This window comes from Marinovum sp. PR37 (assembly GCF_028807375.1).
GTDB lineage: Bacteria > Pseudomonadota > Alphaproteobacteria > Rhodobacterales > Rhodobacteraceae > Marinovum > Marinovum algicola.
The window spans coordinates 224,676-279,365 of sequence record NZ_JARAML010000001.1; the positions used below are offsets into that span (position 1 = coordinate 224,676).

At 64.4% G+C, this 54,690-nt stretch carries 57 protein-coding genes and 1 tRNA gene (2 of these 58 running past the window's edge); 27 read left to right on the plus strand and 31 right to left on the minus strand.

The genetic code is table 11. From position 1 onward, the window contains the following. Positions 1-414: the 3' portion of a hypothetical protein gene (locus PVW49_RS01045; protein WP_048531940.1), read on the plus strand. The gene continues 102 nt to the left of window position 1, outside the view; only the last 414 of its 516 coding nucleotides appear in the window; its start codon lies beyond the left edge, outside the window; the stop codon is at positions 412-414. Further along, on the plus strand, positions 414-830 hold the full coding sequence (locus PVW49_RS01050) for a cell division protein ZapA (protein WP_074835767.1): 417 nt from the start codon (positions 414-416) through the stop codon (positions 828-830). The genes PVW49_RS01045 and PVW49_RS01050 overlap by 1 nt, the downstream gene beginning before the upstream one ends. A gap of 125 nt (positions 831-955) precedes the next feature. Here PVW49_RS01050 and grxD read toward each other — a convergent pair whose 3' ends face one another. The 6 genes from grxD to PVW49_RS01080 form a co-directional block, all read right to left on the minus strand. Further along, on the minus strand, positions 956-1,318 hold the full coding sequence (gene grxD / locus PVW49_RS01055; protein WP_048531938.1) for a Grx4 family monothiol glutaredoxin: 363 nt from the start codon (positions 1,316-1,318) through the stop codon (positions 956-958). After that, positions 1,315-1,557: a hypothetical protein gene (locus tag PVW49_RS01060; protein ID WP_048531937.1), complete on the minus strand. Its 243-nt coding sequence runs from the start codon at positions 1,555-1,557 to the stop codon at positions 1,315-1,317. The genes grxD and PVW49_RS01060 overlap by 4 nt, the downstream gene beginning before the upstream one ends. A gap of 4 nt (positions 1,558-1,561) precedes the next feature. Continuing rightward, on the minus strand, positions 1,562-1,792 hold the full coding sequence (locus tag PVW49_RS01065) for a BolA/IbaG family iron-sulfur metabolism protein (RefSeq protein ID WP_048531936.1): 231 nt from the start codon (positions 1,790-1,792) through the stop codon (positions 1,562-1,564). A 70-nt stretch (positions 1,793-1,862) separates the two neighbouring features. Next, positions 1,863-2,732 carry a hypothetical protein gene (locus PVW49_RS01070; RefSeq protein WP_274589691.1) on the minus strand — a complete coding sequence of 290 codons (870 nt, stop codon included), beginning with the start codon at positions 2,730-2,732 and terminating at the stop codon, positions 1,863-1,865. 4 nt (positions 2,733-2,736) lie between these two features. Further along, a complete protein-coding gene (gene purL, locus PVW49_RS01075) occupies positions 2,737-4,896 on the minus strand; it encodes a phosphoribosylformylglycinamidine synthase subunit PurL (protein ID WP_274564544.1) in 2,160 nt (719 codons plus the stop codon). 339 nt (positions 4,897-5,235) lie between these two features. After that, positions 5,236-6,135, minus strand: coding sequence for a LysR family transcriptional regulator (locus tag PVW49_RS01080; protein WP_048531933.1), 900 nt, complete (start codon positions 6,133-6,135; stop codon positions 5,236-5,238). A gap of 167 nt (positions 6,136-6,302) precedes the next feature. Here PVW49_RS01080 and PVW49_RS01085 point away from each other — a divergent pair, with 167 nt between their 5' ends. The 8 genes from PVW49_RS01085 to PVW49_RS01120 all read left to right on the plus strand — a co-directional run bounded on the left by PVW49_RS01085 (position 6,303) and on the right by PVW49_RS01120 (position 15,186). Continuing rightward, positions 6,303-9,722, plus strand: a complete 3,420-nt coding sequence (locus PVW49_RS01085) for an indolepyruvate ferredoxin oxidoreductase family protein (RefSeq protein WP_274589692.1) — start codon at positions 6,303-6,305, stop codon at positions 9,720-9,722. A gap of 75 nt (positions 9,723-9,797) precedes the next feature. Then, a complete protein-coding gene (locus tag PVW49_RS01090) occupies positions 9,798-10,676 on the plus strand; it encodes a lysophospholipid acyltransferase family protein (protein ID WP_074835759.1) in 879 nt (292 codons plus the stop codon). 6 nt (positions 10,677-10,682) lie between these two features. Continuing rightward, positions 10,683-11,495 carry a glutamate racemase gene (locus PVW49_RS01095; protein ID WP_048531930.1) on the plus strand — a complete coding sequence of 271 codons (813 nt, stop codon included), beginning with the start codon at positions 10,683-10,685 and terminating at the stop codon, positions 11,493-11,495. 81 nt (positions 11,496-11,576) lie between these two features. Beyond that, positions 11,577-12,605, plus strand: a complete 1,029-nt coding sequence (argC, locus tag PVW49_RS01100; protein ID WP_074835756.1) for an N-acetyl-gamma-glutamyl-phosphate reductase — start codon at positions 11,577-11,579, stop codon at positions 12,603-12,605. A gap of 11 nt (positions 12,606-12,616) precedes the next feature. After that, a complete protein-coding gene (ccmE, locus tag PVW49_RS01105) occupies positions 12,617-13,060 on the plus strand; it encodes a cytochrome c maturation protein CcmE (protein WP_048531928.1) in 444 nt (147 codons plus the stop codon). 123 nt (positions 13,061-13,183) lie between these two features. Next, entirely contained in the window at positions 13,184-13,801 is a 618-nt protein-coding gene (locus PVW49_RS01110) for a holin-associated N-acetylmuramidase (protein ID WP_048531927.1), read from the plus strand. Continuing rightward, on the plus strand, positions 13,792-14,334 hold the full coding sequence (locus tag PVW49_RS01115; protein ID WP_274589693.1) for a holin family protein: 543 nt from the start codon (positions 13,792-13,794) through the stop codon (positions 14,332-14,334). The genes PVW49_RS01110 and PVW49_RS01115 overlap by 10 nt, the downstream gene beginning before the upstream one ends. A 75-nt stretch (positions 14,335-14,409) precedes the next feature. Continuing rightward, positions 14,410-15,186: an enoyl-CoA hydratase-related protein gene (locus tag PVW49_RS01120; RefSeq protein ID WP_074835753.1), complete on the plus strand. Its 777-nt coding sequence runs from the start codon at positions 14,410-14,412 to the stop codon at positions 15,184-15,186. 102 nt (positions 15,187-15,288) lie between these two features. On the opposite strand, the gene PVW49_RS01125 is transcribed toward PVW49_RS01120, so the two are convergent. From PVW49_RS01125 to PVW49_RS01140, 4 genes are read right to left on the minus strand one after another with little or no spacing between them, the layout of a single operon-like run. Beyond that, positions 15,289-16,350, minus strand: a complete 1,062-nt coding sequence (locus PVW49_RS01125) for a dihydropteroate synthase (protein WP_074835751.1) — start codon at positions 16,348-16,350, stop codon at positions 15,289-15,291. Then, entirely contained in the window at positions 16,347-17,006 is a 660-nt protein-coding gene (locus tag PVW49_RS01130) for an HAD family hydrolase (RefSeq protein WP_274564549.1), read from the minus strand. The genes PVW49_RS01125 and PVW49_RS01130 overlap by 4 nt, the downstream gene beginning before the upstream one ends. 8 nt (positions 17,007-17,014) lie before the next feature. Continuing rightward, entirely contained in the window at positions 17,015-17,944 is a 930-nt protein-coding gene (locus PVW49_RS01135) for a 5,10-methylenetetrahydrofolate reductase (RefSeq protein ID WP_074835750.1), read from the minus strand. Between the two features lie 44 nt (positions 17,945-17,988). Beyond that, positions 17,989-18,294: a virulence factor gene (locus PVW49_RS01140; protein WP_048531921.1), complete on the minus strand. Its 306-nt coding sequence runs from the start codon at positions 18,292-18,294 to the stop codon at positions 17,989-17,991. A gap of 299 nt (positions 18,295-18,593) precedes the next feature. On the opposite strand from PVW49_RS01140, the gene PVW49_RS01145 reads away from it, so the two are divergent. Together PVW49_RS01145 and PVW49_RS01150 are read left to right on the plus strand one after the other, a co-directional pair. Further along, the gene (locus tag PVW49_RS01145) at positions 18,594-19,706 is read left to right on the plus strand and encodes a Ppx/GppA phosphatase family protein (protein WP_048531920.1); all 1,113 of its coding nucleotides are present in this window, start codon (positions 18,594-18,596) and stop codon (positions 19,704-19,706) included. 113 nt (positions 19,707-19,819) lie between these two features. Then, a complete protein-coding gene (locus tag PVW49_RS01150; protein ID WP_048531919.1) occupies positions 19,820-20,557 on the plus strand; it encodes an RlmE family RNA methyltransferase in 738 nt (245 codons plus the stop codon). 397 nt (positions 20,558-20,954) lie between these two features. On the opposite strand, the gene PVW49_RS01155 is transcribed toward PVW49_RS01150, so the two are convergent. The 3 genes from PVW49_RS01155 to PVW49_RS01165 form a co-directional block, all read right to left on the minus strand. After that, a complete protein-coding gene (locus tag PVW49_RS01155) occupies positions 20,955-22,169 on the minus strand; it encodes an NADP-dependent isocitrate dehydrogenase (protein WP_074835748.1) in 1,215 nt (404 codons plus the stop codon). Between the two features lie 102 nt (positions 22,170-22,271). After that, entirely contained in the window at positions 22,272-22,907 is a 636-nt protein-coding gene (locus tag PVW49_RS01160) for a DsbA family oxidoreductase (RefSeq protein ID WP_048531917.1), read from the minus strand. A 110-nt stretch (positions 22,908-23,017) separates the two neighbouring features. Continuing rightward, entirely contained in the window at positions 23,018-24,538 is a 1,521-nt protein-coding gene (locus tag PVW49_RS01165; RefSeq protein ID WP_274589694.1) for a class I adenylate-forming enzyme family protein, read from the minus strand. A gap of 65 nt (positions 24,539-24,603) precedes the next feature. On the opposite strand from PVW49_RS01165, the gene PVW49_RS01170 reads away from it, so the two are divergent. Next, positions 24,604-25,230, plus strand: a complete 627-nt coding sequence (locus PVW49_RS01170; protein WP_048531916.1) for a helix-turn-helix domain-containing protein — start codon at positions 24,604-24,606, stop codon at positions 25,228-25,230. A gap of 54 nt (positions 25,231-25,284) precedes the next feature. Here PVW49_RS01170 and PVW49_RS01175 read toward each other — a convergent pair whose 3' ends face one another. Next, a complete protein-coding gene (locus PVW49_RS01175) occupies positions 25,285-25,518 on the minus strand; it encodes a hypothetical protein (RefSeq protein WP_274589695.1) in 234 nt (77 codons plus the stop codon). Between the two features lie 261 nt (positions 25,519-25,779). After that, positions 25,780-27,597, minus strand: a complete 1,818-nt coding sequence (locus PVW49_RS01180) for an extracellular solute-binding protein (RefSeq protein WP_371398862.1) — start codon at positions 27,595-27,597, stop codon at positions 25,780-25,782. Between the two features lie 313 nt (positions 27,598-27,910). Between PVW49_RS01180 and PVW49_RS01185 the strand changes: the two genes are divergently transcribed. From PVW49_RS01185 to PVW49_RS01195, 3 genes are all read left to right on the plus strand, one after another. Further along, positions 27,911-28,684, plus strand: a complete 774-nt coding sequence (locus PVW49_RS01185; RefSeq protein ID WP_048533784.1) for a 3-hydroxybutyrate dehydrogenase — start codon at positions 27,911-27,913, stop codon at positions 28,682-28,684. Positions 28,685-28,788: 104 nt separating this feature from the next. After that, on the plus strand, positions 28,789-29,829 hold the full coding sequence (locus PVW49_RS01190) for a patatin-like phospholipase family protein (protein WP_074835743.1): 1,041 nt from the start codon (positions 28,789-28,791) through the stop codon (positions 29,827-29,829). 147 nt (positions 29,830-29,976) lie between these two features. Beyond that, the gene (locus PVW49_RS01195; RefSeq protein ID WP_074835742.1) at positions 29,977-30,540 is read left to right on the plus strand and encodes a methyltransferase domain-containing protein; all 564 of its coding nucleotides are present in this window, start codon (positions 29,977-29,979) and stop codon (positions 30,538-30,540) included. On the opposite strand, the gene PVW49_RS01200 is transcribed toward PVW49_RS01195, so the two are convergent. The 8 genes from PVW49_RS01200 to PVW49_RS01235 form a co-directional block, all read right to left on the minus strand. After that, positions 30,537-30,758, minus strand: coding sequence for a ribbon-helix-helix domain-containing protein (locus PVW49_RS01200; protein ID WP_048531912.1), 222 nt, complete (start codon positions 30,756-30,758; stop codon positions 30,537-30,539). The genes PVW49_RS01195 and PVW49_RS01200 overlap by 4 nt on opposite strands. Before the next feature lie 172 nt (positions 30,759-30,930). Next, positions 30,931-31,143, minus strand: coding sequence for a DUF4169 family protein (locus PVW49_RS01205; protein WP_274562332.1), 213 nt, complete (start codon positions 31,141-31,143; stop codon positions 30,931-30,933). 104 nt (positions 31,144-31,247) lie between these two features. After that, the gene (gene fumC / locus PVW49_RS01210; protein ID WP_048531910.1) at positions 31,248-32,639 is read right to left on the minus strand and encodes a class II fumarate hydratase; all 1,392 of its coding nucleotides are present in this window, start codon (positions 32,637-32,639) and stop codon (positions 31,248-31,250) included. 194 nt (positions 32,640-32,833) lie between these two features. Then, positions 32,834-33,307 (minus strand): SspB family protein, encoded by a 474-nt coding sequence (locus PVW49_RS01215; protein WP_074835739.1) that lies wholly within the window; start codon positions 33,305-33,307, stop codon positions 32,834-32,836. Between the two features lie 74 nt (positions 33,308-33,381). After that, positions 33,382-34,638 carry a chromate efflux transporter gene (gene chrA, locus PVW49_RS01220; protein ID WP_074835816.1) on the minus strand — a complete coding sequence of 419 codons (1,257 nt, stop codon included), beginning with the start codon at positions 34,636-34,638 and terminating at the stop codon, positions 33,382-33,384. Positions 34,639-35,216: 578 nt separating this feature from the next. Continuing rightward, positions 35,217-35,960, minus strand: a complete 744-nt coding sequence (locus PVW49_RS01225) for a DUF502 domain-containing protein (RefSeq protein ID WP_048531908.1) — start codon at positions 35,958-35,960, stop codon at positions 35,217-35,219. A gap of 88 nt (positions 35,961-36,048) precedes the next feature. Continuing rightward, on the minus strand, positions 36,049-36,963 hold the full coding sequence (locus PVW49_RS01230; protein WP_048531907.1) for a pseudouridine-5'-phosphate glycosidase: 915 nt from the start codon (positions 36,961-36,963) through the stop codon (positions 36,049-36,051). Further along, the gene (locus PVW49_RS01235; protein ID WP_048531906.1) at positions 36,956-37,843 is read right to left on the minus strand and encodes a PfkB family carbohydrate kinase; all 888 of its coding nucleotides are present in this window, start codon (positions 37,841-37,843) and stop codon (positions 36,956-36,958) included. Before PVW49_RS01235 ends, PVW49_RS01230 begins: the two co-directional genes overlap by 8 nt. A gap of 107 nt (positions 37,844-37,950) precedes the next feature. On the opposite strand from PVW49_RS01235, the gene PVW49_RS01240 reads away from it, so the two are divergent. Then, complete coding sequence (locus PVW49_RS01240; protein ID WP_274589697.1) at positions 37,951-39,054, plus strand: HupE/UreJ family protein; 1,104 nt, start codon at positions 37,951-37,953, stop codon at positions 39,052-39,054. Between the two features lie 91 nt (positions 39,055-39,145). On the opposite strand, the gene xth is transcribed toward PVW49_RS01240, so the two are convergent. Then, complete coding sequence (xth, locus tag PVW49_RS01245; protein WP_170850517.1) at positions 39,146-39,928, minus strand: exodeoxyribonuclease III; 783 nt, start codon at positions 39,926-39,928, stop codon at positions 39,146-39,148. Between the two features lie 325 nt (positions 39,929-40,253). Here xth and PVW49_RS01250 point away from each other — a divergent pair, with 325 nt between their 5' ends. The 3 genes from PVW49_RS01250 (at position 40,254) to PVW49_RS01260 (ending at position 42,523) form a co-directional block, all read left to right on the plus strand. Beyond that, the gene (locus PVW49_RS01250; protein WP_158499031.1) at positions 40,254-40,427 is read left to right on the plus strand and encodes a hypothetical protein; all 174 of its coding nucleotides are present in this window, start codon (positions 40,254-40,256) and stop codon (positions 40,425-40,427) included. A gap of 63 nt (positions 40,428-40,490) precedes the next feature. Continuing rightward, the gene (locus tag PVW49_RS01255; protein WP_274589698.1) at positions 40,491-41,588 is read left to right on the plus strand and encodes a DUF6902 family protein; all 1,098 of its coding nucleotides are present in this window, start codon (positions 40,491-40,493) and stop codon (positions 41,586-41,588) included. Next, entirely contained in the window at positions 41,588-42,523 is a 936-nt protein-coding gene (locus PVW49_RS01260; protein WP_048531903.1) for a DMT family transporter, read from the plus strand. The genes PVW49_RS01255 and PVW49_RS01260 overlap by 1 nt, the downstream gene beginning before the upstream one ends. Positions 42,524-42,530: 7 nt before the next feature. On the opposite strand, the gene PVW49_RS01265 is transcribed toward PVW49_RS01260, so the two are convergent. Next, positions 42,531-42,854, minus strand: coding sequence for a HesB/IscA family protein (locus tag PVW49_RS01265; protein WP_048531902.1), 324 nt, complete (start codon positions 42,852-42,854; stop codon positions 42,531-42,533). A 102-nt stretch (positions 42,855-42,956) separates the two neighbouring features. Between PVW49_RS01265 and PVW49_RS01270 the strand changes: the two genes are divergently transcribed. The 7 genes from PVW49_RS01270 (at position 42,957) to PVW49_RS01300 (ending at position 49,822) form a co-directional block, all read left to right on the plus strand. Further along, positions 42,957-44,114, plus strand: a complete 1,158-nt coding sequence (locus PVW49_RS01270) for a deoxyguanosinetriphosphate triphosphohydrolase (protein ID WP_371398863.1) — start codon at positions 42,957-42,959, stop codon at positions 44,112-44,114. 102 nt (positions 44,115-44,216) lie between these two features. Further along, a complete protein-coding gene (gene argS, locus PVW49_RS01275; RefSeq protein WP_074835731.1) occupies positions 44,217-45,962 on the plus strand; it encodes an arginine--tRNA ligase in 1,746 nt (581 codons plus the stop codon). Between the two features lie 77 nt (positions 45,963-46,039). Next, positions 46,040-47,098, plus strand: a complete 1,059-nt coding sequence (locus tag PVW49_RS01280) for an SPOR domain-containing protein (RefSeq protein ID WP_074835729.1) — start codon at positions 46,040-46,042, stop codon at positions 47,096-47,098. Beyond that, the gene (locus tag PVW49_RS01285; protein ID WP_274589699.1) at positions 47,095-48,093 is read left to right on the plus strand and encodes a glycoside hydrolase family 3 N-terminal domain-containing protein; all 999 of its coding nucleotides are present in this window, start codon (positions 47,095-47,097) and stop codon (positions 48,091-48,093) included. The genes PVW49_RS01280 and PVW49_RS01285 overlap by 4 nt, the downstream gene beginning before the upstream one ends. Before the next feature lie 3 nt (positions 48,094-48,096). Further along, entirely contained in the window at positions 48,097-48,894 is a 798-nt protein-coding gene (locus PVW49_RS01290; protein WP_048531897.1) for a segregation and condensation protein A, read from the plus strand. Beyond that, complete coding sequence (scpB, locus tag PVW49_RS01295) at positions 48,895-49,557, plus strand: SMC-Scp complex subunit ScpB (protein ID WP_048531896.1); 663 nt, start codon at positions 48,895-48,897, stop codon at positions 49,555-49,557. A gap of 70 nt (positions 49,558-49,627) precedes the next feature. Beyond that, on the plus strand, positions 49,628-49,822 hold the full coding sequence (locus PVW49_RS01300; protein ID WP_274589700.1) for a hypothetical protein: 195 nt from the start codon (positions 49,628-49,630) through the stop codon (positions 49,820-49,822). Between the two features lie 167 nt (positions 49,823-49,989). On the opposite strand, the gene PVW49_RS01305 is transcribed toward PVW49_RS01300, so the two are convergent. The 6 genes from PVW49_RS01305 to plsX all read right to left on the minus strand — a co-directional run. Continuing rightward, on the minus strand, positions 49,990-51,060 hold the full coding sequence (locus tag PVW49_RS01305) for a 2'-deoxycytidine 5'-triphosphate deaminase (RefSeq protein ID WP_274562313.1): 1,071 nt from the start codon (positions 51,058-51,060) through the stop codon (positions 49,990-49,992). Between the two features lie 64 nt (positions 51,061-51,124). Next, positions 51,125-51,201: transfer RNA gene (locus PVW49_RS01310), tRNA-Pro, on the minus strand. A 64-nt stretch (positions 51,202-51,265) separates the two neighbouring features. Next, positions 51,266-52,369, minus strand: a complete 1,104-nt coding sequence (locus PVW49_RS01315) for a MerR family transcriptional regulator (RefSeq protein ID WP_274589701.1) — start codon at positions 52,367-52,369, stop codon at positions 51,266-51,268. Between the two features lie 12 nt (positions 52,370-52,381). Next, a complete protein-coding gene (ihfA, locus tag PVW49_RS01320; protein WP_048531893.1) occupies positions 52,382-52,684 on the minus strand; it encodes an integration host factor subunit alpha in 303 nt (100 codons plus the stop codon). Between the two features lie 101 nt (positions 52,685-52,785). After that, positions 52,786-53,757 carry a beta-ketoacyl-ACP synthase III gene (locus PVW49_RS01325; protein WP_048531892.1) on the minus strand — a complete coding sequence of 324 codons (972 nt, stop codon included), beginning with the start codon at positions 53,755-53,757 and terminating at the stop codon, positions 52,786-52,788. Then, positions 53,754-54,690 carry the 3' portion of a phosphate acyltransferase PlsX gene (plsX, locus tag PVW49_RS01330; RefSeq protein ID WP_048531891.1) on the minus strand. Its footprint extends 197 nt past the window's final position, so the window shows 937 of its 1,134 coding nt (coding positions 198-1,134); its start codon lies beyond the right edge, outside the window; its stop codon occupies positions 53,754-53,756. Before plsX ends, PVW49_RS01325 begins: the two co-directional genes overlap by 4 nt.

The window sequence follows — 54,690 nt, forward strand, 5'->3', positions numbered from 1 at the left end:
CCGGTGGATATCGAGGATTTGCAGGCCAGGCTCGGCGCGTCCGAGGCGGCGCTGGAGGAAGAGCGCATCGCCGGGCAGCAGCGCGAGGAACGGATCAAGACGCTGCATGCCAAGCTCGAAGATGCCCAAGCCACGATGAAGGCGCGGATGGACGCGCAATCCGAGGCCACGGCACAGGTCGATCTCGAATTGCAAAGGCTGCGCAAGGCCAATGAGCAGCTGCGCGCCAACAACAAGGCCCTGCGCGAGGCCAACAAGGCCGGGCTGGCCGATCCGCATCTGATCAACACCGGCATGATTGCCGAGCTCGAGGCGCTCAATGCCGCCCGTTCGGCCGAAACCGCCGAGGCCGAGGCGATCGCCGCGGCCTTCAAACAGCTGTTGCCCGATGATTCCCCAAGGGAGGACGCCTGATGCCCGAAGTCACGATCACCATCGGCGGCCGCAGTTTCGACGTCGCCTGCCAGCCCGGCGAAGAGCATTTCCTGCATGCCGCCGCCGGCATGCTCGACGGCGAGGCGCGGGTGTTGTCGGATCAGATCGGCCGCCTGCCGGAATCGCGGATGCTGTTGATGGCCGGGCTGATGCTGGCCGACAAGACCGCCGGCCTCGAGGACAAGGTGCGCGAGCTCGAGGACAAGATCACCGATCTGGGGGCCGAGGCCGAGGGCCTGCGCAACAAGCCGGCGCCGGAGCCCGAGCGCATCGAGGTGCCGGTGGTGCCCGGCGCGGTTGTCGACACCCTGGCCGAACTGGCCGCGCGGGCCGAGGCCGTGGCCGAGCAGGTCGAGGCCAAAGGCCGGTCGGACGCGGCCGGTCAGTCGGGCTAGCGGGACAGGGCGGTCTGCAAGCCACGCGTCCCGGCCTTGCGCCGGGACCTCTCCCTTGCTCCTTGCCCTGCCGGGGTCTTTCGCCAGCCCGGAGGCCCCGGCGCGGGGGCCGGGGCGGGCGGCGCTTAGCCGTTGGCTTCGCGGATCTTCTCGGCGGCGTCCTTGTCGAAGGCGACGCCGTTCTGCTCGAACATGGTGTCAAGTTCGCCCGACAGCGTCATCTCGGTGATGATGTCGCAGCCGCCGACAAACTCGCCCTTGACGTAGAGCTGCGGGATGGTCGGCCAGTCGGAAAACTCCTTGATGCCCTGACGCAGCCCGTCGTCGGCCAGGACGTTCACGTCCTTGAAGTTGACGCCCATGTAGTTCAGCACACCGGCGACCCGGCTGGAAAAGCCGCATTGCGGCATTTCCTTGGTGCCCTTCATGAACAGCACGACGTCGTTTTCGGTCACGGTTTGCTGGATGTTCTCTTTGACTTCTGTCATTTGTCTTTTCCCTTCGGAATGAAGCGTTTGGCGTATTCCTGCGGATCGCGCGGCACCTTGTAAGAGCTGTCTTGCCCGCCCAGGCCCGAGGAATAATGCGAATGCAGGGTGTGATATCCGCTGCCGGGCTCGGAGCCGCGGCCGGTCTGTTTCTTGTCCTCGCGGATCGCGCGCCGGGCCAGCAGGAGGGTCACTCCGATGATGGCCAGAACCAGCACGATGATGCCGAGGAGATCCATCGCCCTAGTCCGGGGCGCGGGTGGTCAGTGCCAGCGCATGCAGCTCGCCACTGTCGAGCTTGGCACGGATGGCGGCGTTGACCGCGCGTTGCTGCTGCACGCGGTTCATGCCGCGAAAGCTCTCGTCCACCACTTCGGCCGCAAAATGCTGGCCGTCATCGCCCTGAACGATGATCTGGGCGTCGGGAAAGCTCTGGCGGATCAGCTGTTCGATTTCGGTGGCATTGATCGGCATTGAGTGTCCTTTGGTCCTTTGGTCGAAAGGTAAGTGTGGCGCGTTGGGATGGCAAGTGGCCGCCGCAGCATCAGGGATGCAGCACCCGGGCCAGCCCGCGGCTGGCGATGCGCTGCAAATCTTGGTCGTAACGCTCTGACATTGCGGTCTTTTCCCTCTGCGTCCAAGGCTGAAAGGCGGGATACCCCGGCCCCTTGGGAAAGCGGCGCAGCGCTTCGGCGGTGGTCTCCGGCGTGACCTGGCCCACCTCGGCCAGATAGTCGAGCGCCCGGGCCGAAAAGCCGGGATTGGCGGCGCTCTCGGGCAAGGTGATGCGGGCGCCGGCCTCGCCCATGCACTGATGCAGAACCCTCGATGCGATGGTGGGGTAGTCCTCGTAGCGCCAGAGGAAAATCGGTGTGTCGCCAAGGGCTTGGCGCAAGCGCCTGACCGGTTTGAGCCAGCCGATTTCCGCCACCTCGGCGGTGCCGAGGTAGTCGCGGAAGGGGCGGAAAGCATGGCCTTTCATGTGTTCCTGCCAGGACGAGACCAGAAAGCCGGCCGGGTTGCGCACCGCCATGCCGACCTGGATGTCATGGCCGGGAAAAAGGTCGAGCACCCGTTTTACCCGCTGCGGCGCGAATTTGTAGAGCTGGCCGTCCTTGAAGGCCATGTCGGGGGCCAGAGAGGCGCTGAGGATGTTCTCGTTCATCAGCACCACGGTTTCGGCGTCTCCCGCATGTTTGTGCAGAAACCCCTCCGAAGCCAGCGCCAGCAGGTCGGGCTCGGCCCGGCCGCGCAGCAGTTCGGACAGCGGCAGAAGGGTGCCGCCGATCGGCATCGGGCCGATCACGCCGACGCCGGCCGGGGCCAGCGCCGCGCGCTGCGCCACCAGCGCGCGTTGCAAATGGGTCGAGGCGGTCTTGTGCGCGCCGATCAGAAAGGTCAGCCGGCGCCGCATCGGCTCAGCCGAAGAGCGCGGGCAGGGTGGCGCGAGAGGTTTCCCGCAATTCCGCGACAGCGGCGCTGGAAGTGCCGATGACCAGATCGCTGCCGGTGAATTTTCCGACCGTGACCAGCGGCAGATCGGCCTTGGCCGCCGCCCCCATCAGCGCCTCGGCCTGATCGAAGTTGCAGGCGATCAGATAGCGGCCCTGATCCTCGCCGAACAACCCGGTCGTGTCGGTGACCGTGAGCACCGCGCCGACGTCGCCGGCCTCGGCCATCTCATAGGTCGCCAGCGCCAGGCCACCGTCCGAGATATCGGTGCAGGCGGTGATCCAGTCGCGGTTGTCGCGGATGAAATCGCCGGCCGCCTTCTCGGCCTCGAGATCCACATGCGGCGCGTCGCCATCGGTGCGGTTGAACACCTCTGCCAGCAGCGCCGAGCGGCCCAGATGCCCCTCGGCCGCGCCCAGCATCAAGAGCACATGGCCCTCGCGCGGCACGCCGGTGATGGCGTGTTCGGCGTCGTCGATCAACCCGACCGCGCCAATGGTGGGCGTCGGCAGGATCGCGGCACCGTCGGTTTCGTTGTAGAGCGAGACATTGCCCGAGACGATCGGCATGTCGAGCGCGGCGACGGCCGCACCGATGCCCTTGATGGCGCCGACGAACTGGCCCATGATCTCGGGCTTTTCGGGGTTTCCGAAGTTGAGATTGTCGGTTGTGGCCAGGGGCTTGGCACCCACGGCGGTGAGGTTGCGATAGGCTTCGGCCACCGCCTGCTTGCCGCCTTCGACCGGGTTGGCCTGCACATAGCGCGGCGTCACGTCCGAGGTGAAGGCCAGCGCCTTGGCGGTGCCATGCACCCGGATCAGCCCGGCGCCAAAGCCCGGCGTGCGGATGGTGTCGGCCATGACTTGGCTGTCATATTGTTCGTAGACCCAATTGCGCGCGGCATAGTTGGGCGAGGCCAGAAGCGCCTTGAGCCCGTCGACACCGTCGATCTCGGGCACATCGGCCAGGGCTTCTGCGGCGGGCGTCTCGACCCAGGGCCGGTCGTATTCCGGCGCGGTCGAGGCGAGCTGCGACAGTGGCAGATCGGCCTTGGCCTCGTTGTTGTGCATGATGAGGAAACGGTCCTCGGCAATGGTCTCGCCAACGATGGCGAAATCGAGGTCCCATTTGTCAAAGACCGCCTTGGCCTCGGCCTCCTTTTCCGGGCGCAGCACCATCAACATGCGCTCCTGGCTTTCCGAGAGCATCATCTCGTAGGCGCTCATGTTCTCTTCGCGCACCGGCACATTCTCGAGGTCGAGCCGAATGCCCAGCTTGCCTTTGTCGCCCATTTCCACTGCCGAGCAGGTGAGGCCGGCGGCGCCCATGTCCTGGATCGAGATCACGGCGCCGGTCTGCATCAGCTCGAGCGTCGCCTCCATCAGGCGCTTTTCGGTAAACGGATCGCCGACCTGAACGGTGGGGCGCTTTTCCTCGATGGTGTCGTCGAACTCGGCCGAAGCCATGGTCGCGCCACCCACACCGTCGCGGCCGGTCTTGGCGCCGAGATAGACCACCGGCATGCCGACGCCCGAGGCGGCAGAGTAGAAGATACTGTCGGTCTCGGCCAGGCCTGCGGCAAAGGCGTTGACCAGACAGTTGCCATTGTAGGCCGGGTCAAAGCGCAGCTCGCCGCCGACGGTGGGCACGCCGAAGCAATTGCCATAGCCGCCGACACCTTCGACCACACCGTTGACCAGCTGTTTGGTCTTGGGGTGCGCCACCTCGCCAAAGCTGAGCGAGTTCATCGCCGCGATCGGCCGGGCGCCCATGGTAAAGACATCGCGCAGGATGCCGCCGACGCCGGTGGCCGCGCCCTGGTAGGGCTCGATATAAGACGGGTGGTTGTGGCTCTCCATCTTGAAGACCACGCATTGGCCGTCACCGATATCGACGATGCCGGCGTTTTCGCCGGGGCCGCAGATCACCTGCGGGCCGTCGGTCGGCAGGGTGCGCAGCCACTTCTTGGAGGATTTGTAGGAACAATGTTCGTTCCACATGGCGGAGAAGATGCCAAGCTCGGTAAAGCTTGGCTCACGCCCGATGATTTCGAGGATCCGATCGTATTCATCGGGGCTCAGCCCGTGTGCGGCGATCAGATCGGGCGTGATGGAAGGCTCTTGCATATCCGTAAAATCCCCAGGCTCCGGTTTGGGCTCCGTTTACGACATGGGCGTGACGGGTACAATCCGGGTTTCGCGCGCGCTCAAACCTGTTGCGCCGGATGCTCAAACTCCGGGCAGCCAAAAAAAAGGCCGAGCACTAAGCTCGGCCGAAGTCCAACAGGGAGGTATGAAGTCTGGCGCGATGCGCAATCAAACTTCATGAAGCTGAAATAAGTCGCAGGGCTGAGTCGATCAAGGGAATTAATGCCGCATGTGCAGCATAGTGGGTATGCGTTGCAGGCATACCTCACCTCGCGAGTGATCAATTCGTGGGCGTCGGGGCGGGTTGTTGGCTGTGGCTCAGATGTTCTCACGCAGCTGGCGGCGGTGCGCGATGATTTCCTCCTGAACGAAATCCCTGAAAGCAGCGATACGGCGAGATTGCCGCAACTCTTCGGGATAGGCAAGGAAAACAGGGATTTCGCCGCTCTCTTCATCGGGCAGAACCCGCACGGCCCGGGGGAAATCCTCGATCACGTAATGCGGCAGAACACCGATGCCGAGATTGTTGATCACCGCCTGAAGCACACCGAAATAGTTGTTCACGTTGAGCGTCGATTTCACGTCATAGGTCAGCAAACGCTGAACAAAGACTTGACCGGCACCTACCTGGGTAGAATCGGTCCTTTGACAGATCAACCTGTGGTTTTCCAGATCATCCAGCGATTGGGGGGTGCCATGCTGTTCGAGATATTCCGGCGACGCATAGAGCCGCATCCAGACCGACATCAGCCGCTTGCGCACAAGATCAGCCTGGCTCGGCTCTTTCATGCGGATGGCGACATCGGCCTCGCGCATCGGCAAGTCGAGCACGCGCTCCTCGAGCATCAGGTCGATGTTGAGGTCGGGGTATTTTTCATAGAGCTTGGCCAGACGTGGCGCCAGCCAGAGCGAGCCGAAGCCGGTGGTGGTGGTCACCCGCAGGCTGCCAAAGACCTCTTCCTCGCTGTCACGGATGCGCGCGGCGGCCGCTTCGAGCCGTTTGTTCATCGACGAGGTGGCGTCGAACAGCAGCTCGCCTTGTTCGGTGAGAATCAGCCCCCGCGCGTGGCGGTGAAACAGCGTCGTGTTCAGGCTTTCTTCGAGCGCACGGATCTGCCGGCTCACCGCCGATTGCGACAGGTGAAGCACATCGCCCGCATGCGTCAGGCTGCCGGCGTCGGCAACCGCATGAAATATTCTGAGTTTATCCCAATCCATAGTCGTTTCTTTCGTGATGCCTGTCGCCTGATTTTGCAAGAAAAACCTTTACGACGCCTAGATAACGCTAACATGGCAATGTCACGAAAAATTTTCCTCGTAAGGTCAGCAATTATGACCTAATATGGCGCTATACTCTAGCACGCGCAGCACCTTGGGAGGGGTCCATGAGCCAGCAGAAAATTTCCCTGAACGACCGGTTCGATCTGACGAAATCGCCTGTCCTGTTGAACGGCACCCAGGCGCTTGTCCGGCTGATGCTGGCGCAAAAGGCGCGCGATGCAGCGGCCGGGCACAATACCGCAGGCTATGTCACCGGCTATCGCGGTTCGCCTCTGGGCGCGGTCGATCTTCAGATGAGCAAGGCGGAAAAGCTGCTGCGTGCCTCCGATGTCACCTTCAATCCCGGGCTGAACGAAGACCTGGCCGCCACCGCGCTCTGGGGCTCGCAACAGGCGGAGCTGCGCGGCGAGGGTAAATATGACGGCGTCTTCGGCCTTTGGTACGGCAAGGGGCCGGGGGTGGACCGCTCCGGCGACGTGATGCGCCATGCCAATATGGCGGGCACCTCGGCGCTGGGGGGCGTGCTGATGGCGATGGGCGACGACCACACCGGCGAAAGCTCGACCGTGCTGCACCAGTCGGAATGGGCGCTTGTCGATGCCTATATGCCGGTGGTTTCGCCGGCCGGGGTGCAGGAGATCCTTGATTACGGCCTCTACGGCTTTGCCCTGTCGCGGTTTGCCGGGCTCTGGGTCGGCCTCAAGACGATGAAGGACACCATCGAGACCACCGCCGTGGTCAATGGCGACCCGCACCGTCTGAGCTTCCGCTTGCCTGACTTCGACATGCCCGAAGGCGGTCTCAACATCCGGCTAGGCGACACGCCGCATGCCCAGGAAGCGCGGATGATCGATTACAAGCGGTTTGCCGCCGAGGCCTTTTCCCGCGCCAACCGGATGGACAAGCGCGTCTGGGGCAAGCCCGGCGCCAAGATCGGCTTTGTCGCCGCGGGCAAGAACTGGCTCGATCTGCAACATGCAATGAGCCTGCTCAACATCCACGAGGGTGAGGCCGACCGGCTGGGTATCACCACCTACAAGGTGGGCCAGACCTTCCCGCTCGACATGCATTCCTTCCACGACTGGGCCGAGGGGCTCGACCTGATCGTCATCGTCGAGGAAAAGCGCAAGTTGATCGAGGTGCAGGTCAAGGAAGCAATCTTCGACGACCGGCGGGGCCGCCGCGTCTATGGCTGGTACAAGGGCGGGGCCGGCGGCATGCACCGCGACGAGCTTTTCCCGACCCGTGGCGCGCTCGATCCGATCTGGATTGCCGAAAAACTGGGCGACATCCTGATCGAAGAAGGGCGCGGCACCGATGGCATCCGCGCCGGGCTCGACGCGCTGCGCCAGGCCCGCGCCGGCGACAACGCCCAGGAGATCGCGGCGCGGCTGCCCTATTACTGCGCCGGCTGTCCGCACAACACCTCGACCAAGGTGCCCGACGGCAGCCGGGCCTATGCCGGCATCGGCTGTCACTACATGGTGCAATGGATGGACCGCCAGACCACTGGCTTTACGCATATGGGGGCCGAGGGCGCGAACTGGATCGGCGAGGCGCCGTTTTCCAACACCAACCACGTGTTCCAGAACCTCGGCGACGGCACCTACAACCACTCCGGGTCGCTGGCGATCCGCGCCGCGTTGGCGGCAGGGACGAATATCACCTACAAGATCCTATACAATGACGCCGTCGCCATGACCGGCGGCCAGCCCAACGAGGGCGACCTCAGCCCCTATCGCATCGTGCGCGAATTGCAGGCGATGGGCGTGAACAAGGTTTTCGTGGTTTACGACCAGAAAGAAGACGTCGATCTCGAGAAATTTCCCAAGGGCGTGGAAATTCAAGAGCGCGACGAGATGGAGAACGTCCAGACCCGGTGCCGCGAGATCGAAGGCGTGTCGGCCATCGTCTATATCCAGACCTGTGCTGCCGAGAAGCGCCGCCGGCGCAAGCGCGGCAAGTTCCCCGATCCCGACAGGCGGGTGTTCATCAACACCGACGTCTGCGAGGGGTGCGGCGATTGCGGCGTGCAGTCGAACTGCGTCGCCATCGTGCCGGAAGAGACCGAACTTGGCCGCAAACGGGCCATCGACCAATCGGCCTGCAACAAGGATTTCACTTGTCTGAAAGGGTTTTGCCCGTCGTTCCTCACGTTGGAAGGGGCCAAGGTGAAAAAGGGTGCCACGCGCGAGCTTGACCTGCCGGACCTGCCGCAACCCGAATTGCCGGCGATCAACGGCACCCACAACGTGGTGATCACCGGCGTCGGCGGCACCGGCGTAGTGACAATCGGCGCGGTGATGGCCCAGGCCGCGCAGCTTGACGGCAAGGGCGCCGGCATGATGGAAATGGCCGGCCTTGCGCAGAAGGGCGGCGCCGTGGCGATCCATTGTCGGCTGGCGGAAAAACCATCTGATATCAGCGCAATCCGTGTCGCAACCGGCGAGATGGATGCGCTGATCGGCGGTGATCTGGTGGTCTCGGCCGGGGCCAAGACCATCGGCCTGATGCGCAGCGGGCGCACCGGCGGCGTGGTCAACAGCCATGAAATCATCACCGGCGACTTTACCAGAAATACGGAATTTTCCATTCCGTCCGACAGGTTGCAGCTCGCTCTTGAGGCGCGGCTCAAAGATCGGCTGACGATGTTCGACGCGTCGGAACTGGCCCGCGCGGTGATGGGCGACTCGATCTATTCCAACATGATCCTGTTTGGCGCCGCCTGGCAGAAAGGCCTCGTGCCGCTCAGCCATGCGTCCATCCTTCAGGCGGTCGAGATGAACGGCCAGGCGGTCGAGCGCAACCAGCGCGCTTTCGAAATCGGGCGCTGGGCTGCGCTGTACCCGCAAGAGGCCGACGAGATGGCCAAACCCAGGGTGGTCGAGCTGCCCAAATCTCTGGAAGAGCGCATCGCCTTCCGCGCCGATCATCTGACCCGGTATCAGGGCAATCGGCTGGCCAAGCGCTATCGCGGCCGCGTCGATGCAATCGAGGACGAGGCGCTGCGCGAGGCGGTGGCGCTCGGCTATCACAAGCTGCTGGCCTACAAGGACGAATATGAAGTGGCGCGGCTGCTGATCGACAGCCGGGAAAAGGCCAAAGGCACTTTTGAGGGTGAGTTCAAGATGCGCCTGCACATGGCGCCGCCGATCCTGAGCAAGGCGGGCCCTGACGGCCGCCCGAAAAAGCGCGAGTTCGGCGAATGGCTGCTTGGGCCGATGAAGATCCTCGCCAAGCTCAAAGGGTTGCGGGGCACGCCGCTGGATGTCTTTGGCTATTCAGAGGATCGCCGCTTGGAACGCGCCCTGATCACGCAATACGAGCGCGACCTGGACGAGGTTCTGCCCGGTCTGACGGCCAATACCCGCGACGCCATCATCGCGCTGGCGCGGCTGCCGCTCGATATCCGCGGCTTTGGTCCGGTCAAGGCGGCCAATGAAGCCAAGGCGGCCAAGCGCCGCGAAGAGCTTCTGGCGGTGATCCGCGCGGGCGGGCCCGAACTGCGCAAGGCAGCCGAATGAGCCCACGCGGTTTTGCTTTGAAGCGGGCAGGAAAGGGATGTAAACAGGCCGAAAACCCCTGACAAAGGTCTTGCCATGCAGAGCAAGCGGCAGGTCGCCAGAGACATCTCTTATGCCTATTCCGCCGAGACCCGTGGCGGCCGCGCCATGATCCGGCTGATGGAAAATGCCACCGGCCGGCTTGGCCTGATCAAGCGGGCCGATGGCTATGAGCTGGCCGTCGCCGATGGCGAGGATTTCTGGCAGGTCATGGTCGAACGTTACGGTCTGGGGCTGGAGGTGACGCGCGGCGCGCTGGACAATATCCCCAGGGACGGCCCGCTGATCGTCATTGCCAATCATCCCTACGGCATCCTCGACGGGCTGATGCTGGGCCATATCCTGTCGGTGGTGCGGGGCGATTTCCGCATCATGGCGCATAAGATTTTCCGCAAGGCCTCCGAGCTCGACCGGATCATCCTGCCGGTCGATTTCTCGGAATCCAAGGAGGCGATGCGCACCAATATCGAGACCCGCAAGGCCTCGCTGGCCTATCTGGCCGAGGGCGGCGCCATCGGCATCTTTCCCGGCGGTACGGTTTCGACCGCGGTCAAACCGTTCAGGCGGCCGATGGATCCGGGGTGGCGCACCTTTACCGCGCGGATGATCGCGAAATCCGATGCGGCGGTGGTGCCGATCTATTTCGATGGCCACACCTCGCGGCTGTTCCAGCTGGCCAGCCATCTGCACAACACCCTGCGCATGGGGCTGCTGATCCAGGAGTTTCGGCGGCGGGTCAACACCCCGGTGCGGGTGGCGATCGGCGAGCCGATCCCGCGTGCGGAGTTGCAGGCCCGCGCCAAGGATGGGCGGGCAATGATGGATTTCCTGCGCAAAGCCACGTATGAGCTGTCTCCGACACCTTTGGAATCCTATGATTACGGGTTCGAGTTCGAGGAGCGGCACAGGTCGTAAGCGCTGATGGCAGTTGGAATTTTCGATAGCGGCCTCGGGGGGCTGACGGTCTGGGACGCGGTGGCGAGGCGGCTGCCGGAGGTGCCCTTTGTCTATTATGCGGATTCGGCGCATGCGCCTTATGGCGTGCGCACCGTGGATGACATCCACGATCTCACGCGCGCCGGCGTGACCCGTCTCTGGGATGAGGGCTGCGATCTGGTGATCCTCGCCTGCAACACCGCCAGCGCCGCCGCGCTGCGCCGGATGCAAGAGGCCGGCGTGCCGCAGGGCAAGCGGGTGCTCGGCGTCTTTGTGCCGCTGATCGAGGCCATGACCGAGCGAAACTGGGGCGACCAGTCGCCGCCGCGCGAGGTCGCGATCAAGCACGTGGCGCTCTTTGCCACGCCGGCCACCGTATCGAGCCGTGCTTTTCAGCGCGAATTGGCCTTTCGCGCCATAGGGGTAGACGTCGAAGCTCAGGCTTGCGGCGGCGTGGTCGACGCCATTGAAGAAGGCGATCTGATCCTTGCCGAAGCGCTGGTGCGCAGCCATGTCGAAGCGCTTAGGCGTAAGATGCCTGGGCCGCAGGCGGCGGTGTTGGGATGCACCCATTATCCGCTTCTGGCCGAGATTTTTCAGCAGTCCCTGGGCCCCGATGTCAAGGTGTTCAGCCAGGCCGATATCGTCGCCGAGAGCCTCGCGGATTACCTGCATCGCCATCCGCAAATGGTTGGCGATGCCGGAGAAACCCGCTTTCTGACCACCGGCGATCCGCGCCGGGTGAGCGATGGCGCCACGCGGTTTCTGCGACGAAAGATCGACTTCGTCAAAGCCTGACCGTGATCCAATGCACGCGCGGCGACGGCCCTGACCGCAGGCCTCGTGCGGCACATTCATACCCTTGTGGGAGATCTTGATATGACAAAGAAAATCGCAATCCTCGGCGCGTCGGGGTATACCGGGGCAGAGCTGGTCCGGCTGATCGCCACCCATCCCGATATGGAAATCGCCGCGCTTGCGGCCGAGCGCAAGGCCGGCCTGAAGATGGCCGATGTCTTCCCGCATCTGCGCCATCTCGATCTGCCCGATCTGGTCAGGATCGACGAGATCGACTTTGCCGGCATCGACCTGTGTTTCTGCGCCCTGCCGCACAAGACCAGCCAGGAGGTGATCCGCGATCTGCCGCGCGACCTCAAGATCGTCGATCTGTCCGCCGATTTCCGGCTGCGTGATCCGGCGGCCTATGAAAAATGGTACGGCAACGCCCATGCCGCGGTCGAGATGCAGGGCGAGGCGGTCTATGGCCTTACCGAGTTCTACCGCAACGACATCCGCGCCGCGCGGCTGGTGGCCGGCACCGGCTGCAATGCCGCGACCGGCCAGTTTGCCCTGCGGCCGTTGATTTCCGCCGGGGTGATCGGGCTGGACGACATCATCCTCGACATGAAATGTGCCGTTTCGGGCGCCGGGCGCAGTCTCAAGGAAAATCTGCTCCATGCCGAGCTGTCCGAGGGGTACAATGCCTATGCGGTCGGCGGCACACACCGGCACCTGGGCGAATTCGATCAGGAATTCGCGGCACTTGCCGGCCGCGAGGTCAAGGTTCAGTTCACCCCGCACCTGATCCCGGCCAATCGCGGCATCCTGGCCACCGGTTATGTCAGCGGCGATGCGGCGCAGGTGCATGAGACCTTTGCCAAGGCCTATGCCGATGAGCCCTTTGTCGAGGTGCTGCCGTTTGGCCAGACCCCGAGCACCCATCACGTGCGCGGCTCGAACTTCGTGCATGTCGGTGTCACCGGCGACCGCATCGCGGGGCGGGCGATCCTTATTGTCGCACTGGACAATTTGACCAAGGGCTCCTCTGGACAAGCGCTTCAGAATGCCAATCTTATGCTTGGGCTGGAAGAAACCGCCGGGCTGATGATGGCGCCGCTGTTTCCATAGGGAGGTCGCTGATGAGAAACCTGAAAAAACAACGCCGTATTCAGGTGATCGCCGTGGCAGCGGTGGCGCTTGTGCTGGCCACCGGGCTGATCGGCTATGCCATGCGCGACGGGATCAACTTCTTCCGCTCGCCGTCGCAAGTGGTTGCCGATCCGCCGCGCGAAACCGAGGTGTTCCGCATCGGCGGGCTGGTCGAAGCCGGCTCGCTGCAACAGGGGCAGGACAACCGGATCGATTTCAAGGTGACCGATGGCAACGCCGTCGTGCCGGTCAGCTATCAGGGCATCCTGCCCGACCTCTTTGCCGAGAATCAGGGCATGGTGGGCACCGGGAAATACATCAACGGAACCTTTGAGGCCTCTGAAATCCTTGCCAAACACGATGAGACCTACATGCCGCGAGAGGTGGTGGACGCGCTCAAGGAGCAAGGTGTCTACCAAGAGCCGGAGGGCTGATTTGCCCGCGCCGGCATCCGGCGTGGTGTGCGGCCGCCGGATGTTGCACCGCACGCTGGCATGAGCCTGCGTTAACCCCGTCCTGCCCAGACTTGTCGCGTCAACAGCGCAAGCGAGGCAGAGATGCTGCAACATTCGGTCCGGCAGATTGCCGATGAGATCATCGCCCGCGAGGGCGGCTATGTGAACGACCCCGACGATCCCGGCGGCGCTACCAAGCACGGTGTCACCATTCACACCCTGCGCCGGCTCGGGCTCGATCTCGACGGTGACGGCGCGGTGACAACGGCCGATGTCCGCCGGCTGACCCAGGAGCAGGCGGTGGATATCTTCATCCGCCATTACTTCATTCGGCCCGGCATCGCGAAACTGCCCGAAAGCATTCAGGCCAGCGCCTTTGACATGTATGTCAACGCCGGCGCCAATGCGGTCAAGATCCTTCAGCGGCTGTTGTGCGACATGGGCCAGAAAATCGCCGTCGACGGCGTGATCGGCCCGCAGACCGCCGCCGCCGCCGCCCGGGCCGAACGGGCCGGCCCGCGCCATTTCGCCGACGCCTATGGCATTGCCCGGCGCAACTACTATTTCCGTCTCGCCGACCGGCGCCCGGCCAGCCGCAAATATGCCCGCACGCGGGCCGGCGGCAAGGGCGGCTGGATCCGGCGGGCCGAGGATTTCATCTCGCCGCGCTATCACCTGACTGATGCGGAATTCGGCCGGAGGGTTGCGGCATGGGGCTGATCGAACGGGCCCTGTCGCTGGTCTTTGGCGGCGGCCGCAATGCCCTGGCCGAAACGGTCGAGGTGTTTCGCGAGAATGCCGAAAAGGGCGCCGCGCGCGAGGTGACGCTGCACCAGGCGACGCTGGCGCAATTCGGCAAGGAGTTCCGCCGCGACCGGCGCGGCTGGTTCGACCGGCTGATGGATGCGGTGAACCGGCTGCCGCGGCCGGCGATGGCGATGGGCACGCTGGGGCTTTTCGTGGCGGCGATGACCGATCCGATCTGGTTCGCGGCCCGGATGCAGGGCATCGCCCTGGTGCCAGAGCCGCTGTGGTGGCTGCTCGGGGCCATCGTCAGCTTCTATTTCGGCGCCCGCCACCAGGCCAAGGGCCAGGCGTTCCGGCGCGAGCTGGCGCAGACCGTCGCGCAGGTGCCGCAGGTGGTCGACAATCTGCGCCGGCTTGACGACATGCAGGCGCCGGATGCGACCGACCCCTCTGCGGGCGCCGGTGACAACCCGGCGCTCGAGGCCTGGCGCCGAGAGGTGGCGTGACGCCGCGTTTGCTCTGGCCTCGGACCTGCCATTGCGCCAGTCTCGCGCCGACAGCAAACACCAGGGCCGCGAGACATGAACTACGAAGCCATCACCCTCGAGATTTCCGACGACATCGCCGTACTCACGCTGAACCGCGCCGATGTGATGAACGCGCTCAACACCCAGATGCGCGCCGAGATCACCGATGCCGTGCGGGCGGCGGGCGAAACGGCCCGCGTGCTGGTGATGACCGGGGCCGGGCCCTCCTTCTGCTCCGGCCAGGATCTGGGCGATGCCAGCTCTGCCGCCAAGCTCGATCTGGAGCGGGTGCTGCGCGATGAATATGTGCCGATGCTGCGCGCGATCTTCGATTGTCCGATCCCGACGATCTGCGCCGTCAACGGCCCGGCCGCCGGGGCCGGCGCCAATCTCGCACTGGCAGCGGATGTGGTGATTGCCACCGAGAGCGCCTTTTTCCTCCAGGCCTTCACCCGCATCGGCCTGATCCCCGACGCCGGCGGCACCTATTGGCTGCCGCGTCAGATGGGCGCCGCCAAGGCGATGGGCGCGGCGCTGTTCGCCGACCGGATCAGCGCGCAGCAGGCCAGCGATTGGGGCATGATCTGGGAAGCGGTCGAGGATGACGCCTTTGCCGCCCATTGGAAAGCCCGCGCCGCCCATCTCGCCAAGGGCCCGACCGAAGCCTACCGGCACGTCAAGACCGCGATCCGCAGCTCGTTCGACAATCCGCTCGACGACCAGCTTCTGCTCGAGGCCCGGCTGCAAGGCAAATGCGGCCAGACCCGCGACTTCAAGGAGGGTGTTCTGGCCTTCATGGAAAAGCGCCCGGCGCAATACGAAGGCCGCTGACCGCCCGAACCCGAAAGGGGTGCCGACCTCGGCCAGCGCCCCTGATTTCCTCTTGCTCGAAATACCTCGGGGAGCGCGAGGGGCTGGCCCCTCGCTCCGCCCTCAGGCCCGGCGCCGGCGGCCGCCGCTGCGGCCGGCCCGGCCGCGGCCTTCCTGACCGGCTTTCGGCGCCACCTTGTTGAACGCGATCCAGGCGCCGCCATGGGCGTCGTTGTCGGTCAGCAGGTTGGCGGCGCGAATGGCCTCCATCTCCTTGCCGGGGCGCACCTTGGTCGAGCCGAGGCCAAAGAGCGTCACGAAGGTCTCGTCGTCCATCCCCTCGGGCAGAACGAGTCCGGCGGCAGCCACTTCCGCCTTCTTTTCGGCGATCCTGGCCTGGGTTACCGGCATCTGGACCGGGTTCATGATGGCGCTGGTCATGCCGGCGCCCATGGCCATCGGCAGGAAGGCGTTGTTGATGCCGTGCCGGTTGGGCAGGCCGAACGAGATGTTCGAGGCGCCGCAGGTGGTGTTGACCCCCAGTTCGTCGCGCAGCCGGCGGACCAGGGTAAAGACCTGTTTGCCGGCGGTCGCCATCGCGCCGATCGGCATTACCAGCGGGTCGACCACGATGTCATGCGCCGGAATGCCGAAATCGGCGGCGCGTTCGACGATCTTCCTGGCGACCGCAAAGCGCACGTCGGGATCCTCGGAAATGCCGGTGTCGTCGTTCGAGATCGCCACTACCGGCACGTTGTATTTCTTGACCAGCGGCAGCACCAGCTCCAGCCGCTCCTCCTCGCCGGTGACCGAGTTCAGCAGCGGCCGACCTTCGGCGGCGGCCAGTCCGGCCTCGAGCGCGCCCGGCACCGAGCTGTCGATACAGAGCGGCACGTCGACGAGGCCCTGCACCAGCTCGATGATCTTGGTCATCAGCGGCGGCTCGGTCTCGTTCGGGTTGGGGTTGGAGTTGTAGACCACCCCGGCGTTGATATCCAGGATATTGGCCCCGGCGGCGACCTGCGCCAGCGCGTCGGTCTCGACGGTCGAGAAATCGCCGGCCTCCAGCTCGGCGGCCAGCTTCTTGCGGCCGGTGGGGTTGATCCGTTCGCCAATGACGCAGAACGGCTCGTCAAAGCCCAAGACGGCGGTTTTGGTTTTCGACTCGACGATGGTGCGCGTCATGCGGCTACTCCTTTGAAGCGCTTCAGGACATCTGACAGCGCGGGATCGGTGAAATCTTGCAGGGTGACATGCGCCCCGGCCTGGCGCAGGCTGTGGTCGTCCAGACCCGAACGGATGCCCACGGTATAGGCCCCCGAGCTGCGCGCCGCGCGGGTGCCCGAGGGGCTGTCTTCGAAGGCCACCGCCTGATCGGGGGTGACGCCCAGCTGGCGCATGGCCTCCTGATAGGGATAGGGATCGGGTTTGCCCCTGGGGCATTCCTCGCCGATCACGATCACCTCGAAATGCTGGCGCAGCCCGATCGCGCCCAGCATCGCTTCGGCATTGAGCCGCATGGCATTGGTGACGATGGCGCGCGGCCAATCCTCGGCCACCGCCTGCGCCACCAGCGCCTCGACCCCCGGCATGGCCGGATAGGGCCGCGGCAGGCGCGCGCGGAACTGCGCTTCCTTCCAGTCCGACAGGCCCTGGTGGTCGGGCTCGTCGGGCAGGAATTCGGCATAGATATCGACGTTCAGGCGGCCGTGCATATGTGTCATGTATTCCGCGTCCGCCAGCTCCATGCCACGCGCTGCCCACATCTCCTTGTAGACCTGAAGATGGATCGGATCCGAATTGAGCATCGTTCCGTCGAGATCGAAAAGCAACGCGGGCATGTCTGTCCTCAGGTCTGGCTGGCGGGGCGGGTGGCCGCGCCGCCGTGGTCGATGGCCCAGGTGGCATTGGCCTTGATCCCGCCCAGCGGGAAGAAATGCACCTGTTCGATGTTGAATTCCGGGTGGCGGGCCTTGTGCAGCGCCAGCTCGGTGACGACGTCGGTGGGCTCATAAGGCAGCAGCAGCTTGGAGACATCCATCGCCCGCTTTTGCAGCACTTTCAGCGACGGGCCGACACCGCAGGCGATGGCGAACTTGATCAGGGTTTGCAGCTTGGCCGGGCCGGCGATGCCGATGTGGATCGGCAGGGTGATGCCGGCCTCGCGCAGCGCGTCGGCCCAGGCGATGATCGGCCCGGCCTCGAAGGCGAACTGGGTGGCGAGCGCCATTTCGGCGTCGGTGGTCTCGTTGAACTTGTTCTTCCAGCGCAGCGCCGCATCGACATTGGCCGAGCCGCCGTCGGGATCGATGTCGCGGTTGCCCTCGGGGTGGCCGGCGACATGCAGACGCTTGAAGCCCGCCTTGTCGAAGAGACCGGTTTCCAAGAGCTGGATCGAGCTGTCGAAGTCACCGACCGGCGTCGTGACGCCCCCGGCCAGCAGCAGCGCCTGGTCGACGCCGGCCTCGCCGCGGTACATGGCCAGCCAGTTTTCCAGCGTGGCGCGGTCCTTGATGATGCGCGCCGGGAAATGCGGCATCACCGGATAGCCCTCGTCGGCCAGCCGGCGGGCGGTGGCAACCATGTCCTCGATCAGGGTGCCGTCGATATGGGCGATATAGACCCGGGTGCCCGGTGCCAGCAGGTCGCGAAAGCTCTCGACCTTTTCGGCGGTGCGGGGCATCACCTCGATGGAATAGCCTTGCAGAAAGGCCTCGACCTCGGCGGCGGCCGGACGATCTGGCGCTGTGTCGCGCTTCTTGAAACTGAGCAGGGCCATCGCGGCCTCCCATAGCTTGTGTGGCGTCATCGGGTCGGGCCGCCTTAGCCGGCAGTTGCCCATCCGTCGTTGGCAATGAGAGCCTTGATCCTGTCACGATCATACTCCGCCTCGAGCCGCGCCGCTTCCTGCGCGGCCACCTCCGAGGCATCGCCCTCAACCGGATAGGGGGCGGCCTTGCGCCATTCGGCCAGATAATCATCCGTGCCGTCGGCGCCAACCTTCATTGCAGCCCTGTCGATGGCTTGTTCGAACCGCTCCGGCAGCTGGACCTTGGCAGCCCGGCGACCCTTGCCGACGATGACCTGCGCCGGAATATCCCGCCAATAGACCACTGTCACATCAACCATGCGATTCCCCTTCTCCGATGGACCCTGAATAGATCAGGGGGGCCGGGTGCCACGTCTCAATTTCGACAATTGACCGCGTCCGAGCGACGCCGGATGCGCCCGAACTCTGGATAAAGGCAGGAGGCGCCAAGGGAAACCCTGAAGCCCGCTCATAATACTCATGCAGATGATGAGCCGGGCTCAATGCCGATTTCCCGGGCGAGAGGCCGCCTTGTTGACGATCGCATGACAGGGTGGCTTGCGCGAAGCCGGGCGCGCGCCTATCCTCGGAAGCAACACGATACTCGGAGGGCGTTAAGATGGCGCCCAGGCGTCCCAAGGGTGCGGGCGCATTCCCGAAACCGGTCGAGAGCCCCGCGCCGAAACCGCCCAATCCGGACGAGCTTTATGCCGCCCTGGATCTGGGCACGAATAGCTGCCGCATGCTGATTGCCCAACCCAAGGGCAGTCAGTTTCATGTGGTGGACAGCTTCTCCAAGTCGGTGCAGCTGGGATCGGGGCTGGAACGCTCCGGGCGGCTGAGCCGCGCCTCGATGGGGCGCACGGTTCAGGCGATGCGAATCTGCGGCCAGAAGCTGCGCCGCCACAAGGTGACGCGCATGCGGCTGGTGGCGACGGAGGCCTGTCGGCGGGCCAAGAACGCCCGCGACCTGGTGAAATTCGTCCGCCGCGAGACCGGGCTGCAACTCGACATCATCGAGCCGGAGGAAGAGGCGCGGCTGGCGGTGATCTCCTGCGCGCCCCTGGTCTCGACCAAAACCGAGCAATTGCTCGTGGTGGATATCGGCGGCGGCTCGACCGAGCTGGTCTGGATCGATCTCTCGACCGTGCCCAACCATGACCGGCCGCGGGCGATCATGCGGCTGCACGCCGGCTTTCACAATGCCGACAGCCCGTTTCCGGTGGCCCGGGTGGTGGACTGGATCTCGGTGCCGCTCGGCGTGGCGACGCTGCGCGACCAGTTCAACGACGTGCAGGACGATGCCGCGCGGTATGCGCTGATGTCGTGGTTCTTCGAGGAGAACCTGGCCGATTTCGCGCCTTACAAGGACGAACAGGCGCGCGAGGGGTTCCAGATCGTCGGCACCAGCGGCACCGTGACCACGGTGGCGGCCTCGCATCTCGGGCTGAAGCGCTATGACCGGACCAAGGTGGACGGGCTGCGGATGACCTCCGACCAGATCGACAAGGTGATCAACCGCTATCTCGAGCTTGGCCCCGAGGGCCGGCGGCGCGATCCGCGGATCGGCCAGGACCGGCAGGCGCTGATCATGTCGGGCGCGGCGATCCTTCAGGCGCTGCTGCGGAGCTGGCCGACCGACCGGCTCTCGGTGGCGGACCGGGGGCTGCGCGAGGGACTGCTTTATGCGCAGATGTCGGCCGACGGGGTGCTCGAGGACGGGCCGTTCTGAGGCCGGCGCTTTGACAATGGCTGCTGCGCAGGCTTAATGAGCCCTTCGGGCCGGAATGGGGGCTCTGCCCCCAAACCCCCGGCGGTATTTGTGAAGAAAAGAAGTGCTGGACCATGGCGAAGACACCGAGCGGCAAGAACACCTCCGGGCGCGGGCAGCGCGACCTCAAGGTCAAGGTCAAGACCGCGCGGGGGCGCAAGCTGTCCTCGACGCGGTGGTTGCAGCGGCAGTTGAACGATCCCTATGTCAAACGGGCCCAGGCCGAGGGCTATCGCGGCCGCGCGGCCTTCAAGATCCTCGAGCTGGACGAGAAGTTCCGCTTTCTGGTGCCGGGGGCGCGGGTGGTGGACCTGGGCTGTGCACCGGGCGGCTGGTGCCAGGTGGCGGTAAAACGGGTCAATGCGCTTGGCGAGAAAAGCGGCAAAGCGGTGGGGTCGGTGCTGGGGATCGATCTCCAGGAGGTCGAGCCGATTGCCGGGGCCGAGATCCATCAGCTCGATTTCCTCGAGGATGACGCTGACGAGAAGGTGAAGACCTGGCTGGGCGGCGCGGCGGATGTGGTGATGTCGGACATGGCGGCGGCCTCCTCGGGGCACAAGCAGACCGACCACTTGCGGATCATGATGCTCTGCGAGACGGCGGCGCATTTTGCCTTTGACGTGCTGGAAGACGGCGGAACCTTTGTCGCCAAGGTGCTGGCCGGCGGGGCCGAGGGCGATCTTCAGAAGCTGTTGAAGCAGAATTTCACCAAGGTGGCGCATGTCAAACCGCCGAGCTCGCGATCGGATTCCTCGGAGAAATTCGTGGTGGCGATGGGCTATCGGGGGGGCAGGGCCGCGCCGGAGGCGTGAGGGCCGACGCCCGTGTGGTGCGGGACCGAGACGGGAACGAGAAAGGCCGGCCCGGATGTGAGAGCGGGGCCGGCCTTTGGGCGAAACGCTTGAGAGGGCCTCAGCCGTCCAGCGGAATTGTGATCCGGGGGGAAGAGGCCGCCGTCTCCAGCTCTGGGCGGCCGCGGGTGGGGGCCTGCGCCGGGGGCGTCTTCCACTTTCATTCGATGGGGACATGAGTAAGCCCAAGCCGCTGTTTTGACAACTTCCATCTCGAAAAACGACGCATTTTCAGCAAATTGCAGCGGCTCTTTTGCCTGGTCGGAACCATTCTGCGCGGCCTTGGGGGATTGCGCGCTCCGGCGAAACAATGCCGCGCCCGATTGCGGCGGAAATCGGGCGCGGCGATTCGCCGAGCCTACCCCTTGAGCGCGCGGTCGAGGTTCTGATCGATCTTTTCGAGGAAGCCCATGGTGGTGAGCCACTTCTGATCGGGGCCGACCAGCAGTGCCAGATCCTTGGTCATATGGCCGGATTCCACGGTTTCGACGATCACCCGCTCGAGCGTTTCGGCAAAGGCCCGGAGGGCCACGTTTTCATCCAGCTTGGCGCGGTGTTTCAGCGCGCCGGTCCAGGCGTAGATCGAGGCGATGGAATTGGTCGAGGTGGCCTCGCCCTTCTGGTGCTGGCGGTAGTGGCGGGTGACGGTGCCATGGGCCGCCTCGGCCTCGACCGTCCTGCCATCGGGCGTCATCAGGATCGAGGTCATCAGCCCCAGCGAGCCGAAGCCCTGGGCCACGGTGTCGGATTGCACGTCGCCGTCGTAATTCTTGCAGGCCCAGACGAAGCCGCCCGACCATTTCAGCGCGCTGGCCACCATGTCGTCGATCAGCCGGTGTTCGTACCAGATGCCGGCGGCCTTGAACCTGGCGGCGAATTCATCCTCGTAGACCTCTTCGAAGATGTCCTTGAAGCGGCCGTCATAGACCTTGAGGATGGTGTTCTTGGTCGAGAGATAGACCGGCCAGCCGAGGTTGAGCCCGTAATTCAATGACGCGCGGGCGAAATCGCGGATCGACGCGTCGAGGTTGTACATGCCCATGGCGACGCCGGCGGCGGGGGCGTCAAATACCTCTTTTTCGATCACCGTGCCATCGGCGCCTTCGTATTTCAGGGTAATCCTGCCGGGGCCGGGATAGTGGAAATCGGTGGCCTTGTACTGATCGCCGAAGGCGTGGCGGCCGACGACGATCGGCTGGGTCCAGCCCGGCACCAGGCGCGGCACGTTGCGGCAGATGATCGGCGCCCGGAACACCACGCCGCCCAGAATGTTGCGGATGGTGCCATTGGGCGAGGGGTACATGCGTTTCAGGCCGAATTCCTCGACCCGCGCTTCATCCGGCGTGATGGTGGCGCATTTGACGCCGACGCCGATCTCCTTGATCTTTTCGGCGGCGTCGAAGGTCACCTTGTCGTCGGTGCGGTCGCGCTCCTCGATACCGAGATCGTAATACAGCAGGTCGATATCGAGATAGGGCTCGATCAGCTTTTTCTTGATGAAATCCCACATGATGCGGGTCATCTCGTCGCCATCGAGCTCGACGATGGGGGTGTCTACCTTGATCCGGGTCATCGGGGCCTCTTTTGATAGGTCGGTTCGAACACTGGATATAGTGCTAGAGCAAACCGCGTCTCAAAAGAAGCCCTGTATGCAAATGTATACCGACTGTGGCGCTCAGGCGGACTTTTCGCGAATTTCCGCGATCACCTTTGCCCAAAGTTCGGGCGGTTGCGCGCCGGGCACCGCATGTTTGCCATCGACGATGAAGGTCGGCACGCTGGTTACGCCCATGTCGCGGGCGGCGGCGTCGCGGTCGCGGATGTCCTGGGCGTCGCTGTCGCTTTGCAGCAGGCGCAGGATCACCGAGGCGTCGATCTCGAGCCCGTCGGCGATATCGGCCAGGGTGTCATGATCGCCGATGTCGCGGCCCTCGACGAAATAGGCCTTGAACAGGGCCGAGACCGCGGCGGTCTGCTTGCCCTCGATGCCGGCCCAGTGGATCAGCCGGTGCGCGTCGAGCGTATTGGGCGTGCGGGTGATCTTGTCGAGATGGAGTTCCAGCCCGGCGGTCTCGGCATGTTCATGCACCGGCAGATAGGCCTGGATCGCGGCCTCCTTGCCGCCGAACTTGCCTTCGAGATAGGCGCGGCGGTCCATGCCGTCGGCGGGCATCTCGGGGTTGAGCTGGAAGGGGTGCCATTCGATGGTAAAGGGGTGATCGGGGGCCGCCGCCAGGGCGCGATCGAGGTAGGATTTGCCGATGTAGCACCACGGACAGATCGGGTCTGAGAGGATATCGAGCTTGACCATGGAACAGGCACCTTTGTTGCGGAATTCCCGGGCATGTAACAGGATGTTGCCGGAATGGCGAGGGGGGAGGTCCCGGCGGGGGCCGGGACGCGGGCCGCGCCGGGGCCCCGTCAGGTGGTGAACCACTGGCGCAGTGCGCGGCGCGACAGCTTGCCGTTGGGGCCGGTGGGCAGGCGGTCCAGCCGGCGGAACAGCCGGGGCTGTTTGTAGCGGGCAAGCTGCGCCTCGGCGCGGCGGGTCAGCGCTTCGGTCAGATCGGTTTCGGCGGTGTAGAAGGCGGCGATGACGCGGGTGTCGGCCTTGATCTCGACATCGGTGACGGCGAGGCCGGTCAGGCCGGGCACATCGTGCAGCGCCTGTTCCACCTCCTGCGGCGAGACGCGGAAACCGCCGGCGTTCATCATGTCGTCGGCGCGGCCGAGATAGGCGATCTGGCCGTCGCTCTCCATCCGCCCGAGGTCGCCGGTATGGAACCAGCCGTCATAACGCCGGGCGGCGGTGGCCTCGGGGGCGCCGAGGTATTCCAGCATCAGCCCGGGATCGCTGTCGGCAATGCAGATCTCGCCCGGTTCTCCCAGTGGCACCGGGCCATCCCCGTCGCAAAGCGCGATGCGGCGGCCGGGCTGGGGCCTGCCCAGCAGCCCGGGGCGCGCGGGCGTGGCCGGGCTGGAGGATATGAAGGTCGAACATTCCGACATGCCGTAGGCCTCGTAGATCTCGGTTCCGGTTTCGGCCCGCCAGGTGCCGCGCAGGGTCTCGGGCAGCTTTTCACCGGCCGAGAGCGCATGCCGCAGCCTGGGCAGCGGCGGCAGCGGGCGCGAAAGCAGCTTGCGGAAGATGCCGGGGGCCGCGGCGAAGAGCGTGGCGTCGTGGCGTTTCAGCAGGAGCGGCAGCATCGCCGGATCGGAGCCGCGCGCCGGGATCAGCGCCGTGGCCCCGGCGGCCCAGGGGTCGAGCAGGCCGGTGCCGAGGGTGAAGGTCCAGTTGAAGGCACCGGCGTGGCAGAGCCGGTCGCTGGCGCGCAGATCGTACCAGCCCGCCACCATCATCTGCCGCGCCCAGACCGCGCGATGCGCGTGCACCACCGCGCGCGGCACGCCGGAGGTGCCGGAGGTAAAGACGATATAGGCCGGGCGGTCGGGGGCCCCCAGGGCGAAATCCGCTGGCGGCAGGGTGGCCATTTCGTGCAGTGCGGCGGCGGGCAGCAGCGGCACGTCGGTCTCGGCGCAGGCCACCGCCGGGTCACGCAGGATGAGCGCCGGAGAGAGGATGTCGATGATTCGCGCGGTCTCGGGGTCGGAGAGCTGGGCCGAGGTCGGCACCGGGATCAGCCCGGCGGCAATGCAGCCGAGGAAGGCCAGCGGGAAATCCGGGGTATTGCCCAGCCGCATCAGCACCCGGTCGCCCGGGGTCAGCCCGCGCTGCAAGAGCCCGGTGGCGATACCGCGCACCGCACCCTCGAGCCGGGCATAGCTCCAGCGTTCGGCCCGTGACGGACCGAGCAGGGCAAGCGCGATCTTGTCGGGCTGGGCGCTGGCATGGCGCAGCACGAAACCGGCCAGGTTGAAGGGCGCGGGGCAGGGCGGCGGCGGGCCCTGATCGAACAGGCTGGATGCATCGGGCGTCATCATGGCGCAAGGCCTAGGTAAGCGCAGGCAGAGTTGCAAGCGCGGCCAAGCCTGCCTATAGCATTTGCATGACGAAAGAAGACAATGCGCAGTTGATCCGCGTCGCCCGTGACAAGACAGGCGAGCCGATCCATACCGAGCCGCTCGATCTGGGCGAGCGTGTGCGCGAGCTGCGCAAGGGCCACGGCTGGACGCTGGAACAGGCCGCCAAGAAGGCGGGCCTGGCGCGGTCGACGCTGTCCAAGATCGAAAACGGCCAGATGTCGCCCACCTATGACGCGCTCAAGAAGCTGGCGCAGGGGCTGGGCATCACGGTGCCGCAGCTCTTTACTCAGCCGCAGAACGAAAAGGTCAACGGCCGGATGTCGGTCACCCGTTCGGGCGAGGGCGCGGCACATGCCACGACCACCTATGAGCATGCGCTGCTGGCCGAAGGGCTGACCAAGAAACAGATGCTGCCGTATCGCGCCCGCATCCGGGCCCGCGACCTGGCGGAATTCGACGGCTGGGTGCGCCATGACGGCGAAGAGTTTCTGTATGTGCTGACCGGGGCGATCAAGCTGTACACCGAATTCTACGAGCCGATCGAGATGCGCCGCGGCGACAGCGCCTATTACGATGCCACCATGGGCCACAACGTCATCTCCGTCAGCCAGGATGACGCAACCATCCTCTGGGTGACATCGCTGGCGTGACAGGTTGGCCGGAGCGGAAGGTCAGAGACCGGAGCGGGCCGTCAGAGCGCGGGCTCAGCCGGCCTCGAGTTCGCTGGCCTGGCGGGCGAGGCTCTGGACATAGGCCCAGTCGCGCAGTTCCTCTTCGGCCTCAAGCTCGGTCAGGTCGTGCTGATGCGCCAGATGCGCGGCAAGCACGTCACGACGCACCGGCTCGTCGCCGAACTTCTGTTCGTCGATGCGCGGAAAGCGGGACTTCAGCCGTTTGAAGCTGACGGTCCAGTTCGTGCTTATATCGTTCCAGTCCATAATGGCGCCCTATGTCAAGATCGCCCCTCGCTGAACGGACCTTAGCATGTCGCGGCAACGCCTCAAGCGTCATTGTCGGAAAATTCGAATATAAACCGGAAAGGGCGGCGGCGCGTGGCGCCACCGCCATGGTTTCGTAGGTCAGAGCAGGGTATCGACCACCGCGTCGGCGGCGTTGACCGGCGCCTTGATGACCGCCTTGACCGGGCCGCAGGCGACAAGCGTGCCGCATGCGACAATCAGGAGAATGCAACGCAATGATCAGTCCTCTTCATACCACCAGACGTCAGGCTGCCAGCCGATCCAGTCGCCGTACATCGGGATGTGCGCGGGGTACTTGAGTTCCTTTACATGTGCAATCCGGCTGATGTTGAACTGATAGATCGGGATCACATAGCGCCCGGTGGTCAGCACCCGGTCAAGCGCCCGCACCGAGGCGAGGAATTGCTCGCGGCTTTCGGAATTGACCAGCTTGTCGATCATCGCCTCGGCCGCCGGCGAATTCATCCCCATCCAGTTCTTGGTGCCCGGCGCCTCGACGCCCTCGCTGCCCCAGTAGAGGCGCTGCTCGTTGCCCGGGCTGAGCGAAACGCCGACCCGGTAATAGGTCATGTCGAAGTCGTAGTTGTTGGTGCGGTCCTTGTACTGCGCGCTGTCGACCATCGTGACCGTCGGGCTGATGCCCAGCCGTTCGAGCGCCTGGGTATAGAGGTCGATCATCGATTGCTCTTCGGTCGCGCCCTGGCTGAGCAGGATTTCGAAGCGGAAGGGCTGGCCTTCGGCGTTCTTCATCACGCCGTCCTGTACCGTCCAGCCAGCCTGTTCCAGCAAGTCCATCGCCTTGGCGATGTTCTTGCGGTTGCGGGCCGAGCCATCGGCCTGGGGCAGGGTGTATCCTTCGAGCGCGCCGGGCAGCAGCTCGTCCTCGAACGGCTCGAGAAACTCGGCCACCAGCCCCTCGGCCGGGCCGTCCCGCATCGCCAGCACCGAATTCGAGTAATACGAGGTGATGCGCGGCTGTTCGCCGCCGGTGAGCGTCTCGTTAATGTATTCGAAGTTGAAGGCATGGATCAGCGCGTCGCGGACCCGCCAGTCCTGAAAGATCTCGCGGCGGGTGTTCATCACGAAACCGGTGATGCCCGAGGGCCGCTGATGCGGGATCACCGATTTGATCACATCGCCGCGTTCGACGGCGGGGAATTCATACTGCGTCTCCCATTTGCCGCCGTTGAATTCGCGGTTGGTGGTGACCTCGCCGGCCTTGAAGGCCTCGAAGGCGACCGAGCCGTCGCCGTAGAACTCCATGCGGATCTCGTCGATCACGTTGGTGCCGCGGCGGAAGGGCAGTTCCTTGCCCCAATACTCGGGGTTGCGCTTGAGCGAGACGAAGCGGCCAGCCTCGAAATCCTCGATCACGTAAGGCGCGGTCGAGACCGGGATATTGTCGAGCCCGGAGCGGGTGAAATCCTTGTCCTGCCATTGCGCCTTTTTCAGGATCGGCCGCATGCCGACCAGCAGCGCCAGTTCCCGGTCCTCTTCAGCGAAGGTAAAGCGGATCTTGCGCGGACCGGTCTGCTCCATGGTCTCGATCTTGTTCCACAGCCCGTGGTAACGCGGGTGGCCCACGGTGCCGAGCGTCTCGTAAGACCACATCACGTCTTCGACAGTGACCGGGCTGCCATCCGAGAACCGCGCCTCTTCGCGCAGGGTGAATTCCGCCCAGCCTCGATTCGGCCCGACCTCTATCGATTCGGCCAAAAGCCCGTAGAGCGAGAAGGGTTCATCCCAGCTCCGGCCCATCAGGCTCTCGTAGGCCAGAAACCGCAACTGCCAAGGAACCGAGCCCTTGGCGATATGCGGATTGAGGCTGTCGAAGCCGCCGGTCTCGCCGGTGACGATACGCCCGCCGGTGGGCGCATCGGGATTGGCATAGGGCAGATGCTCAAAATCTGGGGGAAGGGCCGGGTCTCCGTACATAGCTATGCCATGCTGAGGCGCGGCCCAGGCGAATCCGGCGACGGACATCAGTGCCGCTGCGGCACCCGCGGCGGCGAGGTGACGGAAAAAAACTGGACGCATTTTGGCAACAATCTCCCGCATGCCTTATATTATTGGCCTCGGACCGTAACGGGGGATTTATGCCTTTTCAAACTTTTAGCTTGGATACCGGCGCGAGATTGCTTATAAAGGGGGCACTGCTCGATAGGTTTCTTGCCTGTATGAAACCTGCCTCAATAACTTAACCCCGGCTTCGTGCCGGGGTTTTTTTCTGCCCAAAACCCAAGCAGATCTGCCTCTTAGCGATGTGCGCGCCCGGCGCAACCCCTTGGCCTTTTGCAAATGCAGCGACTAGGCTGCGGTGCAGAATCACGGCATCAAGGGAACGCGGATCATGACGCTCAAGGGCAAGACGGCTGTTATCACGGGATCGAATTCTGGCATCGGGCTTGGCGTGGCGCGCGAGTTGGCCAGGGCCGGCGCCGATGTGGTGCTCAACTCCTTTACCGACCGCGACGAAGATCACGCCCTGGCGCGCGCGCTTGGCGAAGAGTTCGGCGTGACCGCGAGGTATATCAAAGCTGACATGTCCAAGGGCGCGGAGTGCCGCGCGCTGATCGAGCAGGCCGGGGTCTGCGACATCCTGGTGAACAACGCCGGCATCCAGCATGTGGCACCGATCGATGAATTCCCCCAGGACAAATGGGACGCGATCATCGCGATCAACATGTCCTCGGCCTTTCACACCACCGCCGTGGCGCTGCCGTTGATGCGCAAGGCGGGCTGGGGCCGGGTGATCAATATCGCCAGCGCCCATGGGCTGACCGCCTCGCCGTACAAATCGGCCTATGTGACGGCCAAGCACGGCGTTGTCGGCATGACCAAGACCGTGGCGCTGGAATGCGCACGCGAGGAGATCACCGCCAATGCGATCTGCCCAGGCTATGTGCTGACGCCGCTGGTCGAAAGCCAGATCCCCGACACCGCGAAGAAATACGACATGACCGAGGAAGAGGCCAAGCAGAAGGTCATCCTCGAGCGCCAGCCTTCGAAGGAATTTGCCACCACCGAACAGATCGGCGGCACCGCGGTGTTCCTTTGTTCCGACGCGGCGGCACAGATCACCGGCACCACGATCAGCGTCGACGGCGGCTGGACCGCGCTCTGAGGGCGCGGCTGCGGGCCTTGCCCGTAGGTTCAGAAAGGCGGGCCTGCCGGGCCCTCCGGCCTGCCCCCCAAGGGGGTTTCCAAACAGAAGAAGTGGATAGGTGATTGCCCGAGACCGTGCGGATCAATCTGGCCTTGCAGGGCGGCGGCGCGCATGGCGCCTTTACCTGGGGGGTGCTCGACCGGCTGCTCGAAGAGGAGTGGATCGAGATTGCCGGCATCTCGGGCACCTCGGCGGGGGCGCTCAATGGCGCCGCGCTGAAATCCGGCTGGGTTGCCAATGGCCGCGCGGGCGCCCGCGAGAGCCTGCGCGCGCTCTGGAACGAGGTCAGCGGGCTGGGCGACATGCGCATCCCGGCCTGGATGGAGAACTTTGTTCCCGATCCCTATTTTGTCGCGCGTGCGATCGAGGCCTCGCCCGCCTTTGCCTTTGTCGACACCCTGAGCCGGGTGGTCTCGCCTTATGCCTATGGGCCGTTCTACCAGAATCCGCTGGCCAAGGTGGTCGGTCATTTCGACTATGGCCGGGTCTGTGACGAGGGGCAGGGCCCGGATCTTCACATCTGCGCCACCCGGGTGCGCGACGGAAAGGTGCAGGTCTTTACCGGTGACGAGATCAACACCGACGTGATCCTGGCCTCGGCCTGCCTGCCGACGCTGTTTCAGGCGGTCGAGATCGCCCAGCCCGACGGCACCACCGAGGCCTATTGGGACGGCGGCTATACCGGCAACCCGGCGCTGTTTCCGCTGTTCGACCCCGCGTTGCCCGATGACATCGTGATCATCAACATCAATCCGATCGAACGCCGCGCAGTGCCGCGCAGCGCCCAGGATATCCAGAACCGGATCAACGAGATCAGCTTCAATTCCTCGCTTCTGCGCGAGCTGCGCGCCATCGATTTTGTCCAGCGGCTGATCGGCCAGGGCAAGATCGAAGACGGCAGCATGAAAAACGCCCGCATTCACATGATCGCCGATGACGCGCTGATGAACGATCTCAGCGTTGCCACCAAGCTGGTGCCGCTCGCGACGGTGATCGGCCAGCTGCATGACGCCGGGGCCGCGGCGGCCGAAGGATTCCTGGACGCCCATGGCACGGATCTGGGGCAAAGACAGACCTTGGCGCTGCGCCAGATGTTTGCCTGAGCACCGCTGGCCAGCCTGACCCCGGGCGGAGGGCCGGGACGCCACAGAAATGCCGTATTTCCCTGCCCTGATCCGGCCGAGTGGCGGGCGGAGAGGCGCCCGAGGCCCGCCAGGCCGGGCCGGGACGACAGGAGCAGAGGGACATTCGTGGCGAGCTTGAACCGCGTCTACATGCAGAAGAAGAGCCGGATTCTGATCCGCACGCTCGAGCCGGCGGGGCTCGATGCGGTCGAGATTTCGGGCACCTGGGGCAAGCCGCTGGGCTTCAGGACTTACCGGTCGCTTTTTTATCCCGCGCATGACATCTGTCAGGGGCCGTTGCAGGAGGACGGGGCGGCGATCACCTGCGATATCGTGCTGGCCAATCAGGTCTGGGAACATCTCGACCGGCCATATGCCGCCATTCGCCATGTACGCGAAATGCTGCGACCGGGCGGCTATTTCTGGCTCGCCGTGCCGTTTTTCGTGCCGTATCACGCGGCGCCGGTGGATTGCTCGCGCTGGTCGGCGCGGGGCCTGGCCAACCTGTTGATCGAGGCCGGGTTTTCCGAGGACAACGTGGTTGCAGACCAATGGGGCAACCGGGCGGCGGGGCTGCGCAACCTGGTGGGCAGATGGCCGCCGGTCCTGGACCGTGACCATGACGACCTGAGCAATGACGAGCACTTTCCGATCTGCGCCTGGGCGCTGGCGCAGAAAGAGGGCTTTTAGGCGGCGTTGCGATAGTGGCGCAGCACAAACAGGCGGATGGCCGAGGCCAGCCCGCAATCGGTGCCGCGCTCTTCGTCGATCTCGGCGGCCAGGGCGTTGATCGCCCGGCCTTTTTCATCGGCGATATCGCGAAAGGCGCGCCAGAAGTCATCTTCGAGCGAGACCGACGTGCGGTGGCCCCGCAGCGTCAGTGATCGTTTTTTGGGCCGTCCGTTCATGACAAGCTTCCCCACAACAGCAAGCCACACCCAGGACCGGACTCTTTTGGCCAGAACGCTTCGCCACCGGTACAGGCAGAGATTGTAAAACATGGCTTATCAGAAGGTTCTGGCAGAAACCTTACCTGGTGCGGCCCGCAGACTACGCAATTTTTTCGAGTTCTACAAAACTTTAAGGCGAATTCGTGTCATCATTGGCACCGGAAGGGGGCGATTCAATCTCGGCCTGATCCAACCTGCGGCGCTGGCGCTCCGCAGCCGCGGCCTCGGCCTCTTTCTGCCCGGATGTCCGGCCAAACTTCGCGGCGTTTTCAGAAGCTTGTGCGGCTTTTTTCTTGCGCGCTATCTGCTTGCGCGCGGTCTTGAGATTGATGATCTTGGCCATTCTTCGCCTGTTCTGCCGAAACAACCTTAACTAGGCATGGACATAGGTCAAGAAAAACGCCCGGCAAGCGCGTGCCGGGCGTTTCCTGGGCTCGAAGGGCCGGCTTACCTGGGGCCGACCATGTCTTCCGGGCGGACCACCCGTTCAAAGGTCTCTTCGTCGACGAAGCCCAGTTTTATGGCCTCTTCCTTCAACGTGGTCTTGTTCTTGTGCGCGGTCTTGGCGACGGTGGTGGCATTGTCATAGCCGATTTCCGGCGCCAGCGCGGTCACCAGCATCAGGCTCTCGCGCATCAGCTTTTCGATCCGGTCGCGATCGGCCTGGAGGCCGACCACAAGATTGTCGGTGAAGGCCGAGGCGGCGTCGCCCAGAAGTTGCATCGATTGAAGCACGTTATAGGCCATCATCGGCTTGTAGACATTGAGCTCGAAATGCCCCTGCGAACCGGCAAACCCGACGGCCGCGTCATTGCCCATGACATGGGCGCAGACCTGGGTCAGCGCCTCGCATTGCGTCGGATTGACCTTGCCCGGCATGATCGAGGAGCCGGGCTCGTTTTCCGGCAGGATCAGCTCGCCCAAACCGCAGCGCGGGCCGGAGCCCAGCAGGCGGATGTCATTGGCGATCTTGAACAGCGAGGCGGCAACCACCTTGAGCTGGCCGGAGATCTCGACCATGGCGTCATGCGCGGCCAGCGCTTCGAACTTGTTGGGCGCGGTGACAAAGGGCAGGCCGGTGATCTCGGCCATGTTGGCGGCGACCTTCTCGCCCCAGCCTTCCGGCGTGTTGAGGCCAGTGCCGACGGCGGTGCCGCCCTGCGCCAGCTCGTAGATCCGGCCGAGGCCATCCTTGACCCGCTGGATGCCCATGGCGATCTGATGGGTATAGCCGCCGAATTCCTGGGAGAGCGTCAGCGGTGTCGCATCCTGGGTGTGGGTGCGGCCGATCTTGATGATGCCGTCGAATTCCTCGACTTTCTTCTGCATCGCGGCATGGAGCTTCTCCAGTCCGGGCAGCAGCACGTCATGCGCGGTCATCGCGGTGGCGATATGCATGGCGGTGGGGAAGGTGTCGTTGGAGCTTTGCCCCATGTTGCAGTGATCGTTGGGGTGAACCGGATCCTTGGAACCGAGCTGGCCGCCGAGGATCTCGATGGCGCGGTTGCCGATCACCTCGTTGGAATTCATGTTTGACTGGGTGCCCGAACCGGTCTGCCAGACCACCAGCGGGAAATTGTCGTCGAACTTGCCCTCATAGACCTCGCCGGCGGCCTGGATGATCGCATCGGCGATCGGCGCGTCGAGCTTGCCCAGATCCTTGTTGGCCATGGCACAGGCCTTCTTGATCACGCCGAGCGCGCGAACGATGGCCACCGGCTGCTTTTCCCAGCCGATCGGGAAGTTCTGGATCGAACGCTGGGTCTGGGCGCCCCAATACTTGTCCGAAGGGACTTCCAGCGGGCCGAAGCTGTCGGTTTCAGTGCGGGTTTCGGTCATCGGGACACTCCTTGACGGTTTGCCCCTTCAATACAAGAACCGCGGCCAAGATCAATGATGTATACGACGGAATACCGCGACCTTCGGCGTTAACATGCGGGCCGGACCCCGCGATGGGAGCGCCGCGCCCCGGACCTGATCCGGGACCTCTTGGCCAGCTGTGGGGGAGACCCCGGATCAGGTCCGGGGCGGGATCACTTGCGGAAGCTGTCGAGGCTCACCACCTCGGCGTCGTGCTTGTCCTCGGCGCCGTCGGCTTCGGTGTCGGGGGTGTCATCCTCGTCCGGCAGCGCGGCGAGAGATTGCTCGTCCTCTTCCTGGGTCTCGAACCGCAGGCCGAATTCCACCGAGGGATCGACGAAGGTCTTGATCGCATCGTAGGGGATGTAGAGCGGCTCCGGCGCATCGCCGAAATTCAGCGTCACCGAGAAGCCGTCTTCGCCGACATCGAGGTTTTCATACCAATGCTGCATCACCACTGTCATGTCGGTGGGGTAGCGGTCGGTCAGCCACTGCGCGAGCTCGACATCCGGGTGGGTAGTGTCGAAGGTGATGAAGAAGTGGTGATCGCCGGGCAACCCGTGTTCTGCCACATCCTCAAGCACTTCGCGGATGAGCCCGCGCATGGCGCGGTGCATGAGATTGCCGTAGTCGATACTGGTCTTCATTGAGGGTCCCCGGAATTCGTCCTTGGATCATACGGGATTCGAGCCGAAACAAAAGGGGCTCAGGCCGCCGTTTGTCACATTCCGGTGATCCACATCAGCACCACCGCCGCCAGGGCCGTGCAGAGCAGCGTCAGCGGCACCGCGAGGCGCAGAACAAAGATCAGACCGCCGGCAAATGCGGTGAGCAGCAGCGCCGTCGGATCGAGGCTGGCCGGGGCGGGCAGGGTGAGGCGGACCGGCCCGACCGCCCATGTGACGCTCTGGGCAAACAGCACGCCGATGGCGAACCAGACCGAGAGATTGGCGATCACACCGACCACCGCCGCCGTCACCGCCGAGAGCGCGGCGCCGATCCGCGGCCGGGCGGTGATCTGTTCGAGATAGGGCGCGCCGGCGAAGATCCACAGGAAACAGGGGGTGAAGGTCATCCAGAGGGTCAGCGCCCCGGCCAGGGCAAACCCGGCCCAGCCGGTCTCGTTGAAGCCGGCCAGGTGGCCGACGAATTGTGTCACCAGGATCAGCGGGCCGGGGGTGGTCTCGGCCAGGCCCAGCGCGTCGATCATCTCGGCGGTGGTGATCCAGCCCTGGGCCTGCACCACCTCCTGGGTCATATAAGCCAGCACCGCATAGGCGCCACCGAAGGTGACCAGCGCCAGCTTGCCGAAGAACAGCGCCAGATCGAGCAGGAAGGGCATGTTGAGCGTCCAGAGGACCACCAGCGGCAGCAGCCAGAGCCCGCCCCAGACCGGAACCGCCAGCCAGGGTGCGCGGCCCCGGCGCGGCGGCAGGGCCTCGTCCGGCACCACAGGCGCGCGCAGCGCGCCGATCAGCGCCGCCAGCGCGATGATCAGCGGAAACGGCAGGTGCAGGGCAAAGAGCGCCACGAATGCCGCCACCGCCAGCGCCACGTCGCCCGCGCCTTTCAGCGCCTTGCCCGATAGCCGCGCCAGCGCCTGGGCGACGATGACGATCACCGTTGCCTTGACGCCCAGAAACAGCGTCTGCACCAGCGGCACTTCGCCATAGCTGATGTAGATCGCGGCCAGCGCGGTGATGACCACGGCCCCCGGCAGGACAAAGAGCAGCCCGGCCAGCACGCCGCCGAAGGTGCCGCGCAACCGCCAACCGGCATAGGTGGCAAGCTGCATCGCCTCGGGGCCGGGCAACATCATGCAGAAACTGAGCGCGCGCAGGAACTGGGCCTCGGTCATCCACTTGCGGTCGTCGACCAGCTCGCGGTGCATCACCGCGATCTGCGCCGCCGGGCCGCCAAAAGACAAAAGCCCGATCCGCCCGAAGGCGCTGAGCATCTCGGAAGGTGTCGGGGTCATGCCTTGCCTGTCTTTGCCGCCCGGAACCGGGCCAATCACGGTCTTCGTCATAGCCCTCCCGCGCCGGGCGGTACAGGGCATCATGTGGCGAAAGACCTGTCGGCAACTGTGCCGGATCATTGCAAAACCTGCGTGACAAAGTTCCAGGTACGCGCCGGCTTTTCCGGCTGGCGTCTCCGGCTCGGCCCCAACCGCGACGCCCACCCGGGATACCACTGTCGAGAGCGCGACAATTGCCCGGCACATACGGACGCTATCCGTGATCCCGTCCCGACGCCCGCAAGCTGCTCCGTTGCGCGAGGCTGTTCACGCGTACTTTGCATCACAGGATCAGGCCCCATGACCCGACCTCATGCCAAGATGGGATGCGACGTCGCCAAGCCGGAGCTCGCGTTTTTCGAACCCGCCGCCGCGGTCAACCATATCGCCAATATCCCGCCGGAGATCACCGCGCATCTGCGGCGCAATGTCCACCGCCCCGGAGCTGCGCTGGGGTTATGGGGTGCAGCCCTGGGTCCCGGATCGTGTCCGGGACGTGTTTCTTCTGTATGGACTTGCTGCGCCGACCCGGCGCCGGATCATTTTCGCGGCGGCTTGGTCGGGTCGTCGCCGTTGGGATAGACCAGCCCGGCCGAGATCACCAGTTTGGCCGCCTGTTCGACGGTCATGTCGAGCTCGATCACGTCTTCCTCGGGAAAGAACAGCAGAAACCCCGAGGTCGGGTTCGGCGTGGTCGGCACAAAGATCGACATCAGCCGCCCGCCGGTTTCGGCGCGGCGCGAAATCTCGCCCTTGGCGGTGGTCGAGATGAAGCCGATCGCCCAGATCCCCTTGCGCGGATACTGGATCAGGCAGGCTTTCTCGAACGACCGGTCCTCCTGGTTGAACACCGTCTCGGCGATCTGCTTGACCCCGGAATAGATCGAACGCACCACCGGCACCCGCTCGACCAGGCTCTCGGCATAGCGCACCAGCGAGCGGCCGATCAGCCCCTTGGCGATCCAGCCGACCAGCAGGGTAAAGAGCAGAAAGACGATGACGCCGACGCCGCGCACGTTGACGCTGATCCAATCGGGATCAGAGGCATCGCGGATGCCGAGAAAGCGGTTGAGCAGGGCTTCGGGTTGATAGGCCTGCGGCACGAACGGCCAGACAAAGCCATCGACCCAGCCGATTACCGTCCAGATCAGCCAGACCGTCAGGCCGACGGGCGCAATCACCACGATCCCGGTCAGGAAAGAGGCGCGCAGACTGGCCATCCGGCTTGCCATCCACCCCGACCGCGGCCGCGGCAGTGGATCTTCATCAAATGGCGTGGTCATTCAGGTCCGTGATCCCGTGGTCATCCCCGTCGGCCAAGCTATGCATTTTGCATGCCAACCTCAATGGCTTGGGACGTGAATAACCTGTTCAGGTAACGATTTTGCCCAAAGCGCAGGCGATCTCGGCCCCGAGGCGGGCATTGTTGCGGACCAGCGCGATATTTGCGGTGAGCGAACGGCCTTCGGTCAACTCGTAGATCCGTTGCAGCAGATAGGGCGTCACATCCTTGCCGCCGATGTTGTGGGTCTGGGCGTCGGCCAGGGCGCGGGCGATCACCGGGTCGATCTCGCTGCGTGGGATTTCGGCCTCGGCCGGGATCGGATTGGCCACCAACTGGCCACCCGAGAGGCCCAGCGCGCCGCGCGCCAGGTGGGCGCGGGCGATGGTTTCGGGATCGTCCATTCTCAGCGGCGCACGGTAAGCCGAGGTCGCCGACCAGAAGGCTGGAAAGGCCTGTTGGCCATAGGCGATCACCGGCACGCCCAGGGTTTCCAGCACCTCCAGCGTCTTCGACAGGTCGAGGATCGCCTTGGCGCCGGCCGCCACCACGGTGACGGCGGTGCGCGACAGCTCTTGCAGGTCGGCCGAGATGTCAAAGCTCTGTTCGGCGCCGCGATGCACCCCGCCAATGCCACCGGTGGCAAAGACGCCGATCCCGGCCTGCGCCGCGCCGATCATCGTCGCCGCCACGGTGGTGGCGCCGGTGCCACCGGTGGCCATGCAGGCCGCCATGTCGGCGCGCGACAGCTTGGCCGCACCCTTGGTCTGCGCCAGCCCTTCGAGCTGGGCATCGTCGAGCCCGATGCAGAGCTGACCCTCGATCACCGCGATCGTCGCCGGGATGGCGCCATTGTCGCGGATCACCTGTTCGACCCCGCGCGCCATCTCGAGGTTCTTGGGCCAGGGCATGCCATGGGTGATGATCGTGCTTTCCAGCGCGACCAGCGGGATGTTCTCGGCGCGGGCCTTGTTCACTTCGGCGGAATAGCGGATCTCAATCATGGGGTGTTTCTCCGGAGACATAACGTGCGGCGGCGGTCAGGGCGCGGCTGAGTGCGGCCTCGCGGTCCTGGCCGGCGGCTTCGGCGGCCATATGCGCCGCCATGAAGGTATCGCCCGCGCCGGTGACCCGTGTCACCAACACCTCGGGCGGGCGTTCCGACACCAGCCCCTCGGCCGAGGCATCGGCACAGGCGTTGCCGCCATCGGTCACCACCGCACGTTTCGCCCCCCGGGCAACCAGCGCCGCGGCCGCGCCGGGGGCGTCGGCAAAATCGCTCTGACACAGGATGCCGGCCTCTTCGCGGTTCACGTAGAGCACCGCGCCGGGGCGGGTGACAAAGGGCTGCAACCGCTCGGCCTTGCCCGGCGAGGCGGGGGCGACACGCAGATCGGCGGCGGCAAAGGCCGGATCGCGGGAAATCTTCGACAGCAGGGTTTCGGTCAGGTTGCCGTCAAGCGCGATCAGTCCGGCATAGGGCGCCTCGGCGCTGCCCAGCCGGCCGTCTTTCAGCGGTCGCAGGATCTTGTCATCGGCGGCTTCCAGCGAATGCGCATCGGCGATGGCGGCAATCAGACCATTGGCGCCTTCGATTGCCATGTAGCGATCGGTTGGCAGATCCTCGGAGCGATAGAGCCAGGTGCAATCCAGGCCCATGCCCTCGCATTCGGCGATCAGCACATCGCCCAGCACATCGCGGCCCACCGCGCTCAGAAGCGCCGGTTTCATGCCGAAACGCACCAGAGTCATGGCGATATTGAGCGCCACGCCGCCGGGGATCTGGGTGATCCGGCCGGGCACGTCGGAGCCCTGGCGCATCACCGAGGCCGACCGGCCGATCACGTCCCAGAGCACGGACCCTATGCAAAGAACATTCCCCATTGAAGCCCTTCATGGCGCGAAACTTTTTTCGCCGCAAGCCGTAGCTTGGGGTTGCAGCTGGGAAGGATCGCGGCATTCTGCCGCCAGGCAAACAGGGTGAGATTGTGATGAAGCGGATTTTGTTGAGTGTATTGGGCCTTTGGGCGGGCGCGGCCGGGGCGCATGAGGTGATGCCGACGATTGGCGATCTCACGGTGACCGAGGGTGCGGCGCAGATCGAGCTGCGGCTGAATGCCGAGGCGTTCATCGCCGGGATCGATCTTGACGGGCTCGAAGACACCAACACCACCGACCGCTCCGATGTCTATGACGCCCTGCGCGCGCTAACGCCCGAAGACCTGGCCGAGCGCATGGCACCGACGGCCGACACCATGGCCGAGGCGATCCGGCTGGAAAGCGGCGGGACGGCGGTGCCGCTGGCGGTGACCGGCTTTGCACCGGGCGAAATCGGCAATCCGACGTTTGCGCGCGAAAGCACGTTGTCGCTGCGCGCGGATCTGTCGAACAGCACCGCGCCGCTGGTGCTGCACTGGCCCGACGGCTACGGCACCCTGGTGTTGCGGCAGTTGGGGCTCGAGACGGGCTATACCGGCATAATCGAGGGCGGCGACATGAGCGACAGCATCCTGCCGACCGGGCAGACGCCGAAATCCGGGTTTGCGGTCTTTGCCGAATATATCCCGGTCGGCTTTGACCATATCCTGCCCAAGGGGCTGGATCACATCCTGTTTGTGTTGGGGCTGTTCTTTCTCAGCACGCGGCTTGGCCCGCTGTTGTGGCAGGTCACCGCGTTCACCGCCGCCCATACGGTGACGCTGGCGCTTGGCGCGCTTGGCATCGTCACCATTCCTGGCAGTATCGTCGAGCCGATCATTGCCGCCTCGATTGTCTATGTCGCGGTCGAGAACATCTTTTCGCCCCGGATGCACGCCTGGCGGCCGCTTGTGGTCTTTGGCTTCGGGCTGCTGCACGGGCTGGGTTTTGCCTCGGTGCTGAGCGAATTCGGTCTTCCGCAGGGGCAATTTATCCCGGCGCTTCTGGGGTTCAACGTCGGGGTCGAGCTGGGCCAGCTTACCGTGATTGCCATGGCCTTTCTTGCGGTCGGGCTCTGGTTTGGCCGCAAGAGCTGGTATCGGCCCGCCATCGCGGTGCCGGCCTCGGCGGTGATCGCGCTGGTCGGCGCCTATTGGTTTGTCGAACGGGTGATCTGAACTGCGGCGTTGTCGGGTGAACGATACGGCACGATGAGGGGATGCGCGGCTTTATAGAGTGGGTTCTCAACCCACCGCGCATCCGCCGGTCTCAAGCGGCGAGATCGACCCAGACCGGCACGTGATCCGAAGGCTTTTCGCCGCCGCGCACGGCGGCGTCGATCTGGCAATCCTGCATTAGATCCGCGCATTCCGGCGACAGCAGGAAGTGATCGATCCGGATGCCGTTGTTGCGCTGCCAGGCGCCGGCCTGGTAATCCCAGAAGGTGTAATGCCCGGGCCCCTGAACCCGCGCGCGAAAGGCCTCGGTATAGCCCAGATTCTCGATCCGACGGAAAGCGGCGCGGCTCGCCGGAAGGAAAAGCGCGTCGTCTTTCCATTGCGCGGGCGTTTCTGCATCTTCTGATTGAGGAATTATATTAAAATCTCCCGTTATAAGTGTGGGGAGCTCTTCTGCCATTAAGGTTTCGGCGCGGATTTTCAGCCGTTCCATCCAGGCAAGTTTATAATCGTACTTGGGGCCGGGGACCGGGTTGCCGTTAGGTAAGTAAAGCCCGCAGATCCGGATTGCGTGCTGCGATCCCATTACAGTGGCTTCGATCCAGCGCGCCTGTTCGTCACTGTCATCGCCGGGCAGGCCACGGGTCACATCCTCGAGCGGCAGGCGCGAAAGCAGGGCGACCCCGTTGAAGCCTTTTTGACCATGGGTTTCAACATTGTACCCCATGTCCTCGAAATGTTCTCGGGGAAAGCCTTCGTCGACCGACTTGATCTCCTGAAGTACGGCGACATCCGGCGCGGCATCGCCAAGCCAATCGGTCAGCGCATTGATTCGCGCCTTGATGCCATTAATGTTGAAAGTGGCAATCTTCATCGCGGCCTCCTTGATCGGAGGCCAATATCCTTTCGATAGGGTCAGGGGACAAGCGCAAAATTGCGCCGGGTCCAGCGACGAAATGCGCATAAGCTATAGTTGATTCGATGGAATTTACTGCCGCAACCCGCGATTTTCTGGGATTTTCCGGCCGTGCTATAAATTTGTGCGATTTAGGTTTTATGTAATATTGGCAAATGCCTGTATACCATATCTTGTGTGGATAAAAGACTTATCCACAAGGTATAGTTGAAAAATGTTTTGAAATGCTCGGAAGGGTGGAGAAATCTGGCCGTGTCGAAAACATTCAACACGGAGACACACGATGCTCGCACTTGTTCAAGAAACCCTTAACGAAACCAAAACCGAAGAACTGGTCATCGAGACCACCGAGATCTCGGCCGGCGATCACGTCGACACGATGATGTGCGTCTCGATCGAAACCGGCACCGACATGTTCGACGGTGACCAGGTCCAGGCGATGATGTGCGTGTCCTGAGCGGCGCGCAGGACTGAACACGCTCGGACCGGGCGCATTTGATATTCATCGGAGGACCCAATCATGTCGAACGTTGTCTATTTGAATGTGCCCGGCCCCAGGGAGCGGCGAGCGGCGCGTTCCGGCGCGCTCATCCGCTCATTCGCCGCGCATCGGCGCGGCCCCGAGGATGTGTTCTGGCTCAAGGAAAACGCCGAGCTGCTGAACATCCTCGAATGCACCGGCCAGGAGGTTCCGGCGACGCTGCTGGAGCCTTATGGCGCCTTCTATGACAACGCCCGCGAAAAGCTGGCGTTCTTTCCCCAATATTATCGCTTCATCCTCTCGCTGACCCTCGATCTCGAGGCGCTCGGGATGCCGGGTGATCATGCCGAATCGATGTGCGCCTGGGCGCTGCGGCAGGATCTGGTCGGCGGAGAGACCTCTGACATCCAACGTGCCGAGGCTTTTCGGCTGATGCAACGGCGCGGAATGGATCCACTTGGCGACCAGGGTGCCGCTGAAGCGCGTCTGCGTGACTTCATTGCGCGTCCGGAACGCTTTGCATTGCCCAACAAAAAGGCTGCCTTCGAGCTGACGCACATCGTATTCTACCTCTCGGAGTATGGGCGGAAAGACCCGGATCTGGGGCCGAATGAGTTGCGGTCGCTGGAGAATGCAGGGCTTTTGGCTTTTCTTGACGGAAACCTGGATCTTCTTGCTGAGATTTGCGTGGCAATGCGCTATGCAGGTTTCAACCCCTCGGGGATTTGGGAAGAGTGGATCAATTGCAAGATGAGCGAATTTGAGATTTCAGAATTGGATGCAGGCCAGCCGGGGCAGCGGCCCGTGGCCGATGTCTATCACGAATATCTGACCTCGTCCTGGCTTGCCGGCGTTCAGGGAGAAACGCCCTTTGGCGAAGTGCCGTTGCGCCGCAGGGGCCAGTCGGGGGCCTTGGCCATTCACCGGCCGCGCGCCGGATCGGCGGCGCTGCGCGAAATCTCGGTTCAGCTGTTCCGCATGGACGACCGCTCTGACGCCTGGGCCGCGATGCGCAGCCAGATCGGCGCCAACCTGACCGACACCGCCCGCGCGCGACTGGCGCAGGCCGAGGCCTCGACCGGGCATTTCGAGGCGTTTTTCGAAGAATTCGCCCGCGCACAAAAGGTTAGCGCCTGATGCGGGTGGGGCCGGCAGGGATCAGTATCACGACTTTCGGCACCGGGCTGGTGCTGATCTATACGCTGCTGATCACCTTTTCCGATGCGATCACGAAATACCTGGCGCAATCCTATGGCGCGCCGCAGCTTCTGAGCATCATTGCGCTGCTGATCGCGCTGATGTCGCTCGGCAGCAGCCGGGTACGCGGCGAAAAGGTGACCCTGCGCACCAATTTCCCCGGCGTGATGGCGATGCGCGCCGCGCTGACGGTGGTTGCGACGGTGATGTTCTTTTATGCGCTGGCAACCTTGGCGCTGGCGCAGGTCTTTCTCTTTGTCGCGCTGGTGCCGCTGCTTTCGGCGCTGATGTCGGGGCCGATTCTTGGGGAACGGGTGCGCCCGGCTGCCTGGGTCGCGCTGGGATGCGGCTTTCTCGGGGTGCTGTGCATGGTCGAGATTCGCCTGTCGACGATTACCACAGGCCACATCGCGGCCTTTGTCGGCGCGGTCTCGGGCACCGGTTCGATCGTGCTGTCGCGCTACATCGGGCGGCGCGAGAACACGCCGCTGGCCCAGGTCTTCTATCCGCAGCTCGCGGTCTTTCTGTCGATGCTGCTTCTGGCGCCTCTGGGCTGGCAGCCGATGCCGCTGTTCGATCTGATGATGGCGGTGCTCTGCGCGGTGGTGCTGTTTTCGGCGCGGCTGCTTCTGGTGATCGCGCTGCGCCATCTCACCGCCTATGCGGTCACACCGCTGATGAATCTGCAATTCGTCTGGATGGTGCTGATCGGGCTGGTCGTGTTCAACGAAGTGCCCCAGGCCAGCACGCTGATCGGCGCGATTATCGTCATGGTTTCAGGCGCTTACCTGGTATTCGATCAATCCCAGGCGGAAACCGCGCCGGACCATGCGATGCCGGTCAGCTTTCGCAAGCCCGTCTTGGCACGGGGCTGATCCAACCTCAGATCGAAAATGACGTGCCGCAGCCGCAGGCGCTGGTGGCATTGGGGTTCTCGATCACGAAACGCGCGCCGATCAGCTCTTCGCTGAAATCGATGACCGCCTCGGTCAGAAACGGCAGCGACACCGCGTCTACCACAACCTTTTCGCCTTTGCTTTCAAGCACGAGGTCATCGTCGGACGGGTTGTCGAGCCGGATATCGTACTGAAAGCCCGAGCATCCGCCGCCCTCCACGGCCACGCGAAGGGCCTTGCCCTCGGCACTGGCGCCGATCTCGGCCAGGCGTTCAAAGGCGCGCTCGGTCACTTTCGGCGGCAACTGCATGACAAATCTCCGGTTTTCCTGCACAAACGCCCTGCCGGGCGGTTTTATCGTCTTCCATGGTGCAATATAGAAGCGGCGCAGGCCGTCAACAAGGAGGCTGCGATGATCGCGCCTTATGCGTCCCGACCCGAAACTTCGCGCGGACGTCTCAAACCGGAAGAAGAGAGCCATTTTCGCTCGTGTTTTCAACGCGATCGCGACCGGATCATCCATTCCAGCGCCTTTCGCAGGCTCAAGCACAAGACCCAGGTTTTTGTCGAGCACGAAGGCGATTATTACCGTACGCGGCTGACCCATTCGATCGAGGTGGCCCAGGTGGCGCGGACGATCTCGGGCGCGCTGGAGCTCAACCAGGAACTGACCGAGGCGGTGGCCCTGGCGCATGACCTCGGGCATACGCCGTTCGGTCACACCGGCGAGGATGTGCTCGACGCCTTGATGACGCCATACGGCGGCTTTGACCACAACGCCCAGGCGTTGCGCATCGTCACCATGCTCGAGCAGCATTACGCCGAGTTCGACGGGTTGAACCTCACCTGGGAAACCCTTGAAGGCATTGCCAAACATAACGGTCCCGTGGTGGGCGATCTGCCCTGGGCCCTAGCCGCATATGATGCCCGGCACGACCTTGAATTGCACACCCACGCCAGCGCCGAGGCGCAGGTTGCGGCCATCGCCGATGACGTCGCTTACAACAACCACGATCTGCACGACGGGCTGCGCGCCGGGCTCTTTACCGAGGCCGATATCTGCGATCTGCCGATTGTCGGCGCCTGTTTTTCCGAGGTTGATGCGAGATATCCCGGGTTGCAGAAAAAACGCAGGCGCCACGAAGGCTTGCGGCGCGTCTTTGGTGTGATGGTTGCAGATGTGATCGACACGTCTGCGGCGCTTTTGCAGGAGACCGGCGCCACCTCGGCCCAGGACATCCGCGAGCATTCCGGCCCGGTGGTCCGGTTTTCGACGCCGCTCTGGCAGGACATTCAGGCGATCCGCAGCTTTCTGTTTCAGCGCATGTACCGGGCGCCGGGTGTGATGGAGGTGCGCCGCGAGGTCGGGCAGGCGGTGGAAAACCTCTTTGCGATCTACATGAAAAGCCCCGATTTGCTGCCCGAAGCCTGGCACGCCGAGTTGCGACAGGCGCCCGATGACATGGTCAGACGCGCGCGCAGCGTGTCGGATTACATCGCGGGCATGACCGATCGCTTCGCCCTGCAATCGAACCGACAGCTCTGCGGCGGGTCGACGGGCGACGGCTGACAGGCCGGCGCGTGCCGCGGGCGGGCCGGGCGGCGGCCCGAGGCTTCGATTGACGCCCGCGCGCGGCATGATAAACCCCGGGCAAGCTTGAAGGACCAGACGATGAACCTCTTTTCCGACCTGCGCGGGACGGTGATTGCCGCGCTCGACCAGATGACCGCCGAGGGCTTGCTGCCCGAGGGCCTCGATTTCGCCAATGTGGCGGTGGAACCGCCGCGCGATCCGCTGCACGGCGACATGGCCACCAATGCCGCGATGGTGCTGGCCAAACCGGCGCAGAAAAAGCCCCGCGACATCGCCGAGGCGCTGGCCGATAAGCTGCGCGCCGACGATCGGATCACCGAGGCCGATGTTGCCGGCCCCGGCTTTCTCAACATGCGGCTGTCGCCCGCCGTCTGGCAGGGCGTGGTCGGCACGGTCCTGACGCAGGGCAGGGATTTCGGCCGCTCCGACATGGGGCAGGGCCAGAAGATCAACGTCGAATATGTCTCGGCCAACCCCACCGGCCCGCTGCACGTGGGCCACACCCGGGGCGCGGTCTTTGGCGACGCGCTGGCCAGCCTGCTGGATTATTCCGGCCATACGGTGACCCGCGAATATTACATCAATGACGGCGGCGCACAGGTCGATGTGCTGGCCCGCTCGGTCTATCTCCGGTATCTCGAGGCACATGGTCAGGAAGTCGCCTTCGAAGACGGCACCTATCCCGGCGATTACCTGATCCCGGTGGGCGAGGCGCTCAAGGACAAGGTCGGCGACGCCTATGTCGACCAGGGCGAAGAGGTCTGGCTGGCCGAGGTGCGCGACTATGCCACCGAGGCGATGATGGAACTGATCCGCGCCGATCTGGGCCTGCTGGGCGTGCAGATGGATCATTTCTATTCCGAGAAATCGCTTTATGGCACCGGCCGGATCGAAGCCGCGATCCAGGACCTCGACGCCAAGGGGCTGATCTATCGCGGCACGCTCGAGCCGCCCAAGGGCAAAAAGCCCGAGGATTGGGAACCGCGGGAGCAGACCCTGTTCAAATCCACCGCCCATGGCGATGACGTGGACCGGCCGATCAAGAAATCCGACGGCAGCTGGACCTATTTCGCGCCGGACATCGCCTATCACTATGACAAGATATCCAGAGGCTTCGACGGCCTTATCGATGTCTTCGGCGCCGATCACGGCGGCTATGTCAAGCGCATGAAGGCGGCCGTTTCGGCGCTGTCGGACGGCAAGACGCCGCTCGACATCAAGCTGACGCAGCTGGTCAAGCTCTACAAGAACGGCGCGCCTTTCAAGATGTCGAAACGCGCCGGCACTTTCGTCACCCTGCGCGATGTCGTCGATCAGGTCGGGCCCGACGTGACCCGCTTTGTCATGCTCACGCGCAAGAACGATGCGCCGCTGGATTTCGATTTCGACAAGGTGCTGGAACAGAGCCGCGAAAACCCGGTGTTCTACGTGCAATATGCCAATGCCCGGGTGCATTCGGTGCTGCGCAAGGCCCGCGACGCAGGCATGGCGCCCGAGGCCGGCGCGCCGAGCCGGGCCGATCTGGCCAAGCTGGACCATGCGGCGGAACTGGCGGTGGCCAAGAAACTGGCCGAATGGCCGCGCCTTGTCGAGATCGCGGCGCGCACCCATGAGCCGCATCGCGTTGCTTTCTATCTCTATGAACTTGCTGGCGAATTCCACACGCTCTGGAACCGGGGCAACGATCTGCCCGAGCTGCGTTTCCTGCAAGAGGGTGACCGGGACACATCGCTGGCGAAAATCGCATTGGCGCGGGCCGTGTCGGTTGTTATTTCCGCCGGTCTTGGTATCCTTGGCGTGACCCCGGTGGAGGAGATGCGCTAAGACATCTGGTCGCCGGTCAATAGAGCAGTCAGTAGCATAACCCCGCGGCGCGTATCGCGGGGAGCGGAGAGGCGAAAATGGCAGATTACCAGATGTCCGGATCCCCGGTGGGATACGGTGGGCAAGGCGGATTCCAGACACATACCCCTGAACCCGGTCGCAAGGGCGCCGGCATGGGCACCTATGCCAATGTGGCGGGGGCGGCGGTGTCGCTGGCGCTATTGCTGGGCGTGGGCATCTGGGGCTACCAGCTACTGGTGCGAGATGTGTCCGGCGTGCCGGTGGTCAAGGCAACCTCAGGGCCCTGGCGCGTGGCGCCGGAAAACCCCGGCGGCGAAGCCGCCGATCACCAGGGCCTGGCCGTCAATGAGGTGGCCGGCCGTGGCACCGCCTCGGGCCCGGTCGACCGGGTGGCGCTGGCGCCGCAACCGGTGGGGCTGGAAGAAGAAGACGTCCCGCGCGAAGCGCCGCGCCTGCGCAGCCAGGAGGCCGCAGCGCAGACCGAACTGGCCACTTTGCCCGACACCGATGAGGCCGCGCCGGTGCCCGCGTCCCTGGCGATCATGACCAACCGGGTCGAGGGGGGCACCGCCCCCAAACCGGACGGCGATGCCACGATCCAGGCGCTGGTCGATCAGGTGGTCGCGGATGCCATGCCGCTGGGCGATGACGCGCCTGCCGCGGGACAGCCGGTCAAGACCGCGCTGAAACCGGTGGCGGAAGAACAGGCGCCGGTGGTCACCGGGCCCGGCGTACGTCGCAGCCCGCGCCCGCGCAACCGCCCCGCCGAGCTTGTCCGCGCCAGCCAGGTGTCCGCCGTCACCCCGGTGGCCGCCACCCCCGCCGTGGCCGAGGTGGCGACGCTGGCCGCCGCGGATCTGGCCACCGGCACCCGCCTTGTGCAACTGGGCGCCTATGAGAGCGCCGAGGTCGCCGAGCAGGAATGGGGCCGGATTTCGGGCCGGTTCGACAGCTTCTTTGACGGCAAGGCGCGGGTGATCCAGAAAGCCAAGAGCGGCGGCCGCACCTTCTATCGTCTGCGCGCCCATGGCTTTGGCGATCTGGCCGAGGCCCGCCGGTTCTGTGCCGCGCTGGTGGCGGAACGGGCCGATTGCATTCCGGTCGTGGTGAAATGACCGCCACCGCCGCGATTTTCGCCCCGCGCGGGGAGAAGCTGACCGGCGTTGAACGGCAATTCTTTCGCGATGTGGACCCCTGGGGCTTTATCCTGTTCGCCCGCAACATTGGCGATGCGGCGCAGATCCGCGCGCTGTGCGATGATCTGCGCGCAACCGTGGGCCGCGACGCCGCGATCCTGATCGATCAGGAAGGCGGCCGGGTGCAGCGCATCCTGCCGCCTCTGGCACGGCGCTGGCGTCCGCCGCTGACCGATGTGGCGCGGCTCGGCGCGAGAGCGCCCGAGGGCATGTACCTGCGCGCCCGGATCATGGCCGAAGAGCTGCGCGGCTTTGGCATCGACGTCAATTGCATCCCGACGCTGGATGTGGCGGGTGAAGGCACGCATGAGTTCCTGCGCAACCGCTGCTACGGCGAAACCCCCGACCAGGTGACCGACGTCGGCCGCGCGGTGGTGCGCGGACTGCTCGATGGTGGCGTGCTGCCGGTGATGAAACACATCCCGGGCCATGGCCGGGGCCGTGTCGACAGCCATCTCGAGCTGCCGCATACGCGGGCCTCTGTGCATGAGCTGCGGGCGGTCGATTGGGTGCCCTTTGCCGCGCTGAGCGATGTGCCGATGGGCATGACCGCGCATATGATCTTCGAGGCGGTCGATCCACATTTCCCGGCCACGCAATCCGGTGCGATGATCAACCTGATCCGTGAAGAGATCGGCTTTGCCGGTTTGCTGATGACCGACGACATCTCGATGCAGGCGCTGAGCGGCACGCCGGGCGACCGCGCCAAAGCGGCGATCGCCGCCGGCTGTGACCTGGTGCTGCATTGCAACGGCTATCTCGACGAGATGCGCGACGTTGCCGACAACGCCGGGCCGATGAGTGAGGGCGCGATGCTGCGTGGACGCGCCGCGCTGGCGCTGCGCCAGCCGGCAGGAGAGGTTGACACCGAGGCTCTGGATGCGCAGTTTGAGGCGCTTCTGGCAAGGCGCTAGGCTATGGACGAAATCGAATTCGACGAGACACCGCAAGAGCCACAAAGCGTTGCTGACCGGCTGGCGGCCGAGGCGCTGATCGTCGATGTCGACGGTTTCGAAGGTCCGCTCGACCTGCTTCTGATGCTGTCGCGCACGCAAAAGGTCGATCTGCGCAAGATCTCGGTGCTGGAACTGGCGCGGCAATACCTGGCCTTTGTCGAAAAGGCCAAGGCGCTCAGGATCGAGCTGGCGGCGGATTACCTGGTCATGGCGGCCTGGCTGGCCTTTCTCAAATCGCGGCTGCTGTTGCCGCCCGATCCCGAGGAAGAAGGTCCGTCGGGCGAGGACCTGGCGGCGCATCTGGCGTTCCAGCTCGAACGTTTGCAGGCGATGCGCACCGCCGCCGCCCAGCTCATGGCCCGCAACCGGCTTGGGCGCGATGTTTTCGCGCGCGGGGTGCCGGAGACGGTTGAGCGCGTGAAGTCAGTGACTTACACGGCGACCTTGCTGGACTTGATGCAGGGCTATGCCCGCATCCGCACGCGCGACGAATTCCGTCCCTTCGTGATGGACCGCGACTCGGTCTTTACCATGGAAGAGGCGCTGGAGCGGATGCGGGGCATGATCGGGTTCGCCGGCACCTGGACCGATATTTCCCTATATCTTCCAGAAGGTTGGGCGGCAGACCCGGTGCGGCTCCGTTCGGCCACCGCGGCGACCTTTGCGGCCTCGTTGCAACTGGTCAAGGAGGGCAAGGCGGAATTGCGCCAGCAAGGCACATTCGAGGCGATCGAGCTTCGCCGGATCACGGATAAATAGATGAGCGACGACGTGCAATCGACTGACACCGAAGAGAAAAGCCTCTTCGCGGCCCCGCCCATGGCGGAACAGGAGCGGATGGTCGAAGCCGTGCTCTTTGCGAGCGCCGAGCCGGTGACGGTCAGGGATCTCGAGGCCCGAATGCCGCATGGTTGCGATGCCGCCGAGGCGCTGGTGCATCTGCGCCGGCGGTACGAGGGGCGCGGCGTGCAGGTCATCAAGGTCGGCGAGGCCTGGGCGATGCGCACCGCCGCCGACCTGGCCTTTCTGATGCAGAAGGAAACGGTCGAGACCCGCAAGCTGTCACGCGCCGCCATCGAGACGCTGGCGATCATTGCGTATCACCAGCCGGTCACCCGCGCCGAGATCGAGGAAATTCGTGGTGTGAGCGTGTCGCGCGGTACGGTGGATCAGCTTTTGGAAATGGAGTGGATCCGCTTTGGCCGCCGCAAGATGACGCCGGGGCGGCCGGTGACCTTCGTTGTCACGCCGGAATTCCTCGATCATTTCGGGCTGGAAAGCGCGCGCGACCTGCCGGGGCTCAAGGAACTGCGCCAGGCGGGCCTGCTGGAGAGCCGGCCGCTGCCCGGCACGCCGCAATTCGGCGAAGGCGAGGACGAACCCGAGGCGGAAGCGGGACAAAGCGAGCTTTTCGAAGACTGACCGCGGGAACGCCCATATTCTGGCACGATTTGCTGTTATTCCATGGGCACATCATACGGGAGAGCGGGCGATGAACGCCAATCAACTGATCAACATGGTCGTGCGGATGTTTCTGAAAAAGGCGATGAGCCGTGGCATCGATGCCGGCATCGACCGGGTCACCAAACGCAGCGGCGCGCGGGGAAACAGCCCAAAGCAAACCAAGGCTCAGGCGCAACAGGCCAAGCGCGCAATCCGCATGGCGCGGCGGGCTGGTCGGTTGTAAGCGTCTCTTCATGTGTTGCATGAATTTAACGCGATTCATTAACTTAAGGTATTGCATGAAGTTAAGGTAATGCCTCAACTTCATGTGATGGGTGAACCTTCCCTTCCGGCTTATGGCTTTGCATTAGGATCGCCACGTAAAAGATTGTTTTGCAATTAAAAAACGCCTTACTTGAAGTGCTTTGACAACTTCAACCCCTGGCCCTGGTAATTCGACTGCAAGCCGGCGCCATACAGCACGTCGGGCTGTGCCTGCATCCGCTCATAGACCAGCCGGCCGACGATCTGGCCATGTTCCAGCACGAAGGGCGCCTCGTGACAGCGGACCTCGAGCACGCCGCGCGCGCCTTGACCGCCGGCGGCATCATGGCCGAATCCGGGATCGAAGAAGCCGGCGTAATGCACCCGGAACTCGCCTACCATGGCGATATAGGGCGCCATCTCGGCGGCGTAGGCGGGCGGGATATGCACGGCTTCGCGGCTGACCAGAATATAGAAGGCGCCGGGGTCGAGGATCAGGTGACCGCTGGTGCTGTGCAGCTCTTCCCAGAACTCCAGCGGATCGTAATGGCCGATCCGGTCAAGATCGATCACCCCGGTATGGGGTTTGGCGCGGTAGCCCACCAGCGTGCCCTCTGCCGGCTCCAGATCGACGGAGAAGCCGAGGCCGCCATCGATCACCGCCTCGCTGTCGACAAGCGGTGTCTCGGCGTGGACAGCGCGCAGGGTGGCGTCGTCCAGCACCGCCTGACCCTTGCGAAAACGGATCTGGTTGAGCCGCATGCCGGGGCGGACAAGCACGGAGAACGACCGCGGGCAGATCTCGGCATAAAGCGGGCCGGTGTAGCCATCGGGGATGCGGTCGAACTCGGTGCCCTGATCGGTGATCAGCCGGGTCAGCAAGTCGAGCCGGCCGGTCGAGCTCTTGGCATTGGCCACCGCCTGGATACCTGCGGGCAGGGCGAGCGATTCCATCAGCGGCACCACATAGACCGCGCCCTTTTCCAGCACCGCGCCGGCGCTGAGGTCGATCTCGTGCATGCCGAATTCTTCCAGCCGATCCGAGACCTTGCGATTTTGTCCGGCGAGGAACGAGGCGCGCACGCGATAGGCCTTGTGACCCAGCCGCAGATCGAGGCTGGCGGGCTGAATCTGCGCCTCGATGATCTCGGGATTGCCGGTTATGGCCCCCTGGGCGATCAGATCGCTGATGTGCTGGCTTGCGAGTACACCTGTCATGTGCGGTTTCCTTTCGAACAAGGACCCGACACACCGCAGGGTGTCTTTTGGGGGAGGAGTATAATGGTCGGGCTAGCAGGACTCGAACCTGCGACCTTCCGTCCCCCAGACGGACGCGCTACCAGGCTGCGCCATAGCCCGACTGGAGTGCCTACATACCTGTTTTCGGCGGCGGGGCAAGAGGTAATTGCCAACATTTTCAAAGTCAGTTTCTGGCGGCGTGACTCATTGCGCGCGCATGGTCGCGGACCCGCACGATCAGCGTCTCGATCTGCTCGGCACTCAGCCCCAGGTCGCGGGTTTTCGGTGCGGTGAGCAGGGTCAGCAGGCCAGGGGCAGCGGCAACCTCGTGGTCGCTCGGATCGGGCGGGACATCGATGTCGCGGACGCGCGGTGCATCATCGTCGTCGTCCTCCTCCTCGGCCTCGGAGTCGCGCAGGACGGCGGCCAACAGCGCGGCGTCGTCTTCGGGCGACACCTGTGACGGGACCGGTGCCGTGGCTTCCGGCGCCGGGTCGGGCAGGGCATGAGACAGCGGGTCTGGCTCCGGCTCCGAGGGCGCCTGCGGCGCATCTTCGGCGGCCTTCGTGGTCTCGGCCGGATCAGCCGGCGGCGGATTGTCGAGCGCCTCTTCGGGCAGCGGTGTCGCCGACGGGCCGCCGGGCGTCTCGGCCAGACGTTCCGACATCGGTTTTTGCAAGAAGTCCGGCAGATCCTCGGTGTCGGCCGTTTCGGCCGGGCTGTCCGGCGCGCTCGGGGCGGGTGTGGCTTCCTCCGGCGAGGCAAAGGCATTGTCGCTGCCGGTGCCTTCGGGCGCAAAGAGATCGGTGATCTCGGGCGTCGCCTCGCGAAGTGTCTCGCTCGGCGCGGACAGGGGCACGGCGGATTCGGGCTCGCTCGGGGCGGGCGTGTCCGGCGGGGCGTCGCCCGGGCCGCTGCGACTGGTGAAATCCAGCACCTGACCGGTTTCCGGTGCCATGGGCGCCGGCGTGGCCTGTGGAGTCGCCTCGATCATCGCCTCGAGATCTTCCTCGAGTGGCGGCGACATGGCCGAAACGTGTTTGATCCCCTGTTCACGCAGGATCTTCTGCACGCCCTTGATGGTCATGCCGTCGTCATGCAGCAGCTTCTTGATGCCGCCGAGCAGCGTCATGTCGGCGGGGCGGTAATAGCGCCGTCCGCCGGCGCGTTTGACCGGCTTGACCTGGCTGAACTTGCTTTCCCAGAAGCGCAGCACATGCGCCGGGGTGTTCAGCCAATCGGCGACCTCGGAAATGGTGCGAAAGGCGTCGGGGGATTTGCTCGGCATCGCCCGCGCCCTTTAGCGCCGGTTGCCCGCGGCGACCCGGTCTTTCATCAGGTGCGACGGCCGGAACGTCAGGACGCGGCGCGGCTCGATCGGCACTTCCTGCCCGGTCTTGGGGTTGCGGCCGACGCGCGCGGCCTTGTCACGCACGGAAAAGGTGCCGAAGGACGAGATCTTGACCTGCTCACCGGCGACCAGCGCATCGGACATCAGGCTGAGCACACGTTCGACGAGTTCGGCGCTTTCGTTGCGCGAAAGCCCGACTTCGCGAAACACCGCTTCGCTGAGGTCCATACGTGTCAGTGTCTTGTCGCTCATCAGAAATCTCCCCAGATTTTCCACAGCTTAGGCGGGGGAGCAAATCCGAGTCAATATGAACGACCGGGGCAAAGGCGAAAAACCCGTGCAAAAACCGTCGATTACCAGCGCAGAACCACGGCCCCCCAGGCCAGGCCGCCGCCGATTGCCTCGGTCACGATGAGATCGCCCTTTTTGATCTGCCCGCGCTCGACGCCGACGGAGAGGGCAAGAGGAATCGATGCCGCCGAAGTGTTGCCGTGGTCCTGAACGGTGACAACCACCTTGTCCATCGGCAGGCCCATCTTGCGCGCGGTGCCCTGGATGATGCGGATGTTGGCCTGATGCGGCACCACCCAATCGACATCCTCCGAGGACACGCCGGCGCTGTCCATCGCCTTGACGGCGGTGGCGGCCAGCTTTTCGACGGCATGGCGAAAGACCTCCTTGCCCTGCATGCGCAGAAAGCCGGTGGTCTGGGTCGAGATGCCGCCATCGACATAGAGAATGTCTTTGTGGCGGCCGTCGGAATTGAGATCGGTGGCCAGGATGCCGCGATCCTCCGGGGTGCCGTTCCCCTCCTGCGCCTCGAGCACCAGCGCGCCGGCGCCATCGCCGAACAGCACGCAGGTCGACCGGTCGTTCCAGTCCATGATCCGGCTGAAGGTCTCGGAACCGATCACCAGCACCCGGCTGGCCTGGCCCGAGAGGATCAGCGCATTGGCATTGGTCAGCGCATAGGCAAAGCCGGCACAGACTGCCTGAAGATCGAAGGCAAAGCCGTGATCCATGCCCAGCTTGGCCTGCACCATGCTGGCGGCGGAGGGAAAGGTCAGATCGGCGGTGGAGGTGGCCAGGACGATGGCGTCGATGTCATTGGCCGCGAGCCCGGCCTGGTCCAGCGCGCGCTGGGCTGCCTTGGTGGCAAGATCGGAGGTGGTTTCGCCCTCGGCGGCGAAGTGGCGACGTTCGATGCCGGATCGCGAGCGGATCCATTCATCGGAGGTATCCAGCGTCTTTTCGAATTCGGCGTTTTCGACCACCCGTTCGGGCAGGTAATGACCTGCACCGATAACAACCGCGCGTCGCGTCATATATGCTCTCCTGTGGTCGCTCCGTCACCCTGGGCGTTGTCTTCCCTGGCTTGTTCGGCGACCTGCGCGGCTGCCGCGATATGGGCAGCCACTTTTTGGTTGAACCCGGCATTGGCCAGCTTGAACGCCAGCTTGACCGCGGCGCTCACCGCCATGGCATCGGCCGATCCGTGGGATTTTACCACAGTTCCGTTCAATCCGAGAAAAACCCCGCCATTGACCCGGCGCGGATCGATGCGTTTTTGCAACCGGCGCAGCGAGGGCAGGGCGAGAAGCGCCGCCAGCCGCGACAGCGGGGTGTATTTGAAGGCTTCCTTGAGAAAGTCGCCGATCAGGCTGGCGGTGCCTTCGCCAGTCTTGAGCGCGACATTGCCGGTGAAGCCGTCGGTCACGATCACGTCGGCGCGGTTGCCGGGGATGTCACCGCCTTCGACGAAGCCCACGAATTCATAGCGACCGTTCTGGGCGTGGTTGCGGATCAGGTCATGCGCCTCGCGCAGCTCCTGCCGCCCCTTGTGTTCCTCGGTGCCGACGTTGAGCAACCCGATGCGCGGCGGATCGACATGCAGGCCGTTGCGCGCATAAGAAGCGCCCATCAGCGCGTATTGGAACAGATCATGCGCATCGGCGCGGACATCCGCCCCGACGTCGAGCATGACGTTGAACCCCTGTTTGTTGCGCGAGGGCCAGAGCACACCGATGGCCGGGCGGTTTACCCCCGGCAGCTTGCGCAGACGCACCATGGAGAGCGCCATCAGCGCGCCGGTATTGCCACAGGAGACCGCCACGGCCGCCTCGCCGTCGCGCACCGATTCCAGCGCCGACCACATCGAGGTGCCCTTGCCACGGCGCATCACCTGGCTGGGCTTGTCGGTCATCGCGACAACGCCCTCGGCATTGCGAATCTCACAGCGGCCGCGCAGCGTCTTGCGC

Bases quoted from the DNA above. Each gene is read 5' to 3' on its own strand.
- PVW49_RS01050 (WP_074835767.1), top strand. From the start codon at position 414: ATGCCCGAAGTCACGATCACCATCGGCGGCCGCAGTTTCGACGTCGCC.
- grxD (WP_048531938.1), bottom strand. From the start codon at position 1,318: ATGACAGAAGTCAAAGAGAACATCCAGCAAACCGTGACCGAAAACGAC.
- PVW49_RS01060 (WP_048531937.1), bottom strand. From the start codon at position 1,557: ATGGATCTCCTCGGCATCATCGTGCTGGTTCTGGCCATCATCGGAGTG.
- PVW49_RS01065 (WP_048531936.1), bottom strand. From the start codon at position 1,792: ATGCCGATCAATGCCACCGAAATCGAACAGCTGATCCGCCAGAGCTTT.
- PVW49_RS01070 (WP_274589691.1), bottom strand. From the start codon at position 2,732: ATGCGGCGCCGGCTGACCTTTCTGATCGGCGCGCACAAGACCGCCTCG.
- purL (WP_274564544.1), bottom strand. From the start codon at position 4,896: ATGCAAGAGCCTTCCATCACGCCCGATCTGATCGCCGCACACGGGCTG.
- PVW49_RS01080 (WP_048531933.1), bottom strand. From the start codon at position 6,135: ATGGATTGGGATAAACTCAGAATATTTCATGCGGTTGCCGACGCCGGC.
- PVW49_RS01085 (WP_274589692.1), top strand. From the start codon at position 6,303: ATGAGCCAGCAGAAAATTTCCCTGAACGACCGGTTCGATCTGACGAAA.
- PVW49_RS01090 (WP_074835759.1), top strand. From the start codon at position 9,798: ATGCAGAGCAAGCGGCAGGTCGCCAGAGACATCTCTTATGCCTATTCC.
- PVW49_RS01095 (WP_048531930.1), top strand. From the start codon at position 10,683: ATGGCAGTTGGAATTTTCGATAGCGGCCTCGGGGGGCTGACGGTCTGG.
- argC (WP_074835756.1), top strand. From the start codon at position 11,577: ATGACAAAGAAAATCGCAATCCTCGGCGCGTCGGGGTATACCGGGGCA.
- ccmE (WP_048531928.1), top strand. From the start codon at position 12,617: ATGAGAAACCTGAAAAAACAACGCCGTATTCAGGTGATCGCCGTGGCA.
- PVW49_RS01110 (WP_048531927.1), top strand. From the start codon at position 13,184: ATGCTGCAACATTCGGTCCGGCAGATTGCCGATGAGATCATCGCCCGC.
- PVW49_RS01115 (WP_274589693.1), top strand. From the start codon at position 13,792: ATGGGGCTGATCGAACGGGCCCTGTCGCTGGTCTTTGGCGGCGGCCGC.
- PVW49_RS01120 (WP_074835753.1), top strand. From the start codon at position 14,410: ATGAACTACGAAGCCATCACCCTCGAGATTTCCGACGACATCGCCGTA.
- PVW49_RS01125 (WP_074835751.1), bottom strand. From the start codon at position 16,350: ATGACGCGCACCATCGTCGAGTCGAAAACCAAAACCGCCGTCTTGGGC.
- PVW49_RS01130 (WP_274564549.1), bottom strand. From the start codon at position 17,006: ATGCCCGCGTTGCTTTTCGATCTCGACGGAACGATGCTCAATTCGGAT.
- PVW49_RS01135 (WP_074835750.1), bottom strand. From the start codon at position 17,944: ATGGCCCTGCTCAGTTTCAAGAAGCGCGACACAGCGCCAGATCGTCCG.
- PVW49_RS01140 (WP_048531921.1), bottom strand. From the start codon at position 18,294: ATGGTTGATGTGACAGTGGTCTATTGGCGGGATATTCCGGCGCAGGTC.
- PVW49_RS01145 (WP_048531920.1), top strand. From the start codon at position 18,594: ATGGCGCCCAGGCGTCCCAAGGGTGCGGGCGCATTCCCGAAACCGGTC.
- PVW49_RS01150 (WP_048531919.1), top strand. From the start codon at position 19,820: ATGGCGAAGACACCGAGCGGCAAGAACACCTCCGGGCGCGGGCAGCGC.
- PVW49_RS01155 (WP_074835748.1), bottom strand. From the start codon at position 22,169: ATGACCCGGATCAAGGTAGACACCCCCATCGTCGAGCTCGATGGCGAC.
- PVW49_RS01160 (WP_048531917.1), bottom strand. From the start codon at position 22,907: ATGGTCAAGCTCGATATCCTCTCAGACCCGATCTGTCCGTGGTGCTAC.
- PVW49_RS01165 (WP_274589694.1), bottom strand. From the start codon at position 24,538: ATGATGACGCCCGATGCATCCAGCCTGTTCGATCAGGGCCCGCCGCCG.
- PVW49_RS01170 (WP_048531916.1), top strand. From the start codon at position 24,604: ATGACGAAAGAAGACAATGCGCAGTTGATCCGCGTCGCCCGTGACAAG.
- PVW49_RS01175 (WP_274589695.1), bottom strand. From the start codon at position 25,518: ATGGACTGGAACGATATAAGCACGAACTGGACCGTCAGCTTCAAACGG.
- PVW49_RS01180 (WP_371398862.1), bottom strand. From the start codon at position 27,597: ATGCGTCCAGTTTTTTTCCGTCACCTCGCCGCCGCGGGTGCCGCAGCG.
- PVW49_RS01185 (WP_048533784.1), top strand. From the start codon at position 27,911: ATGACGCTCAAGGGCAAGACGGCTGTTATCACGGGATCGAATTCTGGC.
- PVW49_RS01200 (WP_048531912.1), bottom strand. From the start codon at position 30,758: ATGAACGGACGGCCCAAAAAACGATCACTGACGCTGCGGGGCCACCGC.
- PVW49_RS01205 (WP_274562332.1), bottom strand. From the start codon at position 31,143: ATGGCCAAGATCATCAATCTCAAGACCGCGCGCAAGCAGATAGCGCGC.
- fumC (WP_048531910.1), bottom strand. From the start codon at position 32,639: ATGACCGAAACCCGCACTGAAACCGACAGCTTCGGCCCGCTGGAAGTC.
- PVW49_RS01215 (WP_074835739.1), bottom strand. From the start codon at position 33,307: ATGAAGACCAGTATCGACTACGGCAATCTCATGCACCGCGCCATGCGC.
- chrA (WP_074835816.1), bottom strand. From the start codon at position 34,638: ATGACCCCGACACCTTCCGAGATGCTCAGCGCCTTCGGGCGGATCGGG.
- PVW49_RS01225 (WP_048531908.1), bottom strand. From the start codon at position 35,960: ATGACCACGCCATTTGATGAAGATCCACTGCCGCGGCCGCGGTCGGGG.
- PVW49_RS01230 (WP_048531907.1), bottom strand. From the start codon at position 36,963: ATGATTGAGATCCGCTATTCCGCCGAAGTGAACAAGGCCCGCGCCGAG.
- PVW49_RS01235 (WP_048531906.1), bottom strand. From the start codon at position 37,843: ATGGGGAATGTTCTTTGCATAGGGTCCGTGCTCTGGGACGTGATCGGC.
- PVW49_RS01240 (WP_274589697.1), top strand. From the start codon at position 37,951: ATGAAGCGGATTTTGTTGAGTGTATTGGGCCTTTGGGCGGGCGCGGCC.
- xth (WP_170850517.1), bottom strand. From the start codon at position 39,928: ATGAAGATTGCCACTTTCAACATTAATGGCATCAAGGCGCGAATCAAT.
- PVW49_RS01250 (WP_158499031.1), top strand. From the start codon at position 40,254: ATGCTCGCACTTGTTCAAGAAACCCTTAACGAAACCAAAACCGAAGAA.
- PVW49_RS01255 (WP_274589698.1), top strand. From the start codon at position 40,491: ATGTCGAACGTTGTCTATTTGAATGTGCCCGGCCCCAGGGAGCGGCGA.
- PVW49_RS01260 (WP_048531903.1), top strand. From the start codon at position 41,588: ATGCGGGTGGGGCCGGCAGGGATCAGTATCACGACTTTCGGCACCGGG.
- PVW49_RS01265 (WP_048531902.1), bottom strand. From the start codon at position 42,854: ATGCAGTTGCCGCCGAAAGTGACCGAGCGCGCCTTTGAACGCCTGGCC.
- PVW49_RS01270 (WP_371398863.1), top strand. From the start codon at position 42,957: ATGATCGCGCCTTATGCGTCCCGACCCGAAACTTCGCGCGGACGTCTC.
- argS (WP_074835731.1), top strand. From the start codon at position 44,217: ATGAACCTCTTTTCCGACCTGCGCGGGACGGTGATTGCCGCGCTCGAC.
- PVW49_RS01280 (WP_074835729.1), top strand. From the start codon at position 46,040: ATGGCAGATTACCAGATGTCCGGATCCCCGGTGGGATACGGTGGGCAA.
- PVW49_RS01285 (WP_274589699.1), top strand. From the start codon at position 47,095: ATGACCGCCACCGCCGCGATTTTCGCCCCGCGCGGGGAGAAGCTGACC.
- PVW49_RS01290 (WP_048531897.1), top strand. From the start codon at position 48,097: ATGGACGAAATCGAATTCGACGAGACACCGCAAGAGCCACAAAGCGTT.
- scpB (WP_048531896.1), top strand. From the start codon at position 48,895: ATGAGCGACGACGTGCAATCGACTGACACCGAAGAGAAAAGCCTCTTC.
- PVW49_RS01300 (WP_274589700.1), top strand. From the start codon at position 49,628: ATGAACGCCAATCAACTGATCAACATGGTCGTGCGGATGTTTCTGAAA.
- PVW49_RS01305 (WP_274562313.1), bottom strand. From the start codon at position 51,060: ATGACAGGTGTACTCGCAAGCCAGCACATCAGCGATCTGATCGCCCAG.
- PVW49_RS01315 (WP_274589701.1), bottom strand. From the start codon at position 52,369: ATGCCGAGCAAATCCCCCGACGCCTTTCGCACCATTTCCGAGGTCGCC.
- ihfA (WP_048531893.1), bottom strand. From the start codon at position 52,684: ATGAGCGACAAGACACTGACACGTATGGACCTCAGCGAAGCGGTGTTT.
- PVW49_RS01325 (WP_048531892.1), bottom strand. From the start codon at position 53,757: ATGACGCGACGCGCGGTTGTTATCGGTGCAGGTCATTACCTGCCCGAA.